Source organism: Ruegeria sp. HKCCD6119, from assembly GCF_013110585.1.
Taxonomy (GTDB): Bacteria; Pseudomonadota; Alphaproteobacteria; order Rhodobacterales; family Rhodobacteraceae; genus Ruegeria.
In genome coordinates, this window is record NZ_WVQV01000011.1 from 56,870 (window position 1) to 99,827 (window position 42,958).

General features: G+C 58.6%; 47 protein-coding genes (1 of these 47 only partly in view). 20 read left to right on the forward strand and 27 right to left on the reverse strand.

The genetic code is table 11. The features are described from left to right. On the reverse strand, positions 1 to 15 hold the 5' portion of the coding sequence (locus GS611_RS18130) for a TIGR03862 family flavoprotein (RefSeq protein ID WP_171637773.1). Its footprint begins 1,170 nt before the window's first position; only the first 15 of its 1,185 coding nucleotides appear in the window; the start codon lies at positions 13 to 15; its stop codon lies off the left edge, out of view. A 48-nt stretch (positions 16 to 63) separates the two neighbouring features. Here GS611_RS18130 and GS611_RS18135 point away from each other — a divergent pair, with 48 nt between their 5' ends. Next, positions 64 to 360 (forward strand): HNH endonuclease, encoded by a 297-nt coding sequence (locus tag GS611_RS18135; RefSeq protein WP_171637775.1) that lies wholly within the window; start codon positions 64 to 66, stop codon positions 358 to 360. On the opposite strand, the gene GS611_RS18140 is transcribed toward GS611_RS18135, so the two are convergent. Genes GS611_RS18140 through GS611_RS18150 form a run of 3 tightly spaced genes read right to left on the reverse strand, consistent with a single transcriptional unit; the run spans position 361 to position 2,443 of the window. Beyond that, positions 361 to 1,098, reverse strand: coding sequence for a VOC family protein (locus GS611_RS18140; RefSeq protein WP_171637776.1), 738 nt, complete (start codon positions 1,096 to 1,098; stop codon positions 361 to 363). After that, a complete protein-coding gene (locus GS611_RS18145) occupies positions 1,095 to 1,703 on the reverse strand; it encodes an enoyl-CoA hydratase/isomerase family protein (RefSeq protein ID WP_171637777.1) in 609 nt (202 codons plus the stop codon). Before GS611_RS18145 ends, GS611_RS18140 begins: the two co-directional genes overlap by 4 nt. Continuing rightward, positions 1,700 to 2,443, reverse strand: coding sequence for an SDR family oxidoreductase (locus GS611_RS18150; RefSeq protein ID WP_171637778.1), 744 nt, complete (start codon positions 2,441 to 2,443; stop codon positions 1,700 to 1,702). Before GS611_RS18150 ends, GS611_RS18145 begins: the two co-directional genes overlap by 4 nt. A gap of 140 nt (positions 2,444 to 2,583) precedes the next feature. On the opposite strand from GS611_RS18150, the gene GS611_RS18155 reads away from it, so the two are divergent. The 5 genes from GS611_RS18155 to lpxK all read left to right on the forward strand — a co-directional run bounded on the left by GS611_RS18155 (position 2,584) and on the right by lpxK (position 8,627). Continuing rightward, positions 2,584 to 4,098, forward strand: coding sequence for a DUF2125 domain-containing protein (locus GS611_RS18155; RefSeq protein WP_171637779.1), 1,515 nt, complete (start codon positions 2,584 to 2,586; stop codon positions 4,096 to 4,098). 172 nt (positions 4,099 to 4,270) lie between these two features. Next, on the forward strand, positions 4,271 to 5,617 hold the full coding sequence (locus tag GS611_RS18160; protein ID WP_171637780.1) for a TldD/PmbA family protein: 1,347 nt from the start codon (positions 4,271 to 4,273) through the stop codon (positions 5,615 to 5,617). Beyond that, complete coding sequence (locus GS611_RS18165; protein WP_171637781.1) at positions 5,604 to 6,404, forward strand: 3'(2'),5'-bisphosphate nucleotidase CysQ; 801 nt, start codon at positions 5,604 to 5,606, stop codon at positions 6,402 to 6,404. The genes GS611_RS18160 and GS611_RS18165 overlap by 14 nt, the downstream gene beginning before the upstream one ends. Further along, on the forward strand, positions 6,401 to 7,639 hold the full coding sequence (locus GS611_RS18170) for a 3-deoxy-D-manno-octulosonic acid transferase (RefSeq protein ID WP_171637782.1): 1,239 nt from the start codon (positions 6,401 to 6,403) through the stop codon (positions 7,637 to 7,639). Before GS611_RS18165 ends, GS611_RS18170 begins: the two co-directional genes overlap by 4 nt. Further along, entirely contained in the window at positions 7,626 to 8,627 is a 1,002-nt protein-coding gene (gene lpxK / locus GS611_RS18175; protein WP_171637784.1) for a tetraacyldisaccharide 4'-kinase, read from the forward strand. Before GS611_RS18170 ends, lpxK begins: the two co-directional genes overlap by 14 nt. 39 nt (positions 8,628 to 8,666) lie before the next feature. On the opposite strand, the gene GS611_RS18180 is transcribed toward lpxK, so the two are convergent. Continuing rightward, positions 8,667 to 9,329: a DsbA family protein gene (locus GS611_RS18180; protein WP_171637786.1), complete on the reverse strand. Its 663-nt coding sequence runs from the start codon at positions 9,327 to 9,329 to the stop codon at positions 8,667 to 8,669. 13 nt (positions 9,330 to 9,342) lie between these two features. After that, on the reverse strand, positions 9,343 to 9,849 hold the full coding sequence (locus GS611_RS18185; protein WP_171637788.1) for a DUF721 domain-containing protein: 507 nt from the start codon (positions 9,847 to 9,849) through the stop codon (positions 9,343 to 9,345). An 81-nt stretch (positions 9,850 to 9,930) separates the two neighbouring features. Here GS611_RS18185 and mutY point away from each other — a divergent pair, with 81 nt between their 5' ends. Both mutY and GS611_RS18195 read left to right on the forward strand, forming a co-directional pair. After that, positions 9,931 to 10,986, forward strand: coding sequence for an A/G-specific adenine glycosylase (gene mutY, locus GS611_RS18190; RefSeq protein WP_171637790.1), 1,056 nt, complete (start codon positions 9,931 to 9,933; stop codon positions 10,984 to 10,986). Between the two features lie 61 nt (positions 10,987 to 11,047). Next, positions 11,048 to 12,184, forward strand: a complete 1,137-nt coding sequence (locus tag GS611_RS18195; RefSeq protein WP_171637793.1) for an alkane 1-monooxygenase — start codon at positions 11,048 to 11,050, stop codon at positions 12,182 to 12,184. A gap of 79 nt (positions 12,185 to 12,263) precedes the next feature. On the opposite strand, the gene GS611_RS18200 is transcribed toward GS611_RS18195, so the two are convergent. The 4 genes from GS611_RS18200 to GS611_RS18215 form a co-directional block, all read right to left on the reverse strand. Next, on the reverse strand, positions 12,264 to 13,646 hold the full coding sequence (locus tag GS611_RS18200; RefSeq protein WP_171637795.1) for an adenylate/guanylate cyclase domain-containing protein: 1,383 nt from the start codon (positions 13,644 to 13,646) through the stop codon (positions 12,264 to 12,266). Between the two features lie 140 nt (positions 13,647 to 13,786). Further along, positions 13,787 to 14,887, reverse strand: coding sequence for a site-specific DNA-methyltransferase (locus GS611_RS18205; RefSeq protein WP_171637797.1), 1,101 nt, complete (start codon positions 14,885 to 14,887; stop codon positions 13,787 to 13,789). Positions 14,888 to 14,994: 107 nt separating this feature from the next. Beyond that, a complete protein-coding gene (locus GS611_RS18210; protein ID WP_171637799.1) occupies positions 14,995 to 15,612 on the reverse strand; it encodes a ribonuclease HII in 618 nt (205 codons plus the stop codon). A gap of 110 nt (positions 15,613 to 15,722) precedes the next feature. Beyond that, entirely contained in the window at positions 15,723 to 16,181 is a 459-nt protein-coding gene (locus GS611_RS18215; protein WP_171637801.1) for a hypothetical protein, read from the reverse strand. 176 nt (positions 16,182 to 16,357) lie between these two features. Here GS611_RS18215 and GS611_RS18220 point away from each other — a divergent pair, with 176 nt between their 5' ends. The 3 genes from GS611_RS18220 (at position 16,358) to GS611_RS18230 (ending at position 18,999) form a co-directional block, all read left to right on the forward strand. Then, on the forward strand, positions 16,358 to 16,645 hold the full coding sequence (locus tag GS611_RS18220) for a hypothetical protein (protein WP_171637803.1): 288 nt from the start codon (positions 16,358 to 16,360) through the stop codon (positions 16,643 to 16,645). After that, the gene (locus tag GS611_RS18225; RefSeq protein WP_171637805.1) at positions 16,617 to 17,318 is read left to right on the forward strand and encodes a helix-turn-helix domain-containing protein; all 702 of its coding nucleotides are present in this window, start codon (positions 16,617 to 16,619) and stop codon (positions 17,316 to 17,318) included. Before GS611_RS18220 ends, GS611_RS18225 begins: the two co-directional genes overlap by 29 nt. Positions 17,319 to 17,424: 106 nt before the next feature. Then, positions 17,425 to 18,999 (forward strand): DUF427 domain-containing protein, encoded by a 1,575-nt coding sequence (locus tag GS611_RS18230; RefSeq protein ID WP_171637807.1) that lies wholly within the window; start codon positions 17,425 to 17,427, stop codon positions 18,997 to 18,999. Between the two features lie 101 nt (positions 19,000 to 19,100). On the opposite strand, the gene GS611_RS18235 is transcribed toward GS611_RS18230, so the two are convergent. The 6 genes from GS611_RS18235 to GS611_RS18260 all read right to left on the reverse strand — a co-directional run bounded on the left by GS611_RS18235 (position 19,101) and on the right by GS611_RS18260 (position 22,789). Then, entirely contained in the window at positions 19,101 to 19,895 is a 795-nt protein-coding gene (locus tag GS611_RS18235; RefSeq protein ID WP_171637809.1) for a DUF1217 domain-containing protein, read from the reverse strand. Beyond that, positions 19,892 to 20,293: a flagellar biosynthesis repressor FlbT gene (gene flbT / locus GS611_RS18240; protein ID WP_171637811.1), complete on the reverse strand. Its 402-nt coding sequence runs from the start codon at positions 20,291 to 20,293 to the stop codon at positions 19,892 to 19,894. Before flbT ends, GS611_RS18235 begins: the two co-directional genes overlap by 4 nt. Beyond that, a complete protein-coding gene (flaF, locus tag GS611_RS18245) occupies positions 20,293 to 20,667 on the reverse strand; it encodes a flagellar biosynthesis regulator FlaF (RefSeq protein WP_171637813.1) in 375 nt (124 codons plus the stop codon). Before flaF ends, flbT begins: the two co-directional genes overlap by 1 nt. A gap of 77 nt (positions 20,668 to 20,744) precedes the next feature. Continuing rightward, complete coding sequence (locus tag GS611_RS18250) at positions 20,745 to 21,956, reverse strand: flagellin (RefSeq protein WP_171637815.1); 1,212 nt, start codon at positions 21,954 to 21,956, stop codon at positions 20,745 to 20,747. A 208-nt stretch (positions 21,957 to 22,164) separates the two neighbouring features. Further along, entirely contained in the window at positions 22,165 to 22,524 is a 360-nt protein-coding gene (locus tag GS611_RS18255) for a flagellar biosynthesis protein FlgN (RefSeq protein WP_152459294.1), read from the reverse strand. Next, on the reverse strand, positions 22,514 to 22,789 hold the full coding sequence (locus GS611_RS18260; RefSeq protein WP_171637817.1) for a rod-binding protein: 276 nt from the start codon (positions 22,787 to 22,789) through the stop codon (positions 22,514 to 22,516). Before GS611_RS18260 ends, GS611_RS18255 begins: the two co-directional genes overlap by 11 nt. 110 nt (positions 22,790 to 22,899) lie before the next feature. On the opposite strand from GS611_RS18260, the gene GS611_RS18265 reads away from it, so the two are divergent. The 3 genes from GS611_RS18265 to GS611_RS18275 are packed head-to-tail and all read left to right on the forward strand — an operon-like array spanning position 22,900 to position 25,709. Next, positions 22,900 to 24,123 (forward strand): flagellar hook-length control protein FliK, encoded by a 1,224-nt coding sequence (locus GS611_RS18265; RefSeq protein WP_171637819.1) that lies wholly within the window; start codon positions 22,900 to 22,902, stop codon positions 24,121 to 24,123. A gap of 3 nt (positions 24,124 to 24,126) precedes the next feature. After that, entirely contained in the window at positions 24,127 to 24,789 is a 663-nt protein-coding gene (locus GS611_RS18270) for a flagellar hook capping FlgD N-terminal domain-containing protein (protein ID WP_171637821.1), read from the forward strand. 53 nt (positions 24,790 to 24,842) lie between these two features. Beyond that, complete coding sequence (locus GS611_RS18275) at positions 24,843 to 25,709, forward strand: aminoglycoside phosphotransferase family protein (RefSeq protein ID WP_171637823.1); 867 nt, start codon at positions 24,843 to 24,845, stop codon at positions 25,707 to 25,709. 9 nt (positions 25,710 to 25,718) lie between these two features. On the opposite strand, the gene GS611_RS18280 is transcribed toward GS611_RS18275, so the two are convergent. From GS611_RS18280 to GS611_RS18300, 5 genes are all read right to left on the reverse strand, one after another. Further along, a complete protein-coding gene (locus GS611_RS18280; RefSeq protein ID WP_171637825.1) occupies positions 25,719 to 27,020 on the reverse strand; it encodes an FAD-binding oxidoreductase in 1,302 nt (433 codons plus the stop codon). Further along, positions 27,017 to 27,835: an ABC transporter permease gene (locus GS611_RS18285; RefSeq protein ID WP_152459300.1), complete on the reverse strand. Its 819-nt coding sequence runs from the start codon at positions 27,833 to 27,835 to the stop codon at positions 27,017 to 27,019. Before GS611_RS18285 ends, GS611_RS18280 begins: the two co-directional genes overlap by 4 nt. Next, positions 27,832 to 28,722 (reverse strand): ABC transporter permease subunit, encoded by an 891-nt coding sequence (locus GS611_RS18290; RefSeq protein WP_171637827.1) that lies wholly within the window; start codon positions 28,720 to 28,722, stop codon positions 27,832 to 27,834. Before GS611_RS18290 ends, GS611_RS18285 begins: the two co-directional genes overlap by 4 nt. Continuing rightward, positions 28,722 to 29,849 carry an ABC transporter ATP-binding protein gene (locus GS611_RS18295; RefSeq protein ID WP_171205253.1) on the reverse strand — a complete coding sequence of 376 codons (1,128 nt, stop codon included), beginning with the start codon at positions 29,847 to 29,849 and terminating at the stop codon, positions 28,722 to 28,724. The genes GS611_RS18290 and GS611_RS18295 overlap by 1 nt, the downstream gene beginning before the upstream one ends. Before the next feature lie 75 nt (positions 29,850 to 29,924). Next, positions 29,925 to 31,010: a polyamine ABC transporter substrate-binding protein gene (locus tag GS611_RS18300; protein WP_171637829.1), complete on the reverse strand. Its 1,086-nt coding sequence runs from the start codon at positions 31,008 to 31,010 to the stop codon at positions 29,925 to 29,927. 140 nt (positions 31,011 to 31,150) lie between these two features. Here GS611_RS18300 and GS611_RS18305 point away from each other — a divergent pair, with 140 nt between their 5' ends. Further along, on the forward strand, positions 31,151 to 31,834 hold the full coding sequence (locus GS611_RS18305) for a GntR family transcriptional regulator (RefSeq protein WP_171637831.1): 684 nt from the start codon (positions 31,151 to 31,153) through the stop codon (positions 31,832 to 31,834). Between the two features lie 77 nt (positions 31,835 to 31,911). Then, on the forward strand, positions 31,912 to 33,309 hold the full coding sequence (locus tag GS611_RS18310; RefSeq protein ID WP_171637833.1) for an aspartate aminotransferase family protein: 1,398 nt from the start codon (positions 31,912 to 31,914) through the stop codon (positions 33,307 to 33,309). 53 nt (positions 33,310 to 33,362) lie between these two features. On the opposite strand, the gene GS611_RS18315 is transcribed toward GS611_RS18310, so the two are convergent. Together GS611_RS18315 and GS611_RS18320 are read right to left on the reverse strand one after the other, a co-directional pair. Next, positions 33,363 to 34,679 carry a lytic murein transglycosylase gene (locus GS611_RS18315; RefSeq protein WP_171637835.1) on the reverse strand — a complete coding sequence of 439 codons (1,317 nt, stop codon included), beginning with the start codon at positions 34,677 to 34,679 and terminating at the stop codon, positions 33,363 to 33,365. Between the two features lie 62 nt (positions 34,680 to 34,741). Then, entirely contained in the window at positions 34,742 to 35,455 is a 714-nt protein-coding gene (locus GS611_RS18320; protein WP_171637837.1) for a YafY family protein, read from the reverse strand. A gap of 85 nt (positions 35,456 to 35,540) precedes the next feature. Between GS611_RS18320 and GS611_RS18325 the strand changes: the two genes are divergently transcribed. Both GS611_RS18325 and GS611_RS18330 read left to right on the forward strand, forming a co-directional pair. Next, a complete protein-coding gene (locus tag GS611_RS18325) occupies positions 35,541 to 36,239 on the forward strand; it encodes a glutathione S-transferase family protein (RefSeq protein ID WP_171637839.1) in 699 nt (232 codons plus the stop codon). After that, positions 36,236 to 36,622, forward strand: a complete 387-nt coding sequence (locus GS611_RS18330; RefSeq protein ID WP_171637841.1) for a DUF1801 domain-containing protein — start codon at positions 36,236 to 36,238, stop codon at positions 36,620 to 36,622. The genes GS611_RS18325 and GS611_RS18330 overlap by 4 nt, the downstream gene beginning before the upstream one ends. On the opposite strand, the gene rnr is transcribed toward GS611_RS18330, so the two are convergent. Genes rnr through dapE form a run of 3 tightly spaced genes read right to left on the reverse strand, consistent with a single transcriptional unit; the run spans position 36,613 to position 40,637 of the window. Then, positions 36,613 to 38,871: a ribonuclease R gene (rnr, locus tag GS611_RS18335; RefSeq protein ID WP_171637843.1), complete on the reverse strand. Its 2,259-nt coding sequence runs from the start codon at positions 38,869 to 38,871 to the stop codon at positions 36,613 to 36,615. The genes GS611_RS18330 and rnr overlap by 10 nt on opposite strands. A 47-nt stretch (positions 38,872 to 38,918) precedes the next feature. After that, positions 38,919 to 39,494, reverse strand: coding sequence for a TIGR04282 family arsenosugar biosynthesis glycosyltransferase (locus GS611_RS18340; RefSeq protein ID WP_171637845.1), 576 nt, complete (start codon positions 39,492 to 39,494; stop codon positions 38,919 to 38,921). Between the two features lie 3 nt (positions 39,495 to 39,497). Continuing rightward, entirely contained in the window at positions 39,498 to 40,637 is a 1,140-nt protein-coding gene (gene dapE / locus GS611_RS18345) for a succinyl-diaminopimelate desuccinylase (RefSeq protein ID WP_171637848.1), read from the reverse strand. A 210-nt stretch (positions 40,638 to 40,847) separates the two neighbouring features. Between dapE and GS611_RS18350 the strand changes: the two genes are divergently transcribed. Then, complete coding sequence (locus tag GS611_RS18350) at positions 40,848 to 41,906, forward strand: transporter substrate-binding domain-containing protein (protein ID WP_171637850.1); 1,059 nt, start codon at positions 40,848 to 40,850, stop codon at positions 41,904 to 41,906. Here the strand turns inward: GS611_RS18350 and GS611_RS18355 are convergent. Then, positions 41,903 to 42,247 carry a hypothetical protein gene (locus tag GS611_RS18355; RefSeq protein WP_171637852.1) on the reverse strand — a complete coding sequence of 115 codons (345 nt, stop codon included), beginning with the start codon at positions 42,245 to 42,247 and terminating at the stop codon, positions 41,903 to 41,905. The two genes, GS611_RS18350 and GS611_RS18355, sit on opposite strands and share 4 nt — an antisense overlap. 338 nt (positions 42,248 to 42,585) lie before the next feature. On the opposite strand from GS611_RS18355, the gene GS611_RS18360 reads away from it, so the two are divergent. After that, positions 42,586 to 42,958 (forward strand): hypothetical protein (locus GS611_RS18360; RefSeq protein WP_171637854.1); only part of this gene is annotated, 373 nt, incomplete at its 3' end.

Sequence of the window (42,958 nt, forward strand, 5' to 3'; positions counted from 1 at the left end):
CACTGCCTGCGCCATTCGCACCCTCTTGCCTTCGCCCGTCACAGGCGCAAGTTTCACATCATCATGACGAACAGCGATCCAATCTGCCCGCTTTGCGACCGCCCGATCCCCGACGGGGGTGGCAGCCTGCATCATCTGATCCCAAAACTCAAAGGAGGCAAGGGCGGACCTACCGTTCTGCTGCATCAGATCTGCCACAAAGAGGTGCACGCCACCCTGACCGAAGCCGAACTGGCACGCAGTTTCAACACGGTCGAGGCCCTGCGTGCGCATCCAAGGCTCGAGAAATTTCTGACTTGGGTTCGCAAACGCCCACCCGGATTTCGTTCGAAAGTTCCGGGCAAGCGGCGCGGGCGCTGATCAACCTGGCAGGATCTGGTCCCCGACAATATCTGTAAGAGGTTCGGACAGGCCTTCGATCACGATACCCTGAAAGTCCGGTACATGCACGAATTGTGCGCCCGCAACATGTTGGAATTCCAACGTCGTATAGGCGCGTTTCCACAGCCATTCGCGGTTTTCAACAGCCCAAAGGTCAGGATTGGGCGGGGTTTCGTCGGTAAAGGCATAAAAATGCAGGTCAAAGCCGTAAGGGGCGACCTCCTGCATCGACAACAACGACATGCCCTGGGCGCGCCAGAACGCGTCTTCGGCGGCAATATCGCCGGTTCGAAGGGTAATCTGACCGATCCGAGCCTGCGCAAAAGGCGCGTCAGGGTCCGCTGCATGCGGCGGTCGGTTGCCTTCGAAATCATGTTGCAGCAGCTCGATGACGAACCCTTCGGGATCCGCAAGATGGCACATGTAGCCGATGTCCAGAAACTGATTCGGCGTGCTCACTGGAACGTCAAACCTGCGCAGATGAGCCGCAGCAAGATCGACATCCGGCACGGTGATTCCTATCTTCCAGTAGCGCTGCCCCTTGTCATGGGTGTACCCTCCTCCACCCGGCAGCAACAAAATATCTGCGTCTGCACCGTCATAGCCGACACGGTGGCCGGTTTCTGTTCGGCCAACGGACATGCCCAGAATGTCGCGATAAAACGCGGCCAGCCGATCCGGGTCAGCGACCCGCAGGCGCAGTGCAGACAACCTCATGAACACAACCTTGCGATTCCCGCCGCGATCTCGGGGTCGGCGTTCACGCTGTCGGCAACCAGATCGCGTGCGGTTTGCATCAGGTGATCGGGATCGACAATCCGGTCCACCAGGCCAAATTCATACGCCTCTTGCGCGGTGATTTTCTGACCCGCCATAAAGATCAACTTGGCCCTTGCCGGTCCGACCAGAGCCGCCAGCCGCGCGGGGTCGGACGGTTGTGGCAGAAACCCCAGCTTCATCACCGGATAGAAGAACTTGGCCGACGGCACGGCAATGCGCAGATCGCAGGCCAGTGCCATACCGTTGGCCCCGCCTGCCAAAGTGCCGTTCAGTGCGGCAACGGTCAGACAGGGCAACGCAGCAATGGCGCCGGACAGCCTTTCCCAGACATCCGATTTGGCCAGACCGGCGCGCGCTTCGTCCAGATCTGCCCCGGCGCTGAACACTTTGCCCGCGCCCGTCAGGATCAACGCCTTGGCCTCTGTCGCGGATTCGGCGATCTCGGCCAGTTCCGCCAGCATGGCCCCCGTCAGGGCGTTCGCCTTGCCGGGATTGTTGATCGTGACGGTCCACAGGCCACCTTCTTTGGTCAAATCGATCATATCAGCCCGGCCCGTTTGCGAATGTCTTCAAGCCGCAGCGAAATTTCAGTGCCAAGAAACTCATCGGCATCATCCGAGCACATCCACAACAGCGCCCGTGCGGGCCAGTCCGCAGGGATATGCACATCCCAGTCCAGCTGACTGACGGGATTAATGCCGCTGGCCTTGATCGACCGCTGCATATCGGTGGCCACCGTCCCCGGTGACAGGCCCATGGCGCGAATACCATTATGGGCTTCTTCCAGATGCAGACATTCCGTGAGCATCTTGGCCCCGGCCTTCGAGGCGCAATAATGGCTCCAGGCTTCGACCGGGTTCGACGCTGCACCGGACGAGATCGTCAGAATGCTCCCTCCTCCCGCAGCCCGCATCACCGGCAACGCCGCGCGCATCCCGTAGAAAATACCTTTCAGGTTGATGTCGATGGCCTTGCTCCACGCCTCGGTGTCAGCATTCGAGAGATGAAAGATCGGATCGATCACACCCGCGTTGCCGATCAGAACATCCAACCCACCGAACCGGTCCACGCATGTGGCCACGGCTTGTTCCACCTGCGCGAAATCGCTGACGTCACAGGCCAATGCGATGGCCTTATCGCCCAATGCGGCCGCCAGAGCGTCAATCTGATCCTGACTGCGAGCCACCAATGCGACATTGGCGCCGGCTGCGGCAAAAACGCGCCCTGCCTCGGCCCCAATTCCTCGGCTGGCCCCGGTTATGAGAACAGTTTTTCCCTGCATTTGCCCTTCCTCACGCATTGCAATCTCTGTCGGCTACAGCCGTAACGCGTAAACGGGGAAAGGGTCCAGCCCTTGCCCCCTTGACGATACCCGCCACAAAACCGACCATGCGCCACAAATTGATCAAGAAGGGTTACCTTATGTCCGTTTTCCTTCGCCGCAGCTGCGGCGCTGCCTTGGCTTATGCCGTTGCCACCCAAGGGGCGTTTGCCGATCTGTCGGCCGATGACGTCTGGTCCGATTGGCAGAGCTATTTCACCTCGATGGGTTACACCGTCACAGGAGACGAAAGCACTTCGGGCGACGTCACCACGATTTCCAACATGACACTTTCAGTGGCCCTTCCCGAAGAGGACGGACAGTTTCAGATGGTCATGCCGGAAATGACATTGACCGAAAATGGTGACGGGACCGTTACCATTGACCTGCCGGAAAGCTTTCCCATGGAAATCACCGGTCAGGCCGAAGACGAAAACTTCGCAGCCACTGTCACCTATTCCCACAGCCAACTGAACATGGTCGTGTCGGGCACACCGGACGACATGACCTATGACTACAAGGCTGACAATCTGGGCGTGAAACTGGATTCGATTGAGGTCGATGGTGAGGCGCTGCCCAATGATGTGTTTGGCATCGATGTCCAAGCAAGCGATCTGTCCGGCAGCTCGCGGATGCAGATCGGCGACAATCGGAACATCAGCCAGACGTTCAACGCAGCCACGTTAACTTATGATCTGAACTTTCAGGATCCTGAAAGCGGCGAAAACGGGTTGATCAACGGTCAACTCGATCAACTGGCATTTGAGGGCAACAACGTCGTCCCGCCGGATTTTGACTTTTCGGACCCAGAAGCCTTTTACAAGGCTGGTTTTTCGTTTGACGGCACCTTCACCTATGCCGCAGGCAGCACGGATCTGAGCGGGACCAGCGAAGGTCAGGCGTTCTCGATGAACAGCACGTCCGAAGGCGGGCGTTTTGCAGCCAGCATCGATGCAGAGCGTATCGTCTATGACATTGACCAGAACAGCACGAAGATGGCCGTTACCACGGCGGGCCTGCCGTTCCCGATCGAACTTTCGATGGCCAAGGCGGGCCTGAACTTCGAATTCCCCATCCAGCAATCGGACGAGGTTCAACCCTTCGGCTTTGGGCTGAACCTGACCGATTTCACCATGTCGGACGTATTGTGGGGCATTTTCGATCCTGCGGGCGCGCTGCCGCGTGATCCGGCGACGATTGCGCTGGATGCGACGGGAACCGCGAAAGTGCTGATGAATATCTTCGATCCTGAAATCGACGTCGAATCCGACGAAGCGCCGGGGGAACTGCACTCGCTGAAGATCAACGAACTGCTGGTTTCGCTGGTTGGCGCCAAACTGACCGGTACCGGTGATTTTGCTTTCGACAACACCAATACCGAAGAGTTTGATGGCCTGCCCAGCCCAAGCGGCGTGGCGAACCTTCGGCTGGTTGGCGCCAACCAGTTGATCGACACCCTGATCGGCATGGGAATCATCTCGGAAGAAGACGCGCTGGGTGCCCGCATGATGATGGGTCTGATGGCAGTTCCGGGCGCAGAACCGGACACACTGAACTCGAAGATCGAGTTCACCGAAGACGGCCAGATCCTGGCGAATGGTCAGCGTATCAAGTGACAATCAACGGAAAGGGCCGCGCAACATGCGGCCCTTTCTCTGCGCTGCCAACCCTTGCCCAAACCTCTGAAACGGCACTGGTTCACCGCGATCCTCAACGCACAATCTGGTCACAGGTCTTGCGAGACGGGCGGTCCAAGGCTAGGTCCTTGGCAATCAACCCGGAGGCCTCATGACCTGCTCACCAGAAGAAATCAGCCATCACTTGCTTGACGTGGCCCGCAAGGCAGGCGCGGACGCGGCGGATGCCATCGTTATCGACGGATCCTCTGTTTCCGTCGAAGTGCGGGGCGGCGCGCTGGAACATGCCGAGCGCTCGGAAGGGACTGATTTGGGATTGCGGGTGTTTCTGGGCAAACGATCCGCCATTGTGTCCAGTTCCGACAGCCGCCCTGAAACCCTGCGCGCCATGGCGGAACGAGCTGTCGCAATGGCCAGGGAGGCCCCCGAAGATCCGTTTTCCGGGCTGGCTGACAAGGACCAGCTGGTCACAGACTGGAACATAGAGTCACTGGAATTGTCCGACCCCGCCCCGGACCCGTCTGCCGAAGCCCTGATGCAGGATGCCCTGACGGTCGAGGCCGCAGCGCTGGCCGTCGCCGGCGTCACCCAGGTGTCGGATGCGGCCGCAAGCTATGGAACCCACCATGTGCATCTGGCCGCGACAAACGGGTTCACCGGCGGGTACGCGCGCAGCAGCCGTTCGGTTTCCTGTGTTGCGATCTCGGGCGAAGGCACCGGGATGGAACGGGACTATGACGGTGACAGCCGGACGTTCCAATCCGACCTGCGCAGCGCGGAAGAAATCGGGCGCACAGCAGGTGAACGCGCCACGCAACAGGTTGGTGCGCGCAAACCTGAGACGGGAAGTTTTCCGGTTCTCTTCGACGAACGGATCTCGTCTTCGCTCATCGGCCACCTTCTGGCCGCCAGCAATGGCGCGGCGATCGCACGGGGCGCATCTTGGATCAAGGATTGTTTGGGGCAGGACGTTCTGCCTGCGCATCTGTCCCTGATCGAAGACCCGCACCGCCCGCGCATTTCGGGCTCGCGTCCCTTTGATGCCGAGGGTCTGCCGACACGACGCCGGGCAATCGTGGAAAACGGCGTTCTGACCGGCTGGACGCTGGACCTGTCAAGCGGGCGAAAACTGGATATGGCGTCCACGGGAAATGCCGCGCGTGGGGTCTCGGGCCCGCCATCGCCCAGCAACTGGAACCTGAGCCTGACACAAGGTGACCAAAGCCGCGCCGACCTGCTGCGCGATATGGGAACCGGGTTGCTGGTCACGTCCATGATCGGTTCAACGATCAACCCCAATACCGGTGACTATTCAAGGGGTGCATCGGGCTTCTGGGTCGAGAATGGCGAGATCACGCATCCGGTCAATGAATGCACCATCGCAGGCAATCTGCGGGACATGCTGCGCCGGATCATCCCGGCGAACGATGCCCGCCCATACCTGTCGCGCGTGGTTCCGTCGCTTCTGATCGAAGGAATGACACTTGCCGGCAACTGATCTGCCCCTGCTGATCGAGGCGGCGCTGGAGGCCGGCAAGATCGCCACGCGCTATTCCGGCACGCAAGCACAGCGCTGGGACAAACCCGATGGCGCCGGCCCAGTGACCGAGGCGGACCTTGCCGTGAACACGATGCTGGAGGAGCGGTTGTGTTCGGCGCGACCGGGCTATGGCTGGCTCAGTGAGGAATCCGAGGATTCCACCGACAGGCTGGACCGCAGCAGCACTTTCATCATCGACCCGATCGACGGCACCCGAAGCTTTGCAGAAGGCGCGCGCACCTGGGCACATTCCATAGCCGTCGCCGATAACGGCGTGGTGACGGCGGCGGTCATTTACCTGCCGATGCGGGATTTGCTGTACACGGCGGCCCAAGGTCAGGGCGCGTCTCTCAATGGTAAGACGATCACGACCTCGGACACCGCAGAGCTTTTGCAATCAGAAATTCTGGCCGCCAAGCCAAATCTTGACGCACGGCATTGGCGCGACGCGCAGGCGCCAGAATTCGAACGCGCGTATCGTCCGTCACTTGCCTATCGCATGGCTTTGGTTGCGCAGGGGCGGTTCGACGGCATGCTGACCCTGCGCCCCAGTTGGGAATGGGACATTGCCGCCGGCGACCTGATCATCCGAGAGGCCGGCGGCGTGTGTTCCGACCGTACGGGTCGACGGCTGATCTTCAACAACATGCATCCCAGGTTGAACGGCGTGATCGCCGCCAGCGCCTCGATTCATCAGCAACTGTCGGCACTGCTGGATCCGGCCGGGCCGGGAATTGGAACATGAGCAAACCGCGCTCACTCAGCCTGGCCGCCTACAGGGTGTTGTCATGGGGGTTGCGCAACGGGGTTGCGCCGCAATCCAACCTGCCGCGCCCCAAAGGTGAGTTGCTATGGATCCATGTTGCCACACCGGATCGGCTGCGGGCTGTGACCGACTTCTGCCGTCGGCTGTCGCAGGTCAGGGCCAAGCTGAATTTCCTGCTGACAGCCCCCCCGGATGAGGATCTGTCCAACTGGCCGGACAGCAGGTTCCCTTTGATCAACCTGCCACAGGAACAGAGTGGCGCCGCCCGCGAGTTTATCGAATACTGGCGTCCGAACATGGGGTTGTGGGTCGGTGGCGATCTGATGCCCAACATTGTCACGCGCGCTAACGAACAGGCGATCCCGCTGGTCCTGTTCGACGCCCAATTCAGCGTCACTCTGTCCCGGAACGCCCGTTGGCTGCCGGACATCACACGGGTGACCTTTGACTGTTTCCACAAGATTCTCACGCCATCCGCCGAGACGGCTCGGCAGATCCGCCGCCTCGGAATCCAATCCGGAAAAGTTGCGGAATCACCGCCTTTGCGGATCAGCCCCAACCCTCGGCCCTGGCCAGAAGACGAACTTATCGAGACCACTCATACACTTGCCGGGCGCCCGGTTTGGCTGGCGGCATGGGTTCAGGACAAGGAGTTCATCTCGGTTCTGACAGCCCACCGTCAGGCACTGCGGATGCTGCATCGGCTGGTTCTGGTGTTGCACGTGGCAAACGAGCCGGAAGTCTCGCCGCTGAGACGGCGGCTGGAATCGATGGACCTGCGCTGCGTCAACTGGGATGAAGGGGACATGATTGAAGATACCACGCAGGTCGTCCTGACATCGGACCCCGAAAACCTGGGCCTGTGGCATCGCATGGCACCAGTGACCTTCATGGGCAGTTCACTGGAACGCGGCGCGGGCGGTCAGGATCCGTCCGAAGCAATCGCGCTGGGGTCTGCGATCATGTTCGGACCATATGTGCATCGCCATCAGGAATTCTATTCCAGCCTGCAACAGGTGAACGCCGCCAAAGAGGTTAAAACGGCAACCGAACTGGGCGACGCCGTTGTGCAGCTTCTGGCGCCGGATCAAGCTGCCGACATGGCGTTGGCGGGATGGCAATTGTTGACCGAAGGCGCACCGCAGGCTGACGCCCTGATCGAAATGGTGCAGGATATTCTGGATCAGCGGAGTGCGGATCATGCGGGCACCTGATTTCTGGAACACGACCCCGGACCAACCGGATCTTAGGGCGCGTATGCTGGCACCGTTGGGGCGCCTGTATGCAGCGGCAACCGCCCGTAGGATCGCCTCGGAATCCGGCGAAAAGCCGGGTGTGCCCGTGATCTGTATCGGCAACCTCAATGCTGGTGGAACCGGTAAGACACCAACGGTGATCTGGACCCTTGAACAGCTTCGAGGCGCCTGGCACGAACCACATGTCGTCACGCGGGGGCACGGAGGCTCTTTGGATGGGCCGGTGCAGGTTGATCCGGCCCGGCACACGGCTGCCGAAGTAGGAGACGAGCCGCTGCTTCTGGCGATGTTTGCCGAAGTCTGGGTTGCCAAGGACAGGGCGGCGGGCGCACGGGCCGCCGCAGCGGCGGGCGCCACGGCAATCGTGCTGGATGACGGTTTTCAAAACCCCTCGGTGGCCAAGGATTTCTCGATCATTGTTGTCGATGCTCAACGCGGGTTCGGAAACGGTTTGTGCCTGCCTGCCGGGCCACTGCGGGAACCGGTCGACATCGGATTGAAACGGGCCGACCTTGTGTTGTCTCTGGGCGATGAGGCCGCGCAAATGGCTTTCACCGGTCAGTGGGGCGACAAGTTGTCTGTTCCCCATGTCACCGGAGCAATCGAGCCCCTGCAAACCGGCATGGACTGGACCGGCACACGCGCTTTGGCATTTGCCGGTATCGGCCACCCCGAGAAGTTCTTCAAAACCCTGCGACAGCTGGGCGTAGACCTGGTCCGCGCCGAAGCCCTGGACGACCACCAGCCTCTGACTCAGGCACTGATGGCCCGTCTGGAAAACGAGGCGCGCCAACTGGGTATTCAGATGATAACGACCGAGAAAGACGCCGTACGTCTGCCCCCGGCTTTTCGGAGCAAAGTGATCACTCTGCCGGTTCGTCTGCGAGTGGGCGAAACTGACAAGGTCCGCGACATGCTATTGAATGCAGCACCTGCACCAAAATAGGCCCGGTCGGCCCCTACAGGGCCAACCGGAAAAGGGTTTTTAGCCGCCCAGTTCGTCTTCGATCAGCTTTTTGAAGTCAGCGTAGGACTGGTTGTCGACTTTCTTGCCGTTCACAAGGAACGACGGGGTCGACTGAATACCATCTCGTTCGGCGTTTTCCTGATACCACGCAGCCAATGTCCGCGCCTTGGTACCGTCTTGCAGGCAAGCCTCAAGCTGGTCGCCATCGATGCCGGCCAAACGACCGATCTTGCGCAGCTCGTCCACGATCTCGGCCGGACCACCTGCGCGTGTCCATTCTGCCTGCCCTTCATAGATCAGGTCTGTGATACCGAAGAACTTTTCGGGGCCAGCGCAGCGTGCAACCATCGATGCCCAAAGGCCGTAGCGGTCAAAATACACCTCACGATAGGTAAACTTGACCTTGCCGGTGTCGATGAAGTCTTTCTTGAGCTGCTTATAGGCGCCTGTGTGGAAATTTGCGCAGTGCGGGCAGGTATATGATGCATATTCGATGATTTCGACAGGTGCATCCTCGGCGCCCTGCACCATCTCGACGATCGTCGAAGTATCCAGGTCTACCTCCTGCGCTTCGGCGGCACTGACCAGTGGAATGGTGACATTGGTGTTCGACCCTGTCAGCCAATAGCCGCCAGCGGCCACGGCGACGGCCGCACAGATTACGGTTGCAATACGGCTCATTTTCAGCCCTTTCTCAGCGTTTCTGTTTGGATAAAACGTTGCGCCCGAGACGTTCAAGAGCCGCGCGCAAATCTACATCATGTACATCGCGTGACATTTTGTCGGCCTCGGCGGCAATGTCAGGCGCAATCTGGGGTTTGGCTTGCTTCGGCTTGTGGTCGAAACTGGCCTGCCCCTCGGCAAATCCGGTCGGAGCGGTCTGGGTGATACGGACACGGCTGATGGCGTTATAGCCATAGACCGCGTTTACCTTGCCGCGCAGCTGTTCCTTCTGCATTTCCAGCATCGGAGCCTGTGGCCCGGTCGTTAACACAGTTAGGGTGGCACCAAATCCGCCCTTGCCATAACCCACTTTGACCGGGCGCGCGATGGCGGCGGTTTCCTGGCCGACAATCTCGGCCCAGTGGGTCAAAAGCCGCGACACGGCAAACCCCCGGCTTTCCCCGGCGCGCCGGATCTGATCGTTCAGCAAGGATGCGGTGCGTTTGAACCCGCGGGTCGAAGAACGTCTGCGTTGCATCTGGTTTCCTGCTCCTACACCTCTATTGTACTGGGCAGGCCACCATGTGCCAGCGAAACCCGACCGGGAGTTGAATAAAACTTGCGTGACTCTGCTGAATTCACCGTCAGTGATGCGTTGCTGGAATGGTACGACCGGCACGCCCGCGAAATGCCATGGCGCATCGGTCCGGCAGATCGCGCCGCCGGGATGCGCCCCGACCCCTATCGGGTCTGGCTGTCCGAAGTGATGTTGCAGCAGACAACAGTTGCCGCCGTTCGCGACTATTTCATGCGCTTCACCACCCGATGGCCTACGGTTCAGGCTCTGGCCGCCGCACCGGACGATCAGGTCATGGGGGAATGGGCCGGGCTTGGCTATTACGCCCGCGCCCGCAATCTTTTGAAATGCGCCCGGGCCGTCACGCAAGACTACGATGGCCGGTTTCCCGACAGCGTTGAAGCGCTGCTGAACCTACCCGGCATAGGCCCCTATACCGCCGCTGCGATCTCGGCCATCGCGTTTGATCGGCCTGAAACCGTGCTGGACGGAAACGTCGAGCGTGTCATGGCCCGGCTCCATGACATTCACGATCCGCTGCCCGGCTCCAAACCCCTGATGAAGGAAAAGGCGTCGACCCTGACCCCGGCCACACGTCCCGGCGATTACGCGCAGGCGGTCATGGATTTGGGGGCAACCATCTGCACGCCGAAGTCGCCGGCATGTGGCATTTGCCCCCTGCGTGACCCCTGTCAGAGCCGCGTCGCAGGCACCCAGGCCGACCTGCCACGAAAAACACCCAAAAAGCCCAAATCCACGCGCTATGGGCACGTGTATGTTGCGCAAAGCGCAGACGGGGCCATGGTGCTGGAACGCCGGCCTGACAAAGGTTTGCTGGGCGGAATGCTGGGCTGGCCCGGATCAGAGTGGAACGATGCCCCGGCCGAACGGCCTCCGTTCCCGGCGAATTGGAAGATGTTGCCGGGCGAAGTCCGCCATACATTTACGCATTTCCACCTGATTTTGCGGATCTGGACCACGGATGCCGCCGATCACGACGTACCCGAACATCTGACAGTTGTAGACAAACAAAGCTTCAGGCCAGGCGACCTGCCAACCGTGATGCGCAAGGCCTATGATCTTTGGCGAGGACAATAAGTCCGCTGTGCAAATCTTCGGGCCATGGCTAGGATATCTCCGTAAAGTCGGAGCAGAAAAGATGATCGCAACAGGCACATTGTCCCGCTGGCAATCTGCATCCCCTTTCTGGGTGTCGCTGCTGCTGATTCCGCTGGTCTGGTTTTCAGCTGCCACCGGTGGATGGTCACTGCTGCTGGTTCCTGCCGCAACCTGGTGGGCTTTTGCAGTGCTGGACCGGATCACCGGGCTCAACACGCAAAACGCCGACCCCGAGACGCCGGACACGGCGCTGCAATGGTACATATTACTGACAAAACTCTGGGCCCCGATCCAGTTCGTCACCCTTTTTGGTCTGATCTGGTACGCAACCCACGGCACCCATCTGTCAACGCTTGAGAAAATCGGCCTCTTCTTTGGCATGGGCGTCATTTCGGGCACGATTGGGATCAATTACAGCCACGAGTTGATGCACCAGAAAAGCCGTATGGAACGCTGGCTGGGGGACATCCTTCTTGCCATGGTGCTGTATTCTCATTTTCGGTCCGAGCACCTGTTGGTCCATCACCGCCATGTTGGCACCCCACGCGATCCGGTAACGGCGCGCTACAACGAAGGTTTCCATCGCTTCTATCCCCGCGTTCTGTGGCAATGCTGGGTTTCGGCCTTCAACGCCGAGCGCACCAAGCTGGCCCGCATCGGCAGACCGTGGACAGATCGTTCAAACCCGTTCTGGCGGTACTGGGCGCTGCAAGGTGGGATGCTGGCTCTGGCCGGCCTGATCGGAGGATGGTCCGGCGTGGCGTTGTTTCTGCTTCAGGCTGGTGTCGCGATCTGGCAGCTCGAGCTGGTCAATTACGTCGAACATTACGGCCTGACCCGAAAACACCTGGGCGACGGACGGTACGAGCATGTCCTGCCACGCCATTCCTGGAATGCCTCGCAGAAAGCTTCGAACTGGTTGCTGATCAATCTTCAGCGCCATTCGGACCACCATTACAAACCCAATCGCCGGTTTCCGCTGCTGCAACATCACGCGTCGGACGCAGCCCCACAATTGCCCTATGGCTATCCCGTCATGACCGTGTTCGCTATGATCCCTCCGCTTTGGCGGCGGGTCATGAACCCGCGCGTTCGCGCGTGGCGACGCCACTATTATCCCGAGATCACCGACTGGCACCCCTACAACAAATCTTTGAACCCCATGCCCAAAGCGTGACCGCAGCGCGCACTGGCGCGCTGCTTGACCCAACTGTCAGCACTGCATCTGCGATCCTGTTCTGACGGGCGGGAGGCCCTCAGCTTTTCATCACCCAGACATCCATCGGCGCCTCGACCCCTCGCACGGTTTGGTCGCGGCAGGCACCAAAACCGGCCATGACCTCCGGCGCCTGCGGGTTTTCTTCCTCGACCCGCAAACGCACGGCATCGCTGACAACGATACGCGCCTTGAAATCACGCGTCAGTGCCTCAAGCTTGGCCGCCACATTGACCGCATCGCCAATCACCGCGAATTCCAACCGGTTGGCGCCAATATCCCCAAGTACGACCGAGCCGTAATGCACCCCAACGCCGACATGGATTTCGGGCTCTCCCACCCTGCGACGTTCCAGATTCCAACGGTCGATCACACCCACCATCGCACGCGCGCAGTCCAGGGCATTGCTCGCGTCCAGGGGCGTCGGCACCGGAGTGCCGAAGGTCGCCATCAAACCGTCGCCCAGATACTTGTCCAAGGTCCCGTGGTGCCGGAATACCTCGGTTTCCATACGGGCATGAAACCCGCGCAGAACCTCGATCACTTCATAGGGATCCCGCCCGGCGGCGTATTTGGTGAACCCGACGATATCGATGAAAAGAACGGCCACATCTTCTTTGCGGACCTGTTTCAGCGGTTCATCGTTCTGGCTCAGCTCATCCACCACATTGGGCGAGAAATACCGCGACAGGTTGGCCCGTTCACGTTCCAATCCTGCGTTGTTCATCAACAATTGATTGAGACGCCGCATCGAAATGCCCAGCGTTACCGCGACCATTATGAATACAATCACTTGCTGGATACGTTGAGGGACCATGAAACTGTTGGGGTCCAACAGCTCGGCAACATCCGGATAGCCCTGCAAGGCCTCTGCAACCTTTTCGCTGATCCCCGGAATCGGCGTTGCCACCCACGAGGCAACGATCCAACCGATCGTCCACATCAATGCCGTCCACGAACCGATGGCAATGACCGTTCGCCAGGAATAAGCCAGGGTTCCAGCCGCCAGGATGACGAAAAAGTACTGAAAATTGTCGAACCGGTATTGCATGGCCAGAGGGCGAACATCGTCACTGAACGGGTTGGGCACGATCATTCCAAGGGTCATGATCAGCAGATCCACGAAGATCAAAAGAAGCTCGACCCGCGATTGCCCCACCCGACCGGAACGGCGGATCAGCCAACCGTTGGCGCAGATCAGCAGCAGAATGAAGTGATACCAAAGCACCTCCCATTGCGGGTTCAGGAAAACCAGAAGAACCCCGGTCAGTGCCATCGCCACCCAGCGCGCGCGGACGGCCAGTTCCAACCCTTCTCGCTTGTGCCGCTCCAACGCGGCCTCGGTGTATTTGTTGTCCAGATCGAACGTGTCAGGTTCCGTGAAAAACAGACTGCGGCGGGGCTGCGCGGTTGTCTCGGTCATGGCCGTGATCTTTCTTGCAGTGTCAGGGTCAACAACATGCAATCACTGTTGATCCGAAAACAAAAGACCCCGCCGTAGGATCGGCGGGGCAAGGCGTAGTGCCTTGTGTCAGGCCACAGGCACCGGCGGTGTTCTTTGCATCAGTTCATCTCGGCCCGGATCTGCTGGCGCAGAACGTCGATCGGAACCGTTTTGCCGTCACGCTTGAAGCACCAATAGGTCCAGCCATTGCAGGACGGCGCATTTTCCAGATGGGCGCCCACCTGATGGATCGAGCCTTTGACGTTGTCACCGACCAATGTGCCATCGGCCCGGACCTTGGCTTTGTGGCGCTGGTTCATGGAATACAACTCTTCGCCCGGGCGCAGCATGCCACGTTCGACCAGTTGCCCGAAGGGCACGCGCGGTTCGGCGCGTTTGCTGGCACTGACTTCCAGCGCTTCGCGGTCGAATTTGCGTACCTTCGAGATGCGCTTTTCCGCCACTTTGCGATAACTTTCCTCGCGCTCGATCCCGATGAACTCGCGACCCAGCATTTTGGCAACTGCACCGGTTGTACCCGTGCCAAAGAACGGATCCAAAATCACATCGCCCGGATTGGTCGAGCCAATCAACACGCGGTGCAGAAGCGATTCCGGCTTTTGTGTCGGGTGTGCCTTGTCGCCGTTTTCATCTTTTAGACGCTCATGCCCGGTGCAGATCGGCAGCACCCAATCGCTGCGCATCTGCACGCCTTCGTTCAGAGCCTTTAGCGCCTCATAGTTGAAGGTGTATTTCGCGCCTTCGCGTTTGCTGGCCCAGATCATCGTCTCATGCGCGTTGGTAAAGCGCTTGCCCCGGAAATTCGGCATCGGATTCGACTTGCGCCAGACCACATCGTTGAGGATCCAATATCCTGCGTCCTGCAAAGCCGAGCCTACACGGAAAATATTGTGGTAAGAACCGATCACCCAGATAGCGCCGTTGGGCTTCAGCAGACGGTGTGCTGCCTTCAACCATTCGCGCGTGAACTGGTCATAGGCACCAAAGCTGGAAAACTGGTCCCAGTGATCATCAACCGCATCCACCTGAGAGTTATCCGGGCGGTGCAACTGGCCTTTCAGCTGCAAGTTATACGGAGGATCGGCGAAAATCAGGTCAACCGACGCCTCGGGCAGACTGTTCATCACTTCGATGCAGTCCCCGGATAGAATCGTGTTTAAAGGGAGCGCTTTTGCGCCCTTTTTGGTGGTCGTTGTCATATCACTGCCTCAAGTATCCACGGCGCTTTTGCGCTCATTTGGTTGAGACAAGGATGAGTCAAAGACGATTCGCCGTCAATTTCTTTTTTGAATCAGCGACTTACGATTTACTCTTGATACAAGATATTGTGCACTGGCTTGAACGAACGTCTATGGTGTGGGGTCACGCCAAGATTTTGCAGCGCTTCCTTGTGTTGTTTTGACGGATAACCGGCGTTGGTTTCCCATCCATATCCCGGATGCTGTTGCGCCAAATCCACCATCACCTGATCGCGCCAGTTTTTCGCAAGGATCGAGGCGGCTGCAATCGACACCGATCGGGCATCCCCCTTCACGACGGCCTGCGACGGGATTTTCAGGCCGCGTGGAATCATATTCCCGTCGATCAGCAGGAAATCGGGGGCCGGCGACAGTGCCTCAACCGCGCGCAGCATCGCCAGATGCGATGCCCTGAGGATGTTGATCTCGTCAATCTCGGCGACCGAGGCTTCGGCCACGGCAAACTCGGCGCTGTGCCGGATCTCGGCATCCAGGGCGGCCCGACGTCTGGCCGTCAGCTTCTTGGAATCATTCAACCCTTCGGGGATGGCCTGTGGGTTCAGGATCACCGCTGCCGCGACGACCGGGCCGGCCAAAGGGCCGCGCCCGACCTCATCCACGCCCGCGATGCGGCAATGGCCCCGGCCCAGCAGCGCCTGTTCAAGTTCGAAATCTGGTTTTGTCATGCCTTTGGAAAACCGTGTTTCACACAGCGCCGCAAGAAAAAAAGAGAGGGCAGCCCACACCGCCCTCTCTCACACGGCGCTTCTTTGGCGCCGCTCCTGCTCAACCGGTGTTACTGGTAAACGACACGGTATCCTTTCTGGCGCAGGCACGCGGGTTCGTATGCCCGCTTGACCTTTTGCCCATTCCAGAAACCGACTTTGCACTCTTGCGGCAGGCTATTGGCATGTTTGTAGTGCTTCTTGAGGCATTTCGGCCCAAGCAGCGGATGATCCTGTGAATACCCGTTGAATGTGCGCAGGCAGCGCTGGGGCAGATCATAACGCGCCACGCGCGGCGGCAGAGGGCGCACCGGCTGCGGCGTGTAAGGTGCCGGGGTATAGGTTTGGTGGCGAGTCGCCCGATCCTTTTTCTTTTCCTTGTTGTAATAGTGAACCCCGGCCCCGATGATCGCGATGGCGGCCAGCCCGCCAAGAATGTCCTTTGCGTCCGCAGCCCGTGCCTGAGACGCAGACACCCCGGTTATTGCAACCGCGGTCGCAACGATGAATGCGATGAATTTCTTATGCATGATGCGTGTCCTTCATAGTGTTTGGGCGACCGTGTGACGGAGCGCGTCCTGATTGCCCTGACACTGGGGGCGACCGGCCCAGACAAGCAATAACGGCCCGGTGTTATCGGATATCAGAACCCGCAAACCCCTTGGGTTATTGAATATCGCGGCGACTCGTGCGCAGGATGCGGCCTATGAAACAGATCCTCTCTTCTCTGACCTTTGCGGTCCTGATATCGCTTGGCTCTGCTGCGTCTGCGGCGGATTGCTATGCGGATTACAAGGCCAAGAAAGACAACCCGCTGCGTTTGCATTATGGGGTTATCCAGGTCTCGAACTGCGACAAGGGCCAGGCCCAAGCAGAAATCGCCCAGCGCCTGAGCGCGTCAGGCTGGACCTTGCTTGAAGTGCAGTCCGTTTTCGGGCCGGAAGGGTTGGATCAGAGGAAAGGCAATGCCGGACAATTCTATCTCCGTTTCTGACGCACGCCGGTCGGGGGTCCGTCTGGTTGTGCTGGGCGTCGCAGCCATTATCGCCATTCTGATCACCGCTGCCGTTTTCCTGTTCTGGACCCTGCCGGACGCGAACGCATTCAACGCGCGGGTCGAGCGATTGTTCATCGAGACCGATCTGACTTCACAGACCGAGATTCGCCTGCTTGAAATTCTGGCCCAGTCTGGCACCGCCTTCGCCGACACCCTGTCCAGCTATCGGATGGTGATCTATGTGCTTCTGGTTTTTGCCTGTGCCATGATGGCCTCGGCATTGGTCTTTCTGGTTATGCTGGTACTGCTGAACCGACGCATGGCGCAAATCGAACGCACCGGCATTCAGGTGACTTCGTTGCTGATCAGCCGCGAGGAAAACACCGTCTACCTCAACAACATGGATTTCAAACTCACGCCTGCCGCCATGGAAACCTTATCGGTTCTGGCTGAATCGCGACTGGATGATGAGGTTTTGTCCGGCGCCCAGATCGAGGCGATGATTTCCGGCCGTAATGAAGCCGATTGCGACGAAGCCGCAGGCGCGACGCGGATCAAACGGTTGCGGGATGCGCTTGGCAATCAGATGGTCAGTGAACTTCTGGTCAAAAACATCGCCAAAAAAGGGTACATGCTGTCCATCGAAAAAGACGTCATACAAATGGTCTGAACCTTGCTGCATGACCGTATGCGTTGGCACTTTTCCCTTCTGCGCCTCTTGGAATGTGGGATGCAAAGCCCCATTCTAGAAAAAACCCAGGCAAGGGAGGTCGCATATGAACGTCCACGCCGCACCAAAAATCAATGGGTATGGAATATCGGTTGAATCGCTGAATGGCAGAATTGCCATTTATCGCAATGATGTGCTTTTGGCTGAAAGCACAGATGCCAAGGTGATGTATGAAACGCGCCTGCCGCCCACGATCTATGTTCCCCGCGCGGATGTCTGTGTTGATTTGAGCGAAGAAACAGACCTGCAAACATTCTGCCCGTTCAAAGGCACTGCCACGTATCACGACATCAATCTGGGGTCCGAAAACCTGGCCAATTCTGTCTGGGCCTATGAGGAAGCCCTGCCCGAAAGCGCGGCCATTCAAGGCTGTATCGGCTTTGTGCCCGGCGCCTATACGAAGATCCATCTGGGCGACAACCGCCTTCGCGAACCTGAAGACGGCAACATCAGCGGGCCCCTGATTGATTGGTTGATGCGTGGTGCTTCGACCGCGGCAACGCCCGAAAGCTTTACCAAAGCGCTCGCCGAAAAGATGCTGGAGCACGGCATCGCAATACAAAGGCTGAGCATTCTGGCCTGGTCCCTTCACCCCCTGATCGCGGGAAAGCACTATATCTGGGAAAAAGATGAAGAAGAGATTCTGACCCGGGCTCCGACATACGAAATCTATGATCACCCAGCTTTCATCAACAGCCCCTTGCGGCATGTCTCGAACGGCCTGGGTGGCGTGCGGCAAAGGTTGAATGATGAAAACCCGCATAACAGCTTCCCGATCATGGAGGACCTGCGGGCCAAGGGCGCAACAGATTACGTGGCCATGCCCTTGCCGTTTTCCGACGGGCGCACCAATGTTCTGACGCTGACCTGCGATCACCCGGACGGGTTTACCACCGAAAATCTGGGCCTTGTCTTTGAATGTTCCTCGGTAATCGCCCGTTTCTACGAAGTGTTCATGCAGCGCGAAAACGCGCAGGTCCTGCTGGAAACCTATGTCGGCAAACGCACCGGCGCGCGCGTATTGGGCGGCGAAATCAGGCGGGGTGACGGGGATGAGATCGACGCCGCCATCATGTTCTGCGACCTCCGTAATTCAACGAGCCTGGAAGAGAAGCTGGGCCGGGGCGAGTATATCAATCTGCTGAACGAGTTCTTTGAAACGGTCTCGGGCATTGTTCATGACAACAACGGAGAAGTCCTCAAGTTCATTGGCGACGCTGTGCTTGCCGTCTTCCCGGCAACGGACGAGGATGCCAGTACGGCCCGCACCAATGCCCAGCGCTCGGCGATCAAAATTGTCGAAACTTTGGGAGAGCTGCGCAAAGAAGGTACGGACAGGCATTGCGACTGTTCGATCGGCGTCGCGTATGGGCGTGTCACCTACGGCAATGTGGGATCTCGCGAACGGCTTGATTTCACAGTTATCGGTCAGGCCGCAAACATCGCCGCACGTTTGGGCGAGTTCGGCAAGTCGCAAGGGCACCGCATTGTCGTTTCAGAAGACATCGAACCGGCCTGTTCCAATGCTGTACCGCTGGGAGACGTCAATCTGCACAATGTGTCCCGTCCCGTCAGATCATACGCTTTACGAACCGCAGCCGATGAGATTCTGAACGGTTGAGGCCTGTCGTTTGCAGTTCTGAAGAAACCCGCATTGCCTTGATCAACGTGACGCCCTTGCGATCATGCTTCACCGATCACTTCGATCCGGAGGCGTTCTGCTCAAACGGCCCCCAACAAGATCAATGCGGTCTGCGCCGGCGAGATCGTGTTCTGAAGTTGCGCAATCTGACTTCTGGCCAAATAGGTGTCGGTCAGTTTCTCAACAGACTGTGGGTTCGAAAACTGTGCCAGGTCATCCGAGCCGGTCAGTTTGAGCAACCTGGCCTTGAACTCGACCAGTTGTTTGTCAATGTCCAGCTGCGCAAAGGATGACGGCAGTCCAAGTGCCGTTTCCATCATGCTGCGCAAAGGTGGCAACCCCATAAGATCAAACCACTTTGTGTCTGCGCTTGAGGTCCTGTTGGCAAGATCCGAAAGCTCTCGTTGTGCATAGAGCGAAATTCGCATCGTTTCATCCGACTCGCCAACGGCGATTTCAAACCTGGCCGTCAAATTGGCCTGGGCGATTTGCTCCATGTCGGACGTCCGCGCGGTTTTTCGGACAGCTCCGGGACCAAACCCAAAGGCGTCAGAAAATGCCCGGTATCGCTTGTCGGCCAAACGATTGGACAACGCGTCATCCGCCTGTGTCCCATCCTCGAGGATTTTGCGTATGAAAAACCGGTTGTCCAAATCTCCTTCCAAGCCGAACGCACCCAAAGCGACCTGCAACAACCTGCGATCCGAAACCAGCTCTTCAGCGGATTGGATTTTCCCGATGTTGTCCAGAAAATACTTTGTCTCTCTTTCATTTGCTGCTGACGACGAAAAACTCTGGAGCTGACTTTCATAGGTACGTTGCAGGAACCGCCAGCCCACGATTCCGCCGCTTGGAATGACGGGTTGGAATGTCATTGCTGGTAAGCCATCAGCCGCTCTTCGCGCGGCAGAAGCGAGCGAAGCGATTTGAGGCACTTGTAATAATGCTCTGCAACCAGGGCATCCGTGGCTTCGGCCAAGACCCGACGGCTATCTGCATCCGTAAAAACCTGGCTCAGCTCTTCCACGCGGCGCAACAGTTGCTGACGTGCTTGGCAAGGTTCGATGTCCCCTGACAATACAAGCTGCGCGGCATAACAGACGCGGCGCACCGGCGTATTCACCTCATCCGGATGAATCGCGTCCCGCAATCGAAGTACATTTGCCTGGGGCGTCATAATCGAAAACCGGCCGCGGCGATCGCCGTTCTCAATTACGACCCCGTTGATCAGAACCCTTTCTTTCGGGGCAAGCTTTAGGACCAGACCGCTCATCAAGTTGCCCTCATTTGGCGCAACCCGCGCAGTACGGCCGTGTTGATTTCCACCAACGGCTCAACGGTTGCGCCGTCTCCCAGAACGCGGCTGCTGTGTTGTTCGGTGAATTCGGCAAGGTAGAAGATCCTGGCTCTCAGGTCGTTGGGCAGGGCATTCTCGGAATCGGCAACGCCGGTTGCGAGCACCCCCCATAGCCGCCGGTTTTCGTGCACGGCCTGAACAAAACCCGAAAAATCCGTTGCCTTTTGTGCTGTTGCTGCCTTCAGGCGCCGTGTGATCCTTGAAATCGCTTCGTATTCTGTGTCTCGAGGCGTCCGAGTCGGCGCGGTGGTTTGCGCATAGGTTTGATGGGCTAGGGTTTGCGGTGTCACTTGAAATCCTTCCAAAGGGCCGTCATCAGGCAGTCATTGATGGGGCGCGAAGAACGCGCCCCAACCGATTTCGCGAATTAGCGGAACAGCGACAGAATCGACTGCGGTGCCTGATTGGCGATCGAAAGCGACTGTGTTGCCAACTGTTGCTGAACCTGAAGCGCCTGTAGCCGCGCCGAAGTCTCTTCCATGTCCGCGTCGACCAGAGACCCGATACCTGACTTGAACGAGTCGGACAGGTTCGAGATGAACTCTTTCTGAGTTTCGATCCGACCTTGGGAGGAACCGAAAGCAGCTGATGCATCGATCGAAGTATCGATCAGCGATTCAACGGCGGCCAGGGCAGCGGTCGCACCCGCACCGGTCGAGACATCAATGCCGGCCAGCGCGCCAAGACCACCTGCGCCGGCGTTCACGAATTGAGCCGAGAATGAAATGTCAGAGCCCGTACCGTTGGTGATGGACAGGGTTCCTGCTGTACCCGAGTCATAGTCGACGGTCAGACCGGTAATCCCAAGCTCTTCAATCTTCGATTTCAATCCAACGGCAACCAGATCACCGGTTGTTGTCGCGGCGGCGTCTTCGGCAGACACGGTATAGGACACGACCTGATCGTTGATCGCGACGACAACCTTGTCGCCGGCGGCAAATACACCGCTGGATTCGTCGGTGACCAGCGCGGTCGCAGCAGTCGCGCCGTTGTCGATGGTTGCGCCGACGCGATCGTTGCCTGCCGATGCGCCGGTCGAACCGTCAAAAACCTGCTTGGTGACATAACCGCCGGTTGACAGGTTCTGCCCTGCAACGGTGATCGACGATGCGGTCACGGCCCCGGTATTGTCACGATCCAACGACGCCAGAACCGAAGCGGAACCAGCAGAGCCGTCAACCAGGTTCAGGCCATTGAACTGCGCTGCGCTGACAACGGACGCAATCTGATCTTTCAGAGCAGTCACATCATCATTGATTTTGCCTCGATCAACGTTGTCTTCCTGCGCGGCGACGATCTTGCCTTTCATCTGGGTCAGCAGATCAGTGACGGTTTCTGCGGCATTCCGGGCAACGGCGACGGTCGATTCGCCAAGCGCGAGGCTGTCCTTGATGGCGTTGAAACCTTTGACGTCCGACTCCATCACTTTGGAAATCGCCCATACTGCCGAGTTGTCCTTGGCCGTTGCGACATCCTTGCCGGTCGAGATCGCGTTCTGGGTCATCGCCAGGTTTTTGTTGACCGACTTGAGAGTTTGCAGCGCAACCATCGCGCCATTGTTTGTCAGAATGCTGGACATAGCTTTCATCCTTTTCGTTCGGGCCATTTTGCCCATGTTCACCCCGCACTATTTGCGGGCATTGGTGTCTTTCTGACCTGTGCGACGCGCCGCGTGGCCGTTCGCGCCACCTGTTGATCTCAGGTGCAACACCACTTTTGAACTCGATCCCCTAACGGAGTGCTAAAGCGCCCGGCCCAGAAATTTCGGATTTGAATCAAACTTCTGCCTATGCCCGCTTTTCCAGCTTTGCCGTGCTGCGCACCGCGAATTCACTTCGCTGTCCGTCTGCACCATAGGTGCTGAATTCCTGCCGAACGCGCCGCAATTCAGCCATTCGGCTGGCGACCGCCCGGATGCCTTCAGCCGCGCTGTTCAGCAGCGCCTGATTGCGCTCGGCTTTCTGTTGAACGCGAATCAGTGCCTCACTTTCCAGCACCTGAAGATCATTGATTGCCCCGATCAGCTTTTCTTTTTCAGGCACCATGCTGGACAAACGGTCCAGATCCCCCTGCACAAGTGCTGCACGTTCCAAATCCAGGACTTCTTCCAAAGACTTGATCAACGCTTTATCGGCCTTAGAAGTCATCGGTTTTCTCCATCAGTGACTTGAACAGAATTTCGGAAAGGCCCACGCCGCCGGACCGGGCCAGTTGCTGCGCCTGATGTTGAACAAGCATCGAAGAAAACTGATCCTCACCGGCGCCACCGCCAAAGGACTGACGGGTCTTTCCCAACCCGGCAGATTTCAGCGTTTCGGCCAGAAACGCGGCCTCCAGCTCTATGGCGGCGTTTTTCAGCCGGGTCTGGGGTGACTGTAATTGAGATACGTGAGGAAGGGTGGAAACCTTCATGGCATTCTCCGAATTTGCTTCGAACTTTCTCGATCAAAGGTGAAAGCGGTTAAAATAAACGTAACTTCCTACAGGCAGTGTTCCGACCAGTCACACGGAGCCGGAGCAAAATGCCCAACCCCCTAACGCTGGCGAACGCAACGCCGACCACAACCGAGAAAGCCGTCACATCTCGTAAGGCTCCGGGCCAAAACACTGGCTCGGAGAGCTTTCAGGATATCCTCGGGCAAGAGGTTGGTGCCACCGGCCGCCCTGAAGGCGAAAACGCTGCCATCAATGCCGAGCTGAAAATTGTCGAATCAGAGCCCGAACCTGTGCCGGAGACAACGGCCGAGGCATCTGAAACGGCCCATCCCACCCCGATTTCAGAACACATCGGCGAACAGCAACCCCCTTCTGCATTCCTGGAAACCCCGGACCTGGACGAGGTAAAGGTGGTGCCGGTTCAGTTGGCGGAGGTAAATCAAGTACCCTCGGAAACACTGAAACAACCACCGGTATCAGTACCAAAAGGTTTGCCCACACAAAGCGACACGCCTTCCCCGGTTCCGGCGCTCTCGCAGAAGGCGCTGGGTCCGACGTCCCAACCTGTGCAAGTGACAGCCATGACCGAAATCGGCCAGATGTTTGATCAGCTTGCAAAGCCCACAGGCACGGTCGAACAAACGGGGGCCGTCCCCTTTCCGCTGGACCCTGAAAAGAAGCCGTTGCCCGAAGTGAACATTCCGACGCCCAAACCGTCAGCGCCTGACCGGGCGCCCTCGGTGGCGCAGCTTCAGCTGATGGCAACTGCCGTTGAAGCCGAACCCGTGGCACCCGTTATCGAAGCTGAGGCCCTGCCGGCCGCCAGAGAGGAACCTTTGCCGCTGACCTCGCGTGAGTCCGCGCCTCAAATTACGGTTCCGTCCACTGCTGCCCGAACGGAAATCGCCCGGTCGATTGCTGGTCAGCTGTCAGCAGCTGTCCAGACTCGTATCGGATCAGGAGCAACGGAAATAGCGCTGAATCCGGAAGAGCTTGGGCGTGTGTCGATTGTTCTGAACGGTCGGGAGGACGGCCTGCAAATCACCATTGCGACCGAGCGCCCGGAAACCCTCGAATTAATGCGGCGTCATTTGTCCGTTCTGACAGAAGAGTTTCAGAAGCTGGGTTATGGGGATCTGAGCTTTGACCTGGGAACCTCTTGGGGTTCTAGCGCACATCAAAAGGATGCAAACGACGCTGACACACAATCCCCTTCACATTCTGAAGCTGCGCCGCATGAACGGATCGATCACACAACTTCCCAAACACAGTATCTGGCCTCGGGCCAAGGCATCGACATGAGGTTTTGACCAATGATTACGCCTGTCAACACCGCGCAGCCCTTTGCGGATCAACAAAAGGCCGGGGCATCTCAGAAATCCGCGATTACGTCCGACTTTGAGACTTTCTTGCTGATGCTAACGGCGCAGGCAAAGAATCAGGATCCGCTGGAGCCGATGGATTCGACCGAATATGCGTCTCAGTTGGCGCAGTTCTCGATGGTCGAGCAACAAGTCCAGACCAATGACCTCTTGTCCAACCTGGCCAACGCATTGGGCGGCACAAAACTGAACGAGCTTGCAAGCTGGGTGGGCATGGACGTCCGTTCGACATCAGCCTTTCACTTTGCCGGCCAGCCCGTGACATTGTTTGCCCAGGCCGACCCTGATGCGGACGCGACGAAATTGGTGATCCGCGACAGTGACGGCACGGTGATCGATAATGTCACCGTGCCCACGACAACTGAGGAGTTTGTTTGGGCCGGAGTGGATTCCTCAGGCAATCCATTGGCATCAGGCAACTACACCGCAACTCTGGAAAGCTACAAGGGCGACAAGTTGCTCTCCGAAAAACCTGTCGCCGCCTACAATCGCGTCGTCGAAGCACAGGTTGGCGACGATGCTGTTTTGCTGACCTTGCAGGGCGGTCAGGTGGTTCCCGCAACTCAGGTCACCGCAGTCCGAACTGGTGCTTGATCTGTCGGGCGGGACGGGCCAAACCTTGGCAAATCGACTCGCCATAAGAAGTGATGGAACCTCTGCCCGACCTGCCTGCCCCCCCTCGTGATCTGGTTGACCATCTCCACGCGCAAGGATTGGTCAACGCGCATCCCCGGTTCGAGACCTTGTACGGCGGGCGCACCAACAGGGTGTGGAAGGTCAAGGGCCGCGACAGTGACAAAGTCCTGAAACTCTACAGCACAGCGTTGCGCAATCCTTTGTTTCGCAATGATGCAGAGTTGGAGGCCCAATGTCTGAAGGCGCTTGGCACCACGGGCTTCGTGCCAAGGCTGCGGGCCACAGGGCAATACAAAGAAGCCCGTTGGGTGTTTTACGACCACGCCCCCGGAGCCCCCTGGCGGCAGGATTCAGCCCAGGTTGGCGCCTTGCTGCGCAAGCTTCATACCCTGCCCATTGCCGTCCAGGCGCCAGCCGGATGCAATGGCAGCGCAGACTTGCGCGCTCATGGAAAAAGAATTCTGCAAGGCTGCACGTCAAACGGGCGCGACGAACTCGCTGATTTGCAACCTTCAAATTCGGTCGCACCCACGCAACAGACGTGCCTGATCCATGGCGACCCCGTGGCAGGCAATATCCTGGTGGCGACCGGTGGTCTGACCTTGATCGACTGGCAATGCCCGGCCCAGGGCGATCCCTGCGAAGACCTTGCGCTGTTTTTGTCGCCTGCTATGCAGCAGCTTTACCGAGGCTCACCGCTGTCGAAGAAAGAGGAAGACCAGTTTCTTTCGGCCTACAGCAGGCCCGAAATCGTCGCGCGCTATGAACAGCTCAGGCCATGGTATGCGTGGCGCATGGCGACGTATTGCCTCTGGCGCGCTGAAAATGGTGCGCCCGATTACGCGACAGGTTTGAACTTGGAAACCGCAATTCTGTAACACCCCGCCTCATCGCAGGTCGGCCAGTGCCAGCATGGCGTAGGCTGGCGGCATGAGCACACGGCGCCAGCGACCCAAAGGAAACCGACCCGGTGTTTGCGTCATCACGACCGGCAGCCCGGAGTCCTGCCCCAGAACCAACCGCGCCAATGCTCGACCGCAATACGTGCCCATGGCGACGCCGTTGCCGTGATATGCAAAACCGGCGAACATCCCCGGTTGATCCGGAACGGGGCCGACAAAAGGTGTCAGGGCCCGCGACAGGCACACCAAACCGGACCAGATATGAGTGACCTCGACCGTCGACCAAGCAGGAAACATATGTTTGAAATCCTGCTGAACCTTTCGCCGAATGGCTGCTTCAGCCTCGGCCGATGACCGCAGGCCGCCCCTCATACCAAACAGAAAGCGCCCGTCCGGCATCAGGCGGAAATAGTGCAACAGATTGCGCGTATCATAGCACATCTGATCCGATGTCCATCCCTGTGCCATCTGTTCGGTTTGGCCAAGGGGTCGCGTTACCATGACGGTCGACTGGGCAGGCATGTATCGTCCGCACATCCAGGCCGGGATATCCTCGCTGGAGTAGCCGTTGGTACACACCAACACCACCTGCGCTTTGACTGGCCCGCTCTGCGTTTGCAACACAAAGCCGGACGCCGTTTTTTCAACGCTCAGAACTGGGGAATTCCGGAACAGATGCGCGCCCATTGCTTCGGCGGCTCGGGCAATCCCGAACAGGTATTTGCGGGGATTCAACCCGAAACCAACCGGCGAAGTGTATCCACCATGAAACGCGCCACCTATGCCCTTCGCGGGCAGGTCTCTGGCTTCGTGCAGGGTTCCCGCCTCGTCGGCATTGCGGCGCAGCATGTCCATCGCCCGCCTGGAATGCGCCAGCTGGGTTTCCCCGCTGGAGTGGGTATCCGCATCGATCTGATGCTGTGCCAACAGATCAGCGACCAGTCGGACCGCTTCCTGTTCCGCTGCCGCATAGTCCAAAGCAGCATCGCGGCCAAATCGGCGCTGCATGGATGCGTGGCCAAGTTTTGAGCCGCCAAGACAGCAAAACCCGCCATTTCGGCCCGAGGCACCCCACCCCGGTGCGCCGGCTTCGAACACCGCAACCGAAGCATCTTCAGCCAAATGCAGAGCAGCCGAAACGCCTGTAAATCCACCGCCAATAATGGCCACATCCACATGCATGTCGCCCTGGAAGTTCGGCCAATCCGGGCTGGCAACAGTTTCGTCCCACCAACAGCCGTCGCGAGGTTCGCTGCCATAGGCGTAGTCTGGAAAAATCCGCTTCATTCGGTGCGCGCTGCGGCCATTTCGTCCTGCTGCTGACGTACCATCGCGCGTTTGGTCACAAGCGAGGCCGTGATTACCCCGACCGTCACCACAGCGATCATGATCGTCGACAACGCGTTGATTTCCGGGCTGACACCAAGGCGCACAGCCGAGAATATCTTGATCGGCAATGTCGTCGCCGACGGCCCCGAAGTGAAGGATGCAATCACCAGATCATCAAGTGACAAGGTGAAGGCCAGCAACCAGCCCGAGATTACCGCAGGTGCGATGATCGGCAGGGTAACAAGACGGAAGGCTTGCGCGGGCGAACACCCAAGGTCCAGCGCAGCCTCTTCCAGCGACCGGTCAAAGGTGATGAGGCGCGAGGATACGACAACGGAAACGAAACACATCGAAAAGGTCGTATGCGCCAGAACGATGGTCAGAATACCCCGATCCAGGCCGATGCCAATAAACAGCAAAAGCAGCGACAGGCCGGTGATCACTTCGGGCATGACCAGCGGTGCATAGATCATGCCGGAAAACAGTGTCCGGCCAAAGAAACGCCCGCTGCGGACCAGTACATAAGCGGCGGCCGTTCCAAGAATTGTCGCCAGCGTCGACGAAAAGACCGCGACCCGGATCGTGACCCAGGCGGCATCAAGGAACGCTTCGTTCCGCAGCAGCTCTCCGTACCATTTCGTCGAAAACCCGGCCCAGACCGTGACCAGCTTGCTTTCGTTGAAGCTGAAGACGATCAGGATGATCATCGGGATGTACAGAAACGCAAAACCCAGCGTCAGCGAAACCGTGTTGAACCAGCTCAATCTGTTCATCCCTCGGCCTCCGCCTGTTTCTGCTGGTTGCGCTGGAACAGCACGATGGGAATGACAAGGATCAGCAGCAGCACAATGGCCACCGCACTTGCCACCGGCCAGTCACGGTTCGAAAAGAACTCTTCCCACAGAACCTTGCCGATCATCAGCGTACCGGAACCACCCAGAAGGGATGGGATCACGAATTCACCGATCACAGGGATCATCACCAGGAAACACCCTGCAATGATGCCGGGTTTGGATAGCGGGATGGTTACCAGCCAGAAGGCCTGCAAACGCGAACACCCCAGATCCTCGGCCGCTTCGATCAATGATCCGTCCAACCGCTCCAACGCAGAATAGATCGGCAGGATCATGAAAGGCAGATAGGTGTAGACGATGCCGATATAGACGGCAGTTGACGTGTTCAGGATCGTCAGCGGCGTCGAGATGATACCGGTCCACAGCAAGATCTGGTTGAGGTACCCTTCGTTCGACAGAATGCCCATCCAAGCGTAAACCCGGATCAGGAACGAAGTCCAGAAGGGCAGGATGACCAGCATCATCAGTGTCGGTCGCCATTCCTGAGGCGCGCGGGCCATGCCGTAGGCAATGGGATAGCCCACCAGCAGTGTCAGGAAGGTCGAAATCAAAGCGATCTTGACGCTGGACAGGTAGGCTTTCCAATACAGGTCGTCCTCGGTCAGCCAGACATAATTCTCCAGATCAAGCTGGCTGAAAAACTCCTTTATCCCCGCCCAACCGGCAGACAGGTCCAAAGTCGGAGCATAAGGCGGGATGGCAAGCGCGGTATCCGACAGCGAAATCTTCAGAACGATGAAGAACGGCACCAGAAACAGTGCCAACAGCCAGACGTAAGGAATGGCGATCAGAACGGCGCGGCGCATCAGTTGGCCAACAGAACCGCAGCCGTGGCTGTCCAGGACAGCCAGACCGGGTCTTCCCAGGTGAAAGAACGGCGCGAGATGCGGCGGGTGTTGGCCGTCTGCGCCTTGATGATTGTGCCGTTTGCCAATTCAACGTGATAGGTGGACAGATTGCCCAGATAGGCAATGTCGTGAACCTTGCCCTGCACGGCGTTGACCGCATCGACGGGCCGTTCGGCAGAGATTGTCACTTTCTCGGGGCGGATCGCCAGATGGCAGGGCTGGCCGTCTGAGAAACCGGCAGGCGAAGATGCCGTGAACGGGGCCTGACCTTCGGCCCAATCGATCTGATAGGCGTCCTCTCCGGATGGAGTCGCGCGGCCTTCGATTATGTTCACATCTCCGATGAAGTCAGCGACATAAACAGATTCAGGGTTTTCATAGATGCGATCCGGGGTGGCCACTTGCTTTAACTGGCCTTGATCCATCACCGCGACGCGGGTGGCGACTGTCATCGCCTCTTCCTGATCATGAGTGACGATGACAAAGGTGGTGCCGGTCTTTTCCTGGATATCCATCAATTCGAACTGGGTATCCTGACGCAGCTTCTTGTCCAACGCGCCCAGCGGTTCATCCAGCAGCAGAAGCTTGGGCGCTTTGGCCAACGAGCGCGCCAGCGCGACGCGCTGCCTCTGACCGCCCGAGATCTGATGCGGTTTGCGACGGGCGAACTGTTCCAGCCGGGTCAGGCGCAGCATCTCTTCGACCCGATCTTCCAGATCGTGCTTGGGCATGTTGTCTCGGCGCAGACCGAAAGCGATGTTTTCCCAGACACTCAGATGCGGGAACAGGGCATAGGACTGGAACATCATGTTCACGGCCCGTTTGTTCGGCGGGATGGGGTCAATATCCTGCCCGCCCAGCAGGATATGGCCTTCGGTCGGGGTCTCGAACCCGGCCAGCATCCGCATCATCGTTGTTTTGCCGCACCCAGAAGGGCCTAGCAGGGCAAAAAACTCACGTTCGAAAATATCCAGAGACAGGTTGTCGATCGCCGTGAACTCGCCAAAGCGCTTGGTCACGTTCTGGAACTGGATCAAGGGTTTCGCCTGTGGGTCATTCCACGGCGCAAAAACGTCAGAACTCAAAGCAGCCCCCGCATGGTCAGTTTGGACAATAGTGCGGCGGGGCGATCGCCAGACCGCCCCGCGCTTTTGACCGGATCAGGTGCCTGACTTGATCTTGGTCCAAAGACGGGTCACGACCCGCTGTGTTTTCGCGGGGTACGGAGTCGTGATGTACAGGTTCTGCATCGTGGCTTCATCCGGATAAATTGCCGGATCGCCGATCACGTCTTCCTCAAGAAACTCCTGAGACGCCTTGTTGCCGTTGGCGTAGTATACGTAGTTGGACGCAGCAGCCATGTTGTTGGCATCCAGAATGAAATTCAGGAACTTGTGCGCACCTTCCGGATTCGGCGCGTCGGCAGGAATTGCCATCTGGTCGAACCACATCAACGACCCTTCTGCGAACGGGTGGTATTCGATGTTCACACCGTTGTCGGCTTCGGCCGCGCGGTCCCGCGCCTGCAAAATATCACCGGACCAACCCACGGCTACGCAAATATCGCCATTGGCCAGCGCGTTGATGTATTCCGAACTGTGAAACTTCTGGATGTAGGGGCGAACGCTTGTCAGAACGTCTTCGACCTTCTTGATCACTTCCGGGTCATGGCTGTCGGGGTCTTCACCGATGTACTGCAAGGTCATCGGTATCATTTCGGCTGGCGCATCAAGTAAGTGAACGCCACACGAGGCCAGCTTTTCCATATTTTCTGGCTTCAGAACCAAATCCATGCTGTTCAGGGCCACGTCGTCACCCAAGACTTCCCTGACCTTGTCGACGTTCACGCCGATGCCCGTCGTTCCCCACATGTAGTTGATAGAGTAGGCATTGTTCGGATCATATCCTGCGGTACGCTTCTGAATCACGTCCCACAAATTTTCCGCATTCGGCAACTTGGCCATGTCCAGTTCCTGAAACGCGCCCGCCTGAATCTGGCGTTGCAGGAATGTGCCCGACGGCACCACCAAATCGTATCCCGAACCACCGGCCAGCATCTTGGTTTCCAAAACCTCATTGCTGTCGAACACATCGTAAATCAGGGTCAGACCGGTTTCTTCCTCGAATTTGCTTAGCAATTCTTCGTCGATATAGTCGGACCAGTTATAAACACGCACCTCTTCGGCGAATGCCGCCGAAGTCCCCAATGCGATGACCGCTGTCATGGTCAGCGTTTTGATTGTCATATTCTTCTCCCTGCAAGTGTACGGCTATTTTCCCGTTTTTTTGGATTTGATCAAGTTTTGCGTTTTCCCTCGATCCAGCGTATGGTTTCACGAGGTCTGTCACCTGACAAGTCAGGGTTAGTCGAAATGGGAAGAACCGATTGGATTTGATCAAAAATAAGGCATCTGCGTCGATAGTCGACAAAGGGAAACAGCCCGCGCATGAGCAGGTTTATCAAACGCTCAGATCACAGATCCTGTTCGGCGAATTGGTTCCGGGCCAGCCTGTCACGATCCAGGGCCTGACTGATTCGCTGGGTGTTGGCATGACACCGGTGCGCGAAGCCATCCGCCGGTTGATCTCGGACGGGGCATTGGTGTTCCAAGGCAATCGGCGTGTAAGTGTGCCGCTGCTGTCCCCGGGCGATATCCAGGAAATGATCTTTGCAAGAACCTCAATAGAATCAGAGCTTTCAAGGCGCGCGACGTCGAATTTGCAGGCCGAGGATATCGATCATCTTGAGCGGCTTGATACGCATTTGGACCGTATGATCGCCGACGGGGATGTGGGCGGATATCTGCGTCTGAACCAGGCGTTCCACGAAACGCTGTACTCTCATGCAAACGCACCGATTCTCAGTGATCTCGCCGAAAGGCTTTGGTTGCGGTTCGGCCCTTCGCTGCGTGTCGTGTGTGGTCGATTCGGGACTCAAAGCCTGCCGGATCGACACAAGGATATCATTTCCGCCTTGCGCGAAGGCGACGCCGAAAAAGCGGCAAAGGCAACGGCTCAGGACATCGAACAAGGCATGGAATTGATGTCGGACGCCCTGACTTCCGCTTAACTCAGCCTGATTCGATTGACAGCGATGAATTTGATCATATTGTGATCCGCAACCGCGTTCTTGTAGGAGATTCTCCGATGTCCACCATAACCAACCATATGCCGACCGCCGAATTGCAGGCGCTGGATGCGGCGCATCACATCCATCCTTTCTCGGCCAATGGTGCGCTGGGGCAGGAAGGGGCCCGCGTGATTACACGCGCCAGCGGGGTTTACCTGACCGACAGCGAAGGTGAGGAAATCCTGGACGCAATGGCAGGTCTTTGGTGCGTCAATATCGGTTATGGCCGCGATGAGCTGGCCGATGTCGCGGCGCGTCAGATGCGCGAACTGCCCTACTACAACACCTTCTTCAAGACGACCCATGTGCCCGCAATCGCACTGGCGGCCAAAATCGCCGAACTGGCACCAGGTGATCTGAACCATGTCTTTTTCGCAGCTGGCGGGTCCGAGGCAAACGACACCAACATCCGCCTCGTGCGCACATACTGGGCCGAGAAGGGGCAGCCGGACAAAAATATCATCATCAGCAGGAAAAACGCGTATCACGGGTCTTCTGTCGGGTCGGCTTCGCTGGGCGGCATGGCAGGTATGCATGCGCAGGGCGGCATTCCGATCCCGAACATTCACCACATCAACCAACCGAACTGGTGGGCCGAAGGCGGCGACATGTCGCCCGAGGAATTCGGCCTGGCCCGCGCGCGCGAGCTGGAAGAGGCCATACAGGAGCTGGGCGAGGACCGTGTCGCGGCCTTTATCGCCGAGCCGGTTCAGGGTGCAGGCGGCGTGATCGTGGCGCCCGATACCTACTGGCCGGAAATTCAGCGCATCTGCGACAAATACGATATCCTGTTGATTGCAGACGAGGTGATCTGTGGGTTCGGCCGAACCGGCAACTGGTTCGGATCGCAAACCGTGGGCATCAAACCGCATATCGTGACCATCGCCAAGGGGCTCAGCTCGGGCTATGCGCCGATCGGCGGGTCCATCGTGAATGATGAGATCGCCGAAGTGATCGGCGGGACGGAATTCAACCATGGGTACACCTATTCCGGCCACCCCGTCGCCGCCGCCGTGGCGCTTGAGAACCTGCGCATTTTGGAAGAAGAGAAGATCGTCGAGCATGTGCGCGATGTTGCCGCCCCCTATCTGAAACAGAAATGGGAGGCCCTGGTCGATCACCCGCTTGTGGGTGAGGCGAAGATCGTCGGAATGATGGCCTCCATCGCTCTGACACCCGACAAAGCCAGCCGCGCCAAATTCGCGTCCGAGCCCGGAACGGTCGGCTATATCTGCCGTGACCGTTGCTTTGCCAACAATCTGATCATGCGTCATGTGGGCGACCGCATGATCATCTCGCCGCCGCTGATCCTGACCCCGGCAGATATCGACGAGATGTTCGTGCGGATTTACAAATCTCTGGACGAAGCACAGGCGGAAATCATCGCTCAGGGACTGATGAAAGCCGCATCCTGAGATCAGAAAAAGGTTCTATTAAGGGGCGGCCCGTCTGGGTCGCCTCTTATCGTTCACCGCAACCGCTCCAAAAGTGTCGCAGTTGGATAGCCGTCCGGCACCAAGCCCTGCGCCAGTTGGTAGGCGCGAACCGCATTGATGGTATTCGGCCCTGTACGCCCATCGATACCCTTTGTATCGAACCCCGCATTTGTCAGGCGGGTTTGCAGTTCTTTCTTCTCGGTGAAGCTTAGCGCCCGCTCCCCTCGGGGCCAGTCGGACTGAAACGGTGCGCCACCCGCAAGCCGGTCGGACAGGTGTCCGATACCGATCACGTAAGCATCGGCCCCGTTATAGGCCTCGATCACGCTGAAATTGTCGAAAATCATCAGCGCCACGCCATGCCTCCCGGTGGGCAAAAGGATTGCGGCTTGCCCGTGATCCAGGACCGGTTTGCCGTCACGCCCCACCACGCCACGCGCCGCCCAATCTGACGGCAGCAGGGTGAAGTCCCGTTTGGCGGTGGCATAGTCGAACCCTTCGGGCAAGCGCACCTCGACGCCCCAGGGCTGCCCCTTTTTCCAACCGTGTCGCGCCAGATAGGACGCGGCCGAGGCCAGCGCATCCGTCGGATCATCCGACCAGATGTCTCGCCGACCATCGCCATCGAAATCAACTGCGTGATCCAGATACGAAGTTGGCATGAATTGCGTGTGCCCCATCGCACCTGCCCAGCTGCCCAGCATGTTTTTGGCGCTGACATCGCCTGCCTGCACGATCCTCAGCGCGGCGATCAACTGCGTTTCAAAGAACTGCGCCCGCCGTGCATCAAAGGCCAGCGTCGCCAAGGAACTCAGCGTCCGGTTGCTGCCACGATAAGAGCCGAATGATGTTTCCAACCCCCAGATCGCCGTGACCACTTCCTTTTCTACGCCATATACCGCCTCGATTTGCTGCAACACCTGCCGATGTCGTTGCATCGCGGCACGACCATTGGAAACGCGCGTGTCCGAGACGGCGGAATCCAGATACGCCCAGATCGGTTTCGAAAATTCAGCCTGATTGCGGTCTCGTTTCAGGATGTCCTCGTCAAAGATCATGTCCGGGAACACCCTGTTCAATGTTCTTTCCGATATACCCTGCAGCTTCGCGCGCTCGTGAAACGCGCCGAGCCAGGCCTGAAACCGTGCGGTCACGGCCGCGGACACCCGCAAAGCCTCAACCGTCGGGCGCGGGACCGGACGGATCGAAACCGCCACATCCGCCGAGGCCAGCTGTATCGTTTTGCCGGACACTGCACTGTCTGGCCAAGTCGTATTTTCTGATATGTCCGCCTGCACCATGGATGCCCACAATGCGACGGTCATGACGCCGCCTACGCATTTTTGCATTCCGATTTTTCCTGATTACTGCTCGACCTCAGGGTAGCGCAAAATCGGCGAATCACAAAGTCTCAGGCGTCCTCATCGCGTTCTTGCGCGTCGCGCGCTGCGCGGATTTGCGCCAAAACTTCGCGCAGCATGGGCACCCGGTAAGGTCTAAAGCTTTGATCTGTCACGGACATGTCCTGCATGCGATCCAACCGGAAGACGCGAAAATCCTGTCTCAGATGGCACCAGCCGAGCAACACATTTGATCGATCCATATAGACGATGCTCAGCGGGTTGACCCGTCTTTGTGTGGCACCGCCCTTTGCGTCCGTATACGAGAACTCGATCGCGCGTTCGTCCCACGTCGCCTGCCGCAAAATGGCCACGTCGATTGTTGGCGCGGGCGGGCGATTGAACCGCGTTGCCGCCAGAACCGCGTGGCTCAGCCGATGGGACTGACGCTGTGGCAATCGCCCCTGCAATTTCCGCAGGGCGGCGCTGGCTGCATCTGACAAGGCCGGGTCACCAATCACCTGAACTTCGCGCAGGCCAAGAACCAGGGCCTCAAGCTCGTCATCGGTGAAACCCAATGGCGGCAAAGTGGCATCTTCGATCAGGGTGAATCCAAACCCTGCCTCACCGTCGATAACGGCCCCCAGACCACGCAGCGCGTCAATATCCCTGTGTATCGTTCTGGCAGAAACACCCAGATCCTGCGCCAGTTGTTCAGACGTTCTGGGCGATGGGCCAGAACGCAGGGCTTGCATCAGTTGGAACAATCGGGCGGTGCGGGACATGATGAACCCTAGCCTATCCCTAATGACAAAAACTGTCATCAGCTCGGTTTACTCATCCGGCACGTCAAATATACGGAGCCACGCGATGCTGACCCTTCTCACCTATCCTTCCGCCTTCGGACTGTTCAGCGCCAGTCCGTTCTGCGTCAAGACAGCCTTGATGCTTCAGCACTCCGGTCAGGTCTGGCAGCGTTCGGACATGCTTGACCCCCGCAGGATGCCGCATCAAAAACTGCCAGTGCTGCGGACGCCAGAGCGGTTGATTCCGGACAGCGATCTGATCCGCGATTGGCTGGAACAGAAGGGGGCGGAGTTCGATCAGGGGCTTTCGGATGTGGAAAAAGCGCAATCCCGCGCGCTGGTACGAATGGCCGAAGAGCATCTGTATTTCCACATCGTTCTGGACCGCTGGGGAAATGACGAGGTCTGGCCAATCCTTCGCGAAACCTTTTTCACCGGAATTCCGACCCTGATCCGAAAGCCGGCGTCCAATGCGATCCGAAAATCCGTTCTGAAAGGAATCAGGTCACAAGGAATCGGCCGGTTCTCGTTGCCTGAGCGCCTGGACCGGGTCGAACGCGATCTCGAGGCGATCTCGGCCCATCTGTGGCAATCCCGCTTCCTGCTGGCGGATCAACCGACTTCAGCAGATATGAGCTTCGGCCCAATGCTCGCCGCCATGCGCGCAACGCCTGCCGATACCCCACTGACCCGAAGGATCAAACAAGATAATCTGTTGAACAGTTACGTAGACCGGATGGAACAGGCGATACCGATTGCATGAAACCTTTTGATGACCCCACAGTCGCCTCGGCCTTTGAAGCCATGCCCCCGCAAGCACGCGCGGGGGCCCTGGCGCTTCGCGATCTGATACTGAATACAGCAGAGTCTCTGCCCACCGCCAATCCATTGCGAGAAGAGCTGCGCTGGGGCCAGCCCGCCTATCTTGCCCCCAAAGGGTCAACGATCCGGCTGGGGGCTCACAAATCCGCGGATTTCGCACTATTCGTGCACTGCCAAAGCCGATTGATCGGTGATTTCACCACGGCCTTTCCGGGCGAGGACCGAATTGACGGGAACCGGGCCATTCTGTTCGATGACCCGAGCCAGATCGATGAAACCCGCCATGGCTGGCTGATTGCCCGGGCGCTGACCTATCACCTTTGACGGCGCTTGCGTTCGACCTTGCGCTTGATCTTGTCCTTCTTGCGCTTGGTGCTGGCTGCCTTGCGTCGCGTCGACCGCTTGGCGGGCCCGCGCCCGCGCGGCAGGGCCTGATCGTCGATGGACAGCAGTTCCAGCTCCAACCCGCCGGTCACAGGTGTCGCCTCGGTCAGCCTCACCGTGACCCGCTGGCCGATGGCGATGATCAGCCCGGAATCCGAGCCCATCAGCGTTCCGGCCTCTCGATCAAAATGGAAGAATTCGCGCCCCAAAGACCGCACCGGCACCAGGCCATCCGCGCCCGTTTCGTCCATTTTCACGAAGGCCCCGAACCGGGCAATGCCACTGATCCGCCCGGTGAATTCGTTGCCCACACGTTCGCTGAGATAGGCCGCCAGATAGCGGTCGGTCGTATCGCGCTCGGCCATCATCGAGCGGCGTTCGGTATCCGAAATATGCGTGGCCGTTTCTTCGAGCCGGGCAATTTCATCCTCGGTCAGCCCGTCCTTGCCCCAGCCATGGGCCGAGATAAGCGCCCGGTGCACGATCAGGTCTGCATAGCGCCGGATGGGCGAGGTGAAATGCGCGTAATTACGCAGCGCCAGCCCGAAATGGCCGAAGTTTTCCGGGCTGTAATAGGCCTGCGCCATCGACCGCAAGGTGCTGAGATTGATCAGCTCGGCATCCTCGGTGCCGGCGGCGGCATTCAGCAGCGCGTTCAGGTGACGGGTCTGGAGCACCTGCCCCTTGGCCAGATTCAGCCCGGCGGCCTGCGCCGTCTCGCGCAGGCTTTCCAGTTTTTCGGGCGCGGGTTCTTCGTGCACCCGGAACAGCAGCGGGCTGCGCTTGGCGATCAGCGTCTCGGCGGCGGCCACGTTGGCCAGGATCATGAATTCCTCGATCAGCCGGTGCGCGTCCAGCCGGTCACGGAAGGCCACGCTTTCGACCTCGCCCTTGTCGTTCAGAACGATCTTGCGCTCCGGCAGGTCCAGCTCCAGCGGCTGGCGATCAGCACGGGCCTTTTTCAGCGCGGCATATGCAGCATAAAGCGGTTTCAGAACGCTCTCCAGCAACGGCCCAGTGCGGTCGTTCGGATGACCGTCGATGGCCTCTTGCACCTCGGCATAGTTCAACGAGGCTGCCGAGCGCATCAGACCGCGCACGAACCGGTGACCGATCCTGTTGCCATCCGCGTCGATTTGCATCCGCACCGCGATACAGGCGCGCGGCACGCCTTCGTGCAGCGAACACAGATCACCCGACAGACGGTCGGGCAGCATCGGCACGACGCGGTCGGGGAAATAGCTGGAATTGCCGCGCTTGCGCGCCTCGCGGTCCAGCGCGGTGCCGGGCCGCACATAGGCGGCGACATCAGCAATGGCGACCCAGATCACATGACCGCCCGGGTTTTTCGGGTCGTCATCAGCATGGGCATAACAGGCGTCGTCATGATCGCGCGCGTCCGAGGGATCGATCGTCAGCAAAGGCATATCCCGCAGATCCTCGCGGCCTTTCAGGCCGACAGGTTTGGCCTTGTCGGCCTCGGCAATCACCTTGTCGGGGAAATCATCCGGGATGCCGTGCTGATGGATCGCGATCAACGAAACGGCCTTGGGCGCAGTAGGGTCGCCCAGCCGTTCAACGATACGCGCGCGTGGCAGCCCCATGCGGTTTTTCGGCCCGGCTTGCTCGGCCTCGACCAGTTCGCCATCCCTGGCGCCCAGCGCAGCGCCTTCGGCCACCAGCCATTCGGTCGATCCGGCCTTGTCGATCGGCACGATCCGCCCGCCTTCGGCCCCTTTGCGGAAGATACCCACGATTTTCCGAGGGTTCGTTCCGATACGGCGGATCAGGCGGGCTTCGTAATTGTGATCTTCCTCATGCACCACGGTCAGACGAGCCAGAATGCGATCACCTTCGCCCAGCGCCGGGTCGCTGGCGCGAGCAATGATCAGAACGATGGGCTCGACCCCCTCGCCATGCCATTCCAGCGGCCGCGCGAACAGGTCGCCATCGGCATTCGGCGCCTTTACCTGCAACACGCTGACCGGCGGCAGGCGATCCGGGTCGCGGTAACTGCGCTTGCGCTTCTCAAGATGGCCTTCGGCCTCAAGCTCTTTGAGGATACGTTTTAGATCAATCCGATCCGCGCCCTTGATGCCAAAGGCTTTGGCGATATCGCGTTTTGAGGTCAGAGTGGGGTTCGCCGAGATCCAGTCCAGGACCTCCTGCTTGGTAGGGATGCGAGTCATACGTCCGGCCTAGCACGCGTTTGCGACCGCGTCATGACCAAAAAGCCTCAGGGGTCAAGATCGGCAACCGTATCCACATCGCGCAGTTGATCAAGCAATGACACCCGACCGCCAGAAATCGAGGCCAGCGTGTCAGCCAATGCGTGTTCTGTCGACCAGCGCACGTTTTGGAACAGACTTGCCGGCAAGGCTGCATATCGTTGCGCGCCGACCAGCCAATAGCCACCATCCGGGGCTGGCCCAAACACCATTTGAGAACACCCCAATGCGTTGAAAGCACGGGCAATATGGCGGCGCGAAATGCCCGGAATGTCCGCACCGATCAGGCAAACCGGGCCCTTGGGCATCCCGCGCAGCATCCGCCCCATACGATCCCCCAGGTCCCCACGCCCCTGCGCGGCGCGCGGCAGGTCAGCGGGCCATACCCGGCTGTTCAGACCCTGCTGATCGGGTGAGACGGCCAAAACGATTCGCCAACGGGGATCACGCAGCCGCCGGATCAGGGACCGGGTCTGGTGCCGAAACCACCACGCCGCCGCGACCATGCCGATTTCTCGTCCAAGCCGCGTTTTAACGCGGCCCGGTTGAGGTTCCTTCACCATGATCACCAATGTGCGCTGCATGGATCAGGCGAAATAATCGGTCAGGATGCGGCTATAAATCGATTTGAGTTGCTGGATCTGGGCCACCTCGACGCACTCGTCAACCTGATGCATCGTGCGACCGACCAGACCGAACTCTACAACCGGGCAATGGTTCTTGATGAAACGCGCATCCGACGTACCACCGGTCGTCGAAAGCTCGGGCGTTGCGCCTGTTTCCGCCTCTACCGCCTTGGCCACCAGATCCGACAAGGGCCCCGGCGGGGTCAGAAAGCTTTCGCCTGAAATCTTGATTGCGACATCTATTTCAACGCCGAACCGAGCGGCCACCTGATCTGCTTCCGACTTCAGCCAGTCGCTCAGGCTGGCCCCGGAATGCAGATCATTGAATCGAATATTCACCGTTCCCTTGCACTGCGCCGGGATTACGTTAGTGGCCGCATTCCCGGTGTCGATTGTCACCACTGCCAATGTCGAAGCATCGAAGTGGTCCGTGCCCTGATCCAGTTCGTGCCCCGCCAGCCGATCCATCAGCCGCGCCATGGCTGGCAACGGGTTTTTGGCACGATGCGGATAGGCCGAATGCCCCTGAACACCGGTGATCGTAAACCATGCGGTCATCGACCCCCGACGGCCGATCTTCATCATTTCACCCATCTTGTTCGGGCAAGTGGGCTCACCCACCACACAGACAGACATATGTTCATCGGCGCCGTCCATGTAATCCAGCAAGGCGGTCGTGCCATCCAGCGCGTCGCCTTCCTCGTCGCCGGTAATCGTCAGGATGATGGCTCCGTCAGGCGGGGTGTCGCGCACGAAATCGATTGCCGCCGCCGCAAACGCCGCAACGCCGGATTTCATATCCGTTGCCCCACGCCCATACATCACACCATCGCGTATTTCGGCCCCGAAAGGCGGCATCGTCCATGCGGCTTCGTCGCCGACCGGCACAACATCAGTATGGCCGTTGAACCCGAAACTGCGCGGATGGCCTTTCTGGCCCCATCGTGCGAACAGGTTGCTGACGCCACCACGGTCGACACGCGTGCATTCAAACCCCGCATCCGCCAGCTTCGATCCCAGCAGAACGAGCGCGCCGCCCTCGGCTGGTGTGACCGATGGGCAACGGATCAGATCGGCTGTCAATTGGACGGGGTCGGTCATGCAATGGCCTCTGGAACGGTGTCTTTCGCGGGTTCGCGCACAGATTCAACGAATTGGCCGGTTTTCCAACCCCAATTCGCAAAAATATCATTTCACCCGACTGAGCAGATATCAAAGCGATACCCTGACAAATCATGGCGGTTTACCCGGCGACCATCTTGCCGCCAGCCGCGCAATCGCGTTACAGGGCCGCGAAACAGGTGAATGAAAATGAAGCGCGCATTCTACGCACTGATCTGCCTGACTTTCGCCGTCCTAGCGCAGCAGAGCATGGCACAGTCCCTCACGGTCACGACGGTGACCCGCCCCCCGTTTTCCTATGTCGAAGACGGTGCGGAAACCGGCTTTTCGATGGATCTGCTCGCCGCGCTGGCAGAAGCGCTGAACTGGGACTATTCCATCAATCGGGTGGATTCATTCTCGGATATGCTGGAGGCGGTTCAGAATGGGTCCGCCGATCTTGCAGTCGCCAATATCTCGATCACTGCGCTGCGGGAAACGCAAATGGACTTCAGCCAGCCGATCTTTGAGGCGGGCCTACAGATCATGGTGCCATCGGAAGCCGCGCGCCAGCCTTCGCTGCTGCATGCGCTGCTCTCAAAAGAGCTTTTTATCGCCATCGGCCTGGCCTTCGCCATTCTGTTGGGCGGCGGCATGTTGATGTGGAGCTTTGAGCGCAGTGCTCAACCCTATTTCGACCGCAAGCTGAACGAGGCATGGTTTCCCTCGTTCTGGTGGGCGCTGAACCTTGTCGTGAACGGCGGGTTCGAAGAGAGGATGCCGCGCACGCCTTTCGGCCGGCTTCTGGGTGTCATTCTGGTTGTTTCGTCACTGTTCATCGTGTCCGTTTTCACGGCCCGCATCACCTCGGTCATGACGGTGGATGCGATCTCGGGCAGCGTGAATTCGGTGAATGACCTGTATGGCAAAAATGTCGGGACAATCTCGGACTCGACCGCGGCAAGTTTTCTGAACCGGCGTGATATTGAATTCACCGGCTATCCCGGGCTGGAGCAGATGCTGGATGCGTTCCAGTCCAAACAACTGGATGCTGTCGTATTCGACGCGCCGATCCTGTCTTACTATGCGGCCCATGAAGGCCGGCGAACGGCGTCGATGACAGGCGGCGTCTTCCTGCGCGAGAACTATGGCATCGCTTTCCCGACCGGGTCGCCTCTGGTCGAGGATGTCAACCAGGCCCTGCTTTCGTTGCGTGAAGACGGTACTTATGACGAAATCTATCGCAAGTGGTTCGGTATGCGGAACTAGGCCGGCGCCTCGTCTCCGAAGAACGGTGTCATCTGCGCGACGATCACGGCGTTTTCATCCAGGGCACGCTGCATCAGGGCACGTTCGTCAGGTTCGATGTCATGTCCCTGTGCCTCACGCTCGGCCAGGGTCCCGTAGCCGGTGACATCCAAAGGCGCGGTGTCGGCCTGCTTCAGAATAGCCACCGTCTCGCGCACGGCCTCGGCTTCGTCCACGCCGCTGGCGTAGCAGATCAGTGCCGCCCCCGTCGCACCGTCCGGCAGCCCGTCGCCGTCCTTGCGGCCGATCTGGACCAGAAGGGTATAGACTTGCTGACGAGAGGGCTTCTTTTGCTTTTCCATGGGCCCTGCATTACGCGCGGTGTTTTGGAGGGTCAACTGCTTCCATCGATCCAGGCTTTGAGCGTGGGATCTTCCGCAGCCCCCTGCCAGGCCCACAAGCCTAGAGGATTTGCAGGAATGCGACTCAGCAAAGCCCCTTCCCCATTTTCGCCCAAAAATTGAGCCGCGCTTCAACTCCATTCCTTAAGTTGAATCGGGCACATTTTTGCCACATTTTGACCTCAATTTTAGCCATTTCCTGCTGAGTTCGACGCGTTTCCTGCCTTTCACAACGGTGAAGAGAAGCCAACCCTAGGATGGTGCCACTGCGTAAGTCATTTTTTTACAGGAGAATTAAAATGAGTGTTCTGTCCAAGTTAATGATGACAACTGCAAGTGTGATTGTGCTTTCCGGAGTACCTGCTGTCGCCGTGCTGTCTTTTGTGACGCCAAGTGCAGCTTACGCCCAAGACGGCGGTGGCGATAGCGAAGACGGGGGCGATAGCGAGAGCGGTGGCGACAACGAAGGCGGCGACGATAACGAAGGCGGCGGCGATAACGAAAGCGGCGGCGACAACGAAGGCGGCGGCGATAACGAAAGCGGCGGCGACAACGAAGGCGGCGACGATAACGAAAGCGGCGACGATAACGAAGGCGGCGGCGACAACGAAGGCGGCGACGATAACGAAGGCGGCGGCGATAACGAAAGCGGCGGCGACAACGAAGGCGGCG

Excerpts from the sequence above, each read along its gene's own strand:
- GS611_RS18135 (WP_171637775.1), top strand. The coding sequence starts at position 64 with ATGACGAACAGCGATCCAATCTGCCCGCTTTGCGACCGCCCGATCCCC.
- GS611_RS18140 (WP_171637776.1), bottom strand. The coding sequence starts at position 1,098 with ATGAGGTTGTCTGCACTGCGCCTGCGGGTCGCTGACCCGGATCGGCTG.
- GS611_RS18145 (WP_171637777.1), bottom strand. The coding sequence starts at position 1,703 with ATGATCGATTTGACCAAAGAAGGTGGCCTGTGGACCGTCACGATCAAC.
- GS611_RS18150 (WP_171637778.1), bottom strand. The coding sequence starts at position 2,443 with ATGCAGGGAAAAACTGTTCTCATAACCGGGGCCAGCCGAGGAATTGGG.
- GS611_RS18155 (WP_171637779.1), top strand. The coding sequence starts at position 2,584 with ATGTCCGTTTTCCTTCGCCGCAGCTGCGGCGCTGCCTTGGCTTATGCC.
- GS611_RS18160 (WP_171637780.1), top strand. The coding sequence starts at position 4,271 with ATGACCTGCTCACCAGAAGAAATCAGCCATCACTTGCTTGACGTGGCC.
- GS611_RS18170 (WP_171637782.1), top strand. The coding sequence starts at position 6,401 with ATGAGCAAACCGCGCTCACTCAGCCTGGCCGCCTACAGGGTGTTGTCA.
- lpxK (WP_171637784.1), top strand. The coding sequence starts at position 7,626 with ATGCGGGCACCTGATTTCTGGAACACGACCCCGGACCAACCGGATCTT.
- GS611_RS18180 (WP_171637786.1), bottom strand. The coding sequence starts at position 9,329 with ATGAGCCGTATTGCAACCGTAATCTGTGCGGCCGTCGCCGTGGCCGCT.
- GS611_RS18185 (WP_171637788.1), bottom strand. The coding sequence starts at position 9,849 with ATGCAACGCAGACGTTCTTCGACCCGCGGGTTCAAACGCACCGCATCC.
- GS611_RS18195 (WP_171637793.1), top strand. The coding sequence starts at position 11,048 with ATGATCGCAACAGGCACATTGTCCCGCTGGCAATCTGCATCCCCTTTC.
- GS611_RS18200 (WP_171637795.1), bottom strand. The coding sequence starts at position 13,646 with ATGACCGAGACAACCGCGCAGCCCCGCCGCAGTCTGTTTTTCACGGAA.
- GS611_RS18205 (WP_171637797.1), bottom strand. The coding sequence starts at position 14,887 with ATGACAACGACCACCAAAAAGGGCGCAAAAGCGCTCCCTTTAAACACG.
- GS611_RS18210 (WP_171637799.1), bottom strand. The coding sequence starts at position 15,612 with ATGACAAAACCAGATTTCGAACTTGAACAGGCGCTGCTGGGCCGGGGC.
- GS611_RS18215 (WP_171637801.1), bottom strand. The coding sequence starts at position 16,181 with ATGCATAAGAAATTCATCGCATTCATCGTTGCGACCGCGGTTGCAATA.
- GS611_RS18220 (WP_171637803.1), top strand. The coding sequence starts at position 16,358 with ATGAAACAGATCCTCTCTTCTCTGACCTTTGCGGTCCTGATATCGCTT.
- GS611_RS18225 (WP_171637805.1), top strand. The coding sequence starts at position 16,617 with ATGCCGGACAATTCTATCTCCGTTTCTGACGCACGCCGGTCGGGGGTC.
- GS611_RS18230 (WP_171637807.1), top strand. The coding sequence starts at position 17,425 with ATGAACGTCCACGCCGCACCAAAAATCAATGGGTATGGAATATCGGTT.
- GS611_RS18235 (WP_171637809.1), bottom strand. The coding sequence starts at position 19,895 with ATGACATTCCAACCCGTCATTCCAAGCGGCGGAATCGTGGGCTGGCGG.
- flbT (WP_171637811.1), bottom strand. The coding sequence starts at position 20,293 with ATGAGCGGTCTGGTCCTAAAGCTTGCCCCGAAAGAAAGGGTTCTGATC.
- GS611_RS18250 (WP_171637815.1), bottom strand. The coding sequence starts at position 21,956 with ATGTCCAGCATTCTGACAAACAATGGCGCGATGGTTGCGCTGCAAACT.
- GS611_RS18255 (WP_152459294.1), bottom strand. The coding sequence starts at position 22,524 with ATGACTTCTAAGGCCGATAAAGCGTTGATCAAGTCTTTGGAAGAAGTC.
- GS611_RS18260 (WP_171637817.1), bottom strand. The coding sequence starts at position 22,789 with ATGAAGGTTTCCACCCTTCCTCACGTATCTCAATTACAGTCACCCCAG.
- GS611_RS18265 (WP_171637819.1), top strand. The coding sequence starts at position 22,900 with ATGCCCAACCCCCTAACGCTGGCGAACGCAACGCCGACCACAACCGAG.
- GS611_RS18270 (WP_171637821.1), top strand. The coding sequence starts at position 24,127 with ATGATTACGCCTGTCAACACCGCGCAGCCCTTTGCGGATCAACAAAAG.
- GS611_RS18275 (WP_171637823.1), top strand. The coding sequence starts at position 24,843 with ATGGAACCTCTGCCCGACCTGCCTGCCCCCCCTCGTGATCTGGTTGAC.
- GS611_RS18280 (WP_171637825.1), bottom strand. The coding sequence starts at position 27,020 with ATGAAGCGGATTTTTCCAGACTACGCCTATGGCAGCGAACCTCGCGAC.
- GS611_RS18285 (WP_152459300.1), bottom strand. The coding sequence starts at position 27,835 with ATGAACAGATTGAGCTGGTTCAACACGGTTTCGCTGACGCTGGGTTTT.
- GS611_RS18290 (WP_171637827.1), bottom strand. The coding sequence starts at position 28,722 with ATGCGCCGCGCCGTTCTGATCGCCATTCCTTACGTCTGGCTGTTGGCA.
- GS611_RS18300 (WP_171637829.1), bottom strand. The coding sequence starts at position 31,010 with ATGACAATCAAAACGCTGACCATGACAGCGGTCATCGCATTGGGGACT.
- GS611_RS18310 (WP_171637833.1), top strand. The coding sequence starts at position 31,912 with ATGTCCACCATAACCAACCATATGCCGACCGCCGAATTGCAGGCGCTG.
- GS611_RS18315 (WP_171637835.1), bottom strand. The coding sequence starts at position 34,679 with ATGCAAAAATGCGTAGGCGGCGTCATGACCGTCGCATTGTGGGCATCC.
- GS611_RS18320 (WP_171637837.1), bottom strand. The coding sequence starts at position 35,455 with ATGTCCCGCACCGCCCGATTGTTCCAACTGATGCAAGCCCTGCGTTCT.
- GS611_RS18325 (WP_171637839.1), top strand. The coding sequence starts at position 35,541 with ATGCTGACCCTTCTCACCTATCCTTCCGCCTTCGGACTGTTCAGCGCC.
- GS611_RS18330 (WP_171637841.1), top strand. The coding sequence starts at position 36,236 with ATGAAACCTTTTGATGACCCCACAGTCGCCTCGGCCTTTGAAGCCATG.
- rnr (WP_171637843.1), bottom strand. The coding sequence starts at position 38,871 with ATGACTCGCATCCCTACCAAGCAGGAGGTCCTGGACTGGATCTCGGCG.
- GS611_RS18340 (WP_171637845.1), bottom strand. The coding sequence starts at position 39,494 with ATGCAGCGCACATTGGTGATCATGGTGAAGGAACCTCAACCGGGCCGC.
- dapE (WP_171637848.1), bottom strand. The coding sequence starts at position 40,637 with ATGACCGACCCCGTCCAATTGACAGCCGATCTGATCCGTTGCCCATCG.
- GS611_RS18350 (WP_171637850.1), top strand. The coding sequence starts at position 40,848 with ATGAAGCGCGCATTCTACGCACTGATCTGCCTGACTTTCGCCGTCCTA.
- GS611_RS18355 (WP_171637852.1), bottom strand. The coding sequence starts at position 42,247 with ATGGAAAAGCAAAAGAAGCCCTCTCGTCAGCAAGTCTATACCCTTCTG.